General features: G+C 73.3%; 52 protein-coding genes (1 of these 52 cut by a window edge). 8 read left to right on the forward strand and 44 right to left on the reverse strand.

All coding sequences use genetic code 11. The features are described from left to right. Positions 1-406: 406 nt before the first annotated feature. The 6 genes from tyrS to ACFYE3_RS11265 all read right to left on the reverse strand — a co-directional run bounded on the left by tyrS (position 407) and on the right by ACFYE3_RS11265 (position 8,187). Positions 407-1,717, reverse strand: a complete 1,311-nt coding sequence (gene tyrS / locus ACFYE3_RS11240) for a tyrosine--tRNA ligase (RefSeq protein ID WP_387609092.1) — start codon at positions 1,715-1,717, stop codon at positions 407-409. Positions 1,718-1,784: 67 nt separating this feature from the next. Continuing rightward, the gene (locus ACFYE3_RS11245) at positions 1,785-4,043 is read right to left on the reverse strand and encodes a HelD family protein (protein WP_387609094.1); all 2,259 of its coding nucleotides are present in this window, start codon (positions 4,041-4,043) and stop codon (positions 1,785-1,787) included. 119 nt (positions 4,044-4,162) lie between these two features. Beyond that, positions 4,163-4,669 (reverse strand): adenine phosphoribosyltransferase, encoded by a 507-nt coding sequence (locus ACFYE3_RS11250; RefSeq protein WP_387609548.1) that lies wholly within the window; start codon positions 4,667-4,669, stop codon positions 4,163-4,165. Between the two features lie 54 nt (positions 4,670-4,723). Continuing rightward, entirely contained in the window at positions 4,724-5,407 is a 684-nt protein-coding gene (locus ACFYE3_RS11255) for a DNA-3-methyladenine glycosylase (protein WP_387609096.1), read from the reverse strand. Further along, positions 5,404-6,852: an argininosuccinate lyase gene (argH, locus tag ACFYE3_RS11260; protein WP_387609097.1), complete on the reverse strand. Its 1,449-nt coding sequence runs from the start codon at positions 6,850-6,852 to the stop codon at positions 5,404-5,406. The genes ACFYE3_RS11255 and argH overlap by 4 nt, the downstream gene beginning before the upstream one ends. Before the next feature lie 123 nt (positions 6,853-6,975). Then, positions 6,976-8,187, reverse strand: a complete 1,212-nt coding sequence (locus tag ACFYE3_RS11265; protein WP_368820589.1) for an argininosuccinate synthase — start codon at positions 8,185-8,187, stop codon at positions 6,976-6,978. Between the two features lie 354 nt (positions 8,188-8,541). On the opposite strand from ACFYE3_RS11265, the gene ACFYE3_RS11270 reads away from it, so the two are divergent. Continuing rightward, on the forward strand, positions 8,542-10,218 hold the full coding sequence (locus tag ACFYE3_RS11270; protein WP_387609099.1) for a catalase: 1,677 nt from the start codon (positions 8,542-8,544) through the stop codon (positions 10,216-10,218). A 128-nt stretch (positions 10,219-10,346) separates the two neighbouring features. Here the strand turns inward: ACFYE3_RS11270 and ACFYE3_RS11275 are convergent, their stop codons facing one another. Further along, entirely contained in the window at positions 10,347-11,867 is a 1,521-nt protein-coding gene (locus tag ACFYE3_RS11275) for a long-chain-fatty-acid--CoA ligase (RefSeq protein ID WP_387609101.1), read from the reverse strand. 191 nt (positions 11,868-12,058) lie between these two features. Between ACFYE3_RS11275 and ACFYE3_RS11280 the strand changes: the two genes are divergently transcribed. Then, a complete protein-coding gene (locus tag ACFYE3_RS11280; RefSeq protein ID WP_387609104.1) occupies positions 12,059-12,502 on the forward strand; it encodes an ankyrin repeat domain-containing protein in 444 nt (147 codons plus the stop codon). 33 nt (positions 12,503-12,535) lie between these two features. Here the strand turns inward: ACFYE3_RS11280 and ACFYE3_RS11285 are convergent, their stop codons facing one another. The 7 genes from ACFYE3_RS11285 to argC form a co-directional block, all read right to left on the reverse strand. Beyond that, a complete protein-coding gene (locus tag ACFYE3_RS11285) occupies positions 12,536-14,041 on the reverse strand; it encodes a long-chain-fatty-acid--CoA ligase (protein WP_387609106.1) in 1,506 nt (501 codons plus the stop codon). 119 nt (positions 14,042-14,160) lie between these two features. Beyond that, positions 14,161-14,655, reverse strand: a complete 495-nt coding sequence (locus ACFYE3_RS11290; protein WP_368831965.1) for an arginine repressor — start codon at positions 14,653-14,655, stop codon at positions 14,161-14,163. Continuing rightward, positions 14,652-15,620, reverse strand: coding sequence for an ornithine carbamoyltransferase (argF, locus tag ACFYE3_RS11295; RefSeq protein ID WP_387609108.1), 969 nt, complete (start codon positions 15,618-15,620; stop codon positions 14,652-14,654). The genes ACFYE3_RS11290 and argF overlap by 4 nt, the downstream gene beginning before the upstream one ends. Before the next feature lie 8 nt (positions 15,621-15,628). Continuing rightward, entirely contained in the window at positions 15,629-16,957 is a 1,329-nt protein-coding gene (locus ACFYE3_RS11300; RefSeq protein ID WP_387609111.1) for an acetylornithine transaminase, read from the reverse strand. Continuing rightward, a complete protein-coding gene (argB, locus tag ACFYE3_RS11305) occupies positions 16,954-17,883 on the reverse strand; it encodes an acetylglutamate kinase (RefSeq protein WP_387609114.1) in 930 nt (309 codons plus the stop codon). The genes ACFYE3_RS11300 and argB overlap by 4 nt, the downstream gene beginning before the upstream one ends. A 46-nt stretch (positions 17,884-17,929) precedes the next feature. Continuing rightward, the gene (gene argJ, locus ACFYE3_RS11310) at positions 17,930-19,144 is read right to left on the reverse strand and encodes a bifunctional glutamate N-acetyltransferase/amino-acid acetyltransferase ArgJ (protein ID WP_387609116.1); all 1,215 of its coding nucleotides are present in this window, start codon (positions 19,142-19,144) and stop codon (positions 17,930-17,932) included. Beyond that, positions 19,141-20,190 carry an N-acetyl-gamma-glutamyl-phosphate reductase gene (gene argC, locus ACFYE3_RS11315; protein WP_387609119.1) on the reverse strand — a complete coding sequence of 350 codons (1,050 nt, stop codon included), beginning with the start codon at positions 20,188-20,190 and terminating at the stop codon, positions 19,141-19,143. The genes argJ and argC overlap by 4 nt, the downstream gene beginning before the upstream one ends. 330 nt (positions 20,191-20,520) lie before the next feature. Here argC and ACFYE3_RS11320 point away from each other — a divergent pair, with 330 nt between their 5' ends. Continuing rightward, positions 20,521-21,489, forward strand: coding sequence for a quinone oxidoreductase family protein (locus tag ACFYE3_RS11320; RefSeq protein WP_387609121.1), 969 nt, complete (start codon positions 20,521-20,523; stop codon positions 21,487-21,489). After that, entirely contained in the window at positions 21,486-22,853 is a 1,368-nt protein-coding gene (locus tag ACFYE3_RS11325) for a M1 family metallopeptidase (RefSeq protein WP_387609122.1), read from the forward strand. Before ACFYE3_RS11320 ends, ACFYE3_RS11325 begins: the two co-directional genes overlap by 4 nt. Before the next feature lie 93 nt (positions 22,854-22,946). On the opposite strand, the gene ACFYE3_RS11330 is transcribed toward ACFYE3_RS11325, so the two are convergent. The 3 genes from ACFYE3_RS11330 to pheS all read right to left on the reverse strand — a co-directional run bounded on the left by ACFYE3_RS11330 (position 22,947) and on the right by pheS (position 27,400). Continuing rightward, positions 22,947-23,576, reverse strand: a complete 630-nt coding sequence (locus ACFYE3_RS11330; RefSeq protein WP_387609124.1) for a hypothetical protein — start codon at positions 23,574-23,576, stop codon at positions 22,947-22,949. 196 nt (positions 23,577-23,772) lie between these two features. Beyond that, positions 23,773-26,325 carry a phenylalanine--tRNA ligase subunit beta gene (gene pheT, locus ACFYE3_RS11335; protein WP_387609126.1) on the reverse strand — a complete coding sequence of 851 codons (2,553 nt, stop codon included), beginning with the start codon at positions 26,323-26,325 and terminating at the stop codon, positions 23,773-23,775. 4 nt (positions 26,326-26,329) lie between these two features. After that, the gene (gene pheS, locus ACFYE3_RS11340) at positions 26,330-27,400 is read right to left on the reverse strand and encodes a phenylalanine--tRNA ligase subunit alpha (protein ID WP_387609128.1); all 1,071 of its coding nucleotides are present in this window, start codon (positions 27,398-27,400) and stop codon (positions 26,330-26,332) included. Between the two features lie 288 nt (positions 27,401-27,688). On the opposite strand from pheS, the gene ACFYE3_RS11345 reads away from it, so the two are divergent. After that, entirely contained in the window at positions 27,689-28,129 is a 441-nt protein-coding gene (locus tag ACFYE3_RS11345; RefSeq protein WP_387609131.1) for a hypothetical protein, read from the forward strand. Positions 28,130-28,163: 34 nt separating this feature from the next. Here the strand turns inward: ACFYE3_RS11345 and ACFYE3_RS11350 are convergent, their stop codons facing one another. The 6 genes from ACFYE3_RS11350 to ACFYE3_RS11375 all read right to left on the reverse strand — a co-directional run bounded on the left by ACFYE3_RS11350 (position 28,164) and on the right by ACFYE3_RS11375 (position 32,079). Beyond that, complete coding sequence (locus ACFYE3_RS11350; protein ID WP_387609133.1) at positions 28,164-28,625, reverse strand: (deoxy)nucleoside triphosphate pyrophosphohydrolase; 462 nt, start codon at positions 28,623-28,625, stop codon at positions 28,164-28,166. Between the two features lie 4 nt (positions 28,626-28,629). Next, entirely contained in the window at positions 28,630-29,544 is a 915-nt protein-coding gene (locus tag ACFYE3_RS11355; protein ID WP_387609136.1) for a TrmH family RNA methyltransferase, read from the reverse strand. Between the two features lie 14 nt (positions 29,545-29,558). After that, positions 29,559-29,948, reverse strand: a complete 390-nt coding sequence (rplT, locus tag ACFYE3_RS11360; RefSeq protein WP_368820624.1) for a 50S ribosomal protein L20 — start codon at positions 29,946-29,948, stop codon at positions 29,559-29,561. Between the two features lie 94 nt (positions 29,949-30,042). After that, positions 30,043-30,237: a 50S ribosomal protein L35 gene (rpmI, locus tag ACFYE3_RS11365; RefSeq protein WP_017832891.1), complete on the reverse strand. Its 195-nt coding sequence runs from the start codon at positions 30,235-30,237 to the stop codon at positions 30,043-30,045. Between the two features lie 157 nt (positions 30,238-30,394). Beyond that, entirely contained in the window at positions 30,395-31,447 is a 1,053-nt protein-coding gene (gene infC, locus ACFYE3_RS11370) for a translation initiation factor IF-3 (protein ID WP_387609549.1), read from the reverse strand. Positions 31,448-31,782: 335 nt separating this feature from the next. Beyond that, positions 31,783-32,079 (reverse strand): DUF503 domain-containing protein, encoded by a 297-nt coding sequence (locus ACFYE3_RS11375; RefSeq protein ID WP_058873522.1) that lies wholly within the window; start codon positions 32,077-32,079, stop codon positions 31,783-31,785. A gap of 105 nt (positions 32,080-32,184) precedes the next feature. Between ACFYE3_RS11375 and ACFYE3_RS11380 the strand changes: the two genes are divergently transcribed. Beyond that, positions 32,185-32,595, forward strand: coding sequence for a DUF1844 domain-containing protein (locus ACFYE3_RS11380; RefSeq protein WP_368820628.1), 411 nt, complete (start codon positions 32,185-32,187; stop codon positions 32,593-32,595). A gap of 46 nt (positions 32,596-32,641) precedes the next feature. Here ACFYE3_RS11380 and ACFYE3_RS11385 read toward each other — a convergent pair whose 3' ends face one another. The 7 genes from ACFYE3_RS11385 to ACFYE3_RS11415 all read right to left on the reverse strand — a co-directional run bounded on the left by ACFYE3_RS11385 (position 32,642) and on the right by ACFYE3_RS11415 (position 37,617). Next, complete coding sequence (locus ACFYE3_RS11385; protein ID WP_387609139.1) at positions 32,642-33,496, reverse strand: SseB family protein; 855 nt, start codon at positions 33,494-33,496, stop codon at positions 32,642-32,644. Further along, positions 33,493-34,245, reverse strand: a complete 753-nt coding sequence (priA, locus tag ACFYE3_RS11390) for a bifunctional 1-(5-phosphoribosyl)-5-((5-phosphoribosylamino)methylideneamino)imidazole-4-carboxamide isomerase/phosphoribosylanthranilate isomerase PriA (RefSeq protein ID WP_387609142.1) — start codon at positions 34,243-34,245, stop codon at positions 33,493-33,495. The genes ACFYE3_RS11385 and priA overlap by 4 nt, the downstream gene beginning before the upstream one ends. A 42-nt stretch (positions 34,246-34,287) precedes the next feature. Next, entirely contained in the window at positions 34,288-34,449 is a 162-nt protein-coding gene (locus ACFYE3_RS11395) for a hypothetical protein (RefSeq protein ID WP_368831985.1), read from the reverse strand. Continuing rightward, positions 34,446-35,213, reverse strand: coding sequence for an imidazole glycerol phosphate synthase subunit HisH (hisH, locus tag ACFYE3_RS11400; protein WP_387609144.1), 768 nt, complete (start codon positions 35,211-35,213; stop codon positions 34,446-34,448). Before hisH ends, ACFYE3_RS11395 begins: the two co-directional genes overlap by 4 nt. Further along, positions 35,210-35,833 (reverse strand): imidazoleglycerol-phosphate dehydratase HisB, encoded by a 624-nt coding sequence (gene hisB / locus ACFYE3_RS11405; RefSeq protein WP_368820636.1) that lies wholly within the window; start codon positions 35,831-35,833, stop codon positions 35,210-35,212. Before hisB ends, hisH begins: the two co-directional genes overlap by 4 nt. A gap of 137 nt (positions 35,834-35,970) precedes the next feature. Next, the gene (locus ACFYE3_RS11410; protein WP_387609147.1) at positions 35,971-37,074 is read right to left on the reverse strand and encodes a histidinol-phosphate transaminase; all 1,104 of its coding nucleotides are present in this window, start codon (positions 37,072-37,074) and stop codon (positions 35,971-35,973) included. 114 nt (positions 37,075-37,188) lie between these two features. Next, positions 37,189-37,617: a LysM peptidoglycan-binding domain-containing protein gene (locus ACFYE3_RS11415; protein WP_387609149.1), complete on the reverse strand. Its 429-nt coding sequence runs from the start codon at positions 37,615-37,617 to the stop codon at positions 37,189-37,191. Between the two features lie 344 nt (positions 37,618-37,961). Between ACFYE3_RS11415 and lexA the strand changes: the two genes are divergently transcribed. After that, positions 37,962-38,741, forward strand: a complete 780-nt coding sequence (lexA, locus tag ACFYE3_RS11420; protein ID WP_387609151.1) for a transcriptional repressor LexA — start codon at positions 37,962-37,964, stop codon at positions 38,739-38,741. Between the two features lie 129 nt (positions 38,742-38,870). Here the strand turns inward: lexA and ACFYE3_RS11425 are convergent, their stop codons facing one another. Beyond that, positions 38,871-40,949: an ATP-dependent DNA helicase gene (locus ACFYE3_RS11425; RefSeq protein ID WP_387609152.1), complete on the reverse strand. Its 2,079-nt coding sequence runs from the start codon at positions 40,947-40,949 to the stop codon at positions 38,871-38,873. Positions 40,950-40,953: 4 nt separating this feature from the next. Further along, entirely contained in the window at positions 40,954-42,582 is a 1,629-nt protein-coding gene (gene hflX, locus ACFYE3_RS11430) for a GTPase HflX (RefSeq protein WP_387609155.1), read from the reverse strand. Between the two features lie 133 nt (positions 42,583-42,715). Between hflX and ACFYE3_RS11435 the strand changes: the two genes are divergently transcribed. Beyond that, positions 42,716-43,378: a class I SAM-dependent methyltransferase gene (locus tag ACFYE3_RS11435; protein WP_387609157.1), complete on the forward strand. Its 663-nt coding sequence runs from the start codon at positions 42,716-42,718 to the stop codon at positions 43,376-43,378. Between the two features lie 45 nt (positions 43,379-43,423). Here the strand turns inward: ACFYE3_RS11435 and dapF are convergent, their stop codons facing one another. The 12 genes from dapF to dapA all read right to left on the reverse strand — a co-directional run. After that, a complete protein-coding gene (dapF, locus tag ACFYE3_RS11440) occupies positions 43,424-44,413 on the reverse strand; it encodes a diaminopimelate epimerase (protein ID WP_387609159.1) in 990 nt (329 codons plus the stop codon). 50 nt (positions 44,414-44,463) lie between these two features. Further along, positions 44,464-45,378 carry a tRNA (adenosine(37)-N6)-dimethylallyltransferase MiaA gene (gene miaA, locus ACFYE3_RS11445; protein ID WP_387609161.1) on the reverse strand — a complete coding sequence of 305 codons (915 nt, stop codon included), beginning with the start codon at positions 45,376-45,378 and terminating at the stop codon, positions 44,464-44,466. After that, on the reverse strand, positions 45,375-46,898 hold the full coding sequence (gene miaB, locus ACFYE3_RS11450) for a tRNA (N6-isopentenyl adenosine(37)-C2)-methylthiotransferase MiaB (RefSeq protein ID WP_387609551.1): 1,524 nt from the start codon (positions 46,896-46,898) through the stop codon (positions 45,375-45,377). The genes miaA and miaB overlap by 4 nt, the downstream gene beginning before the upstream one ends. Positions 46,899-46,927: 29 nt before the next feature. After that, complete coding sequence (locus ACFYE3_RS11455; protein WP_387609163.1) at positions 46,928-47,560, reverse strand: regulatory protein RecX; 633 nt, start codon at positions 47,558-47,560, stop codon at positions 46,928-46,930. 8 nt (positions 47,561-47,568) lie between these two features. Continuing rightward, positions 47,569-48,681 (reverse strand): recombinase RecA, encoded by a 1,113-nt coding sequence (recA, locus tag ACFYE3_RS11460; RefSeq protein ID WP_387609165.1) that lies wholly within the window; start codon positions 48,679-48,681, stop codon positions 47,569-47,571. A 232-nt stretch (positions 48,682-48,913) separates the two neighbouring features. Continuing rightward, positions 48,914-49,135, reverse strand: coding sequence for a DUF3046 domain-containing protein (locus ACFYE3_RS11465; protein WP_387609166.1), 222 nt, complete (start codon positions 49,133-49,135; stop codon positions 48,914-48,916). A gap of 154 nt (positions 49,136-49,289) precedes the next feature. Next, positions 49,290-49,721 (reverse strand): helix-turn-helix domain-containing protein, encoded by a 432-nt coding sequence (locus tag ACFYE3_RS11470; RefSeq protein ID WP_017832912.1) that lies wholly within the window; start codon positions 49,719-49,721, stop codon positions 49,290-49,292. A gap of 163 nt (positions 49,722-49,884) precedes the next feature. Next, a complete protein-coding gene (locus tag ACFYE3_RS11475; protein ID WP_387609168.1) occupies positions 49,885-50,379 on the reverse strand; it encodes a CinA family protein in 495 nt (164 codons plus the stop codon). Continuing rightward, positions 50,376-50,981, reverse strand: a complete 606-nt coding sequence (gene pgsA / locus ACFYE3_RS11480) for a CDP-diacylglycerol--glycerol-3-phosphate 3-phosphatidyltransferase (protein ID WP_387609170.1) — start codon at positions 50,979-50,981, stop codon at positions 50,376-50,378. Before pgsA ends, ACFYE3_RS11475 begins: the two co-directional genes overlap by 4 nt. A 37-nt stretch (positions 50,982-51,018) precedes the next feature. Then, positions 51,019-54,030, reverse strand: coding sequence for an FtsK/SpoIIIE family DNA translocase (locus ACFYE3_RS11485; protein ID WP_387609172.1), 3,012 nt, complete (start codon positions 54,028-54,030; stop codon positions 51,019-51,021). 62 nt (positions 54,031-54,092) lie between these two features. Continuing rightward, positions 54,093-55,784, reverse strand: coding sequence for a ribonuclease J (locus ACFYE3_RS11490; protein ID WP_387609175.1), 1,692 nt, complete (start codon positions 55,782-55,784; stop codon positions 54,093-54,095). A gap of 13 nt (positions 55,785-55,797) precedes the next feature. Further along, positions 55,798-56,332, reverse strand: partial view of a 4-hydroxy-tetrahydrodipicolinate synthase gene (dapA, locus tag ACFYE3_RS11495; RefSeq protein WP_387609178.1) — the 3' portion only. It continues 422 nt past the right edge of the window; 535 of the gene's 957 nt are visible here — the last part of the coding sequence; its start codon lies beyond the right edge, outside the window; its stop codon occupies positions 55,798-55,800.

Raw genomic sequence — 56,332 nt, forward strand, 5'->3', positions numbered from 1 at the left:
AACCAATCAACCGAATAAAACATCCGGTATCAACAAACATGGCACACTATTGAGTTCTCAAACAACAGACCAGCAACCAGGCACCACACCCGGAAACCGTGTTGGAAATTTTCGGTGCCCTCCGCGTCGGAACTCCGTTCCCCGCCTCAGGCAGCTCGACCATCCTACGCAGTCCGTTCTCGGCGTGTCAACTTGCGTTGTCCCGGGTCCGGACCGACCTGAATGGTCGCTTCCGCATGAACTAGGCAGCACCTGTCGGTCCTGCTGCTCTTTGCGGTGTTGTCGTCCGCCGGCCTCTCGGCCCTGGCTGACGACTCGATGAACACTACACCCCCGCCCAGGGGCCTGCAAGCCAGGTTCCCGGACGGGGGCGGTGGGTGGAGAGCCCTGCGGATCGACCCTCGGATCAGGCCTCCACGGTCACGGCGGCGAGGTGCTTCTTGCCCCGGCGCAGCAGCGCCCACCGACCGTGCAGGAGCTGGTCGGGGCCGAGCTCGGCATCCTCACCGACAACCTTCTCGTTGTTGACGTAGGCGCCGCCCTCCTTGAGGGTCCGACGCGCGGCGGACTTCGACTCGGACAGCCCGGTGGCCACGAGGAGGTCTGCGACCTGCAGCAGGCCGGAGGCCACGCTGGCGCCGGGCAGCTCGCGGGCCACCGAGTCCAGGGTCTCGGCGTCGAGCTCCGTGAGCTCGCCCCGGCCGAAGACGGCGGCCGAGGCCGCGATCGCCTTCTCGGTCGCCTCGACCCCGTGCACCAGGGAGTTGACCTCCCAGGCGAGCACCTTCTGGGCCTGCCTCTTGTAGGGCTCCTCCTCGACCGAGCGCGCGAGCTCCTCGATCTCGGCGCGGGTCTTGAAGGTGAAGACCTTGAGCCGGTCGACCACGTCCGCGTCGGCCGTGTTGAGCCAGAACTGGTAGAAGGCGTACGGAGAGGTGAGCTCCGGGTCCAGCCACACGGCGTTGCCCTCGGACTTGCCGAACTTCGTGCCGTCCGAGTTGGTGATCAGCGGGGTGCCCACGGCGTGCACGGACACACCCTCGACCTTGCGGATCAGGTCGGTCCCGGAGGTCAGGTTCCCCCACTGGTCCGAGCCGCCGGTCTGCAGAGTGCACCCGTGGTCGCGGTAGAGGTTCAGGTAGTCCAGGCCCTGCAGGATCTGGTAGCTGAACTCGGTGTAGGAGATCCCTTCCTCCGAGTTCAGCCGCTTGGCCACGATGTCCTTCTTGATCATCGTGCCGACGCGGAAGTGCTTGCCGATGTCCCGCAGGAAGTCGATGGCCGACAGCTGGGAGGTCCAGTCCAGGTTGTTGACCATGACGGCCCGGTTCTCGCCCTCGAAGGAGAGGAACCGCTCGACCTGCGCGCGCAGCAGCCCGACCCACTGCGCGACGGTCTCCCGGGAGTTCAGGACCCGCTCGGAGGTCTGCCGGGGGTCCCCGATCAGACCGGTGGACCCGCCCACGAGGCCGATCGGGTGATGGCCGGCGAGCTGGAGCCGGCGCATGAGCAGCAGCTGCACCAGGTGCCCCAGGTGCAGGGACGCCGCCGTGGGGTCGAACCCGCAGTAATAGGTCACCTTGTCCTCCGCGAGCGACCTCTCGAGGGCCGCCTCGTCGGTCGACACGTGCACGAGGCCGCGCCACTGCAGCTCCTGCCACACGTTGGCGAAGGACGGATCGTTGTGCTGGAGGTCCAGGTCTATTGCGTTCGACACGGATTCCAAGGTACCAGGACGCGGAAGGGGTTCCCCTCCGCGTCCCGGCGCCTCCGGCGCTCCGGTCTCAGAACCGGTCGAGGCCCGTCGGGAGCGGCCGGGCCGCGACGACGCGCAGCCGCTGGGTGGGCCGGGTCATGGCCACGTACAGGTTGCCCACCCCGCCGCCGACCTCCTCGACGAGCGCCTGCGGTTCGACGACCACCACCGAGTCGAACTCCAGTCCCTTGGCGTCCCACGCGGAGAGCACCACGACCTGCCGGTCCAGCCGGCGGACTCCCGCGCCCACGAGCCCGGGCAGGGCTCCGGCGAGCGCCGTGCCGATCTCCTGCACGCGGTCCTCGGGCACGATCACGGCCACGAGCCCGCCGTTGACGAGCTCGAGCTCGGCGCGCACCTGGTCGAGGACGCCCTCGACCACGTCCGCGGCAGCCACGCGCTGCACGATCGGCGGCTCGCCCTCGCGGACGGCCCGCGGGGCGGAGATGTCCAGGCCGGCGGCCCGGGCGACGTCGACCGCGGCCTCGGCGATCTCAGCGGGGGTGCGGTAGTTGACCGTGAGCTCGTCGAGGACGAACCGCTCCCCCACGAAGGGGTCGAGGGCGTCCTGCCAGCTGCGGGCGGCGGTGGCCGAGCCCGCCTGGGCGATGTCGCCGACCACGGTGAACGACTTCATGGGGCACCGGCGCATGAGCACGCGCCACTGCATCGGCGAGAGCTCCTGGGCCTCGTCGACGACGACGTGCCCGTAGGCCCACGTGCGGTCCGCGGTCGCGGCCTCCGCGGCGGTCATCCGGTGCTGGGTCACCGCGTTGAAGTCCGTGAGCTGGGCGGCGGTCACGATGCCGTCCGCCCCGACGTCCTCGAGGCTCTGGTGCATGTTCGCCAGCGCGTGCTCGGCGTTGTCCGTGGCCTTGCGGTGCTCCCGGTCCGCCTCGGCCCGCCGGCGCACCCCGGCCTCGTCGAGGTCGCCCAGCAGCTCGGCGGCCTCGTCCAGCAGCGGCACGTCCGCCACGGTGAACGGGGCGTCGGCCGGGCGCAGCAGGGCGTCGACCTGGTCGGCGTCCAGGTGCGGGGCGGCGGACTCGAGGTAGTGCCGCTTGCTGAACAGTTGGCCGACGAGGGTCTGGGGCGACATCGGCATCCACGCGAGGTTGAGCGCGATGCGCACGTCCCGGGACTGCCTGATGTCCTCCGCGAGGTAGGAGCGGTCCATGACGTTGCCGCTGGTGGTGTTGAGGTGCTCGCCGAGCTGCTCGGTGAGCTCCCGCAGCGCGATCTTCACGAAGGTGTTGCGCGCCTCGTTGTGCGGCTTCCCGGTGGCGCGGGCCTTGTCCCGGGCGCGCTTGACCGTGCGCGGGGTCAGGGTCACGCGGTGGGTGTCGACGCGCAGGACCTGGTCCGCCGTCGGAACCTTCTGCCGGTCCCGCACGGCGCGGGCGACGACCTCGGCCATGTCGAGGCCCGACTTGAGCCGGGCCGTCCGCGGATCGCGTTCGGGGACGGCCACCACGCCCGGGAACAGCTCGGACAGGGACGACATCACCACGCCGGTCTCCCCGAGCGCCGGCAGCACCCGCTCGATGTACCACATGAACGACGACGACGGACCGACGATCAGCACCCCGGCCTTGCGCAGCCGTTCCCGGTGCTCGTAGAGCAGGTACGCCGCCCGGTGCAGCGCCACGGCGGTCTTGCCGGTGCCCGGCCCGCCCTGCACCACGCGCACGCCCGGCAGCGGGGCGCGGATGATCCTGTCCTGCTCGGCCTGGATGGTCGCGACGATGTCCGACATCCGCCCGGTGCGCTTCTGGTTCAGGGCCGCGAGCAGGGCGCCCTCCCCGTGGAGCACGCCCTCGTCCTCGAGCATGTCCGGGTCCAGGACGTCGTCCTCCAGGGCGGCGACGTCGCGGCCCTCGAGGATGAGGTGGCGGCGGCGGCGGATGCCCATGGGGTTCTGCGCGGTGGCCTGGTAGAAGGCGGCGGCCTCGCGGGCGCGCCAGTCCACCATCAGCCGCTGGTGGTCCGCGGTGGCCAGGCCGATGCGCCCGACGTAGCGGCGGTCGCCGTCCTGGCCGTCCAGGCGGCCGAAGACGAGCCGGTGGTCGACGGCCTCGAGCTGGGCGAGCCGGTCCTCGTAGTGGGACGCGAACGCGTCCCGCTCCGCGCGGTTCTGGTGGTTGCCGAACGACTCGCTGCGCCGCACGGCCGCGAGCTCCGCGGTCTTCTCGGCCCGGAGCTCGTCGAGCCGGTCGTAGAGCATCGCGACGTACGCGCGCTCGACAGCCAGTTGCTCAGCCGCCATCGTGGCGACGGTCTCTGCCATGGGTGGACACCTCGTTCCGGATCGAACAGACCATCGATTCTACCGGTACGGACCGCGATCCCACGGTCGCGCGGCCGTGCGTTGCGTAACAGGAGCAACGCCCGGGACGACGTGGCAGGTCAGACGCGGTACAGGGCCCGGACACGGTGGCCGCCGAGCTGGCTGCGGCCGCGCAGGTCGGTGAGCTCCATGATCAGTCCGAACCCGGCGACGTGGAGCCCGGCCCGGTGCAGCAGCTGGGCCGTGGCCCCGAGGGTGCCGCCGGTCGCGAGGATGTCGTCGAGCACGAGCACGCGGGCGCCGCGGGGGACGTCGTCGGTGTGGATCTCCAGCACCGCCGAGCCGTACTCCAGGACGTACTCCTCGCGGAAGGTCTCCCGCGGCAGCTTCCCGGCCTTGCGCACCGGGATGAGGCCCACGCCGCTCGCGTAGGCCACGGCCCCGGCCATGAGGAAGCCGCGGGCCTCGATGCCGGCCACGTAGTCGAACTGGCCGCGGAAGGCGTCGGCCAGGGCGTCGACGGTCCGCCGGAAGCCGGCGCCGTCCGCGAACAGGGGCGTCAGGTCGCGGAAGAGGACCCCAGGTTCCGGGTAGTCGGGGATCTTCACGCACAGGCGCTCGATCATCTGCTCAACGGATTCAGTCACGTCGCTCATGCTATCCGCCCGGACCCCGCGGGCTCAGCGGCGCCGGCGCGGGGCCGCCGGGCGGTACGGGGAGACGGAGGGCTCACCGGGGAGCCACCACCGCCAGGGGAACTCGGGGGTCCCGCCGGGCCCGGACACCCCGGTGCGCGGACCGCGAGCGGTGGCCGCACCGTCCACCGGGCCGTCCAGCCGCAGGAAGAAGTCCGGGTCCGCGGCGGCCTGCCCCGCGGCGAGCGGGGCGCCGTCGTGGGTCAGGTCGATGCCCAGGGCCTTGGCGAGGTTGCCCGGTCCCCGGGCCAGCGCGGCGTCGGCCACCGGGCCGGCCCGGCCCGCGGCCCGGCGGGCGCGGGCCAGTTCCACGCCCTCGACGACCTCGCCGGCGCGGAGCAGGCATCCGCCGGCGGTGCCCTCGGGGCGGCAGACCAGGTTCACCGCGTGGTGCATCCCGTACGTGAAGTACACGTAGACGTGGCCCGGCGGTCCGAACATCGAGGCGTTGCGCGCCGTCCGCCCGCGCCACGTGTGCGCCCCGGGGTCCGGCAGGTCGGAGCCGTCCGGCCCGCCGTAGGCCTCGACCTCCGTGATCCGCAGGACCACGGTGCCCTCACCGGTCCGGTGGCCGAACAGTCCGCCGAGCAGCCGCGGGGCGACCTCGGGAGCCGGCCGGGACAGCAGCTCGCGCAGCGCCGGCCCGGTGACGGGCCCGCCCCCGCTCATCCGGCGACGATCGGGGCCCGCCGCGAGAACTCCGCGGCCTCGGCCACCTGGCGCTCGAGCTCGCCGATCTGGGCGGCCACCGCCGACGGCGCCGTGCCGCCCTGGGCGCTGCGCGAGGCCAGCGAGCCCGCCACGGTGAGCACCTCGCGCACGCCGGGGGTGAGCCGGTCGGAGATCGCGGCGAAGTCCTCGTCGGAGAGGTCCCACAGCTCGATCCCGCGCTGCTCGCAGACCCGCACCGCGTCCCCGGCGACCTCGTGCGCGTCCCGGAAGGGCACGCCCTGGCGCACGAGCCACTCGGCGACGTCCGTGGCGAGGGCGAAGCCCTGCGGAGCGAGCTCGGCCATGCGCTCCGTGTTGAAGTCGAGGGTGGCGATCATCCCCGCGACCGCGGGCAGCAGCACCTCGAGCTGGTCGATCGCGTCGAAGACGGGCTCCTTGTCCTCCTGGAGGTCCCGGTTGTAGGCCAGCGGCAGGCCCTTGAGGGTGGCCAGCAGCCCGGTGAGGTCGCCGATCAGCCGGCCGGCCTTGCCGCGGGCGAGCTCGGCGATGTCCGGGTTCTTCTTCTGCGGCATGATCGAGGACCCGGTGGAGAAGGCGTCGTCGAGGGTCACGAACGAGAACTCCTTGGTGGCCCACGTGGTGATCTCCTCGGAGATCCGGGACATGTCCACGGCGATCATCGCGGTCACCCAGGAGAACTCGGCGTAGACGTCCCGGGCCGCGGTGCCGTCGATGGAGTTGTGCACGGCGGAGTCGAAGCCCAGCTCGGCGGCGACGGCGGCGGGGTCCAGGCCGAGCGAGGACCCGGCGAGCGCCCCCGAGCCGTACGGGGAGACCGCCGCGCGGGCGTCCCAGTCGACGAGGCGCTGGACGTCCCGCAGCATCGCCCAGGCGTGGGCGAGCAGGTGGTGGGACAGCAGCACCGGCTGGGCGTGCTGGAGGTGGGTGCGCCCGGGCATCGGGGCCTCCGGGTGGGCCTTCGCCTGGCCCAGGAGGGCCTGCACGACGTCGAGCACGTTGCGGGCGATGATCGCGGCGTGGTCGCGCAGGTACATCCGCCCGAGGGTCGCGATCTGGTCGTTGCGGGACCGGCCGGCGCGGAGCTTGCCGCCGAGCTCGGGCCCGGCCCGCTCGATGAGGCCCTTCTCGAGGGAGCCGTGGACGTCCTCGTCCGAGGGCGCGGGGGCGTAGGCGCCGGAGCGCACGTCGGCCTCGAGTCGGTCGAGGGCCGTGATCATGCCCTCGAGCTCGTCGCCGCTCAGCAGGCCCGCCGCGTGCAGCACCCGGGCGTGCGCGCGGGAGCCCGCGATGTCGTAGGGGGCCAGCCGCCAGTCGAAGTCCGTCGACTTGCTGAGGGCCGCGAGGGCGTCGGCCGGTCCCCCGGCGAAGCGCCCGCCCCAGAGCGCGCCCTCGTTGGTCCCGTGCTTGTCCTGCTGCGCCATGTCTCTCCTCGTGGGGTCCGTGGGGGTCGGTCGGCCGGGCGTGGGCGGAGGGCCCCACCGCCGGGATGGGGCCCTCCGCCGTCGTGCCCGTTCCTGCTGCGGACGAGCCTACGTGCTCCGGGGCTAGTTGCCCCCGGCCGCGAGCCGCTGCTCGCGGGACGCCGCGACCTTCGAGGACATGCCGAACAGCTCGATGAACCCGCGGGCCTGGGACTGGTCGAACGCGTCGCCCTCGTCGTAGGTGGCGAGATTGAAGTCGTACAGGGAGGTGTTCGAGCGGCGGCCGGTGACCGTGGCCTGGCCGGCGTGCAGGGTCATCCGGATGTCGCCGTCCACGTACTTCTGGGTGTCCTGGATGAACGCGTCGAGGGACTGCTTGAGCGGGGAGAACCACTGGCCGTCGTAGACGAGCTCGGTCCACCGCTGGGTGGCCATCCGCTTGAAGCGGGCCTGCTCGCGCTCGACCGTCACGTTCTCCAGCTCCCGGTGCGCGGCGATGAGGGCCATGGCGCCGGGGGCCTCGTAGACCTCGCGGGACTTGATGCCCACGAGCCGGTCCTCGACGATGTCGATCCGGCCCACGCCCTGGGCCCCGGCGCGCCGGTTCATCTCCTGGATGGCCTGCAGCGGCGTGACGGGCTGGCCGTCGAGGGCCACGGGGATGCCGCCCTTGAAGCTGATCACGACCTCGTCGGCCGGCGGCGGGAACGTGGGGTCGTCCGTGTAGTCGTAGACGTCCTTGGTGGGGGCGTTCCAGATGTCCTCGAGGAACCCGGTCTCCACGGCGCGGCCCCACACGTTCTGGTCGATCGAGAAGGGGTTCTTCTTGGTCGTGGCGATCGGCAGGTGGTGCTTCTCGGCGTAGTTGATGGCCTTGTCGCGGGTCAGGGCGAGGTCGCGGACCGGGGCGATGCACTTGAGCTCGGGACCCAGCGTCTGGATGCCCACCTCGAAGCGGACCTGGTCGTTGCCCTTGCCCGTGCAGCCGTGGGCCACGGTGGAGGCGCCGAACCGCTTGGCGGCGGCCACGAGGTGCTTGACGATCACCGGGCGGGACAGCGCGGAGACCACGGGGTAGGCGTCCATGTACAGCGCGTTCGCCTGCAGCGCCGGCATGCAGTACTCCGCGGCGAACTCGTCGCGGGCGTCGGCCACGTAGGCCTCGACGGCGCCGCAGTCCAGGGCGCGCTGCCGGATGGTCTCCAGGTCCTCCCCGCCCTGCCCGACGTCGACGGCCACGGCGATGACCTCGGCCCCCGTCGCCTCGCCGATCCAGCCGATGGCCACGGAGGTGTCGAGGCCTCCGGAGTAGGCCAGCACAACACGCTCGGTCACGGTGTTCTCCTTCGTCGGTGGTCCGGGCGCCACGACGTGGCCCCGCCTTCTGTGCATGACTATACACGTCGACTTGTAATTATGCATACTTCGCGGACCACCCCGAGGGCGGCCCCGACGCCGCCGCGCACGGTGGTCGACCGGGAGCGCCGGTCCGTGGCAGCGCCCCGACACGCCCCCGACCTGCGCCGGCACGGTGCGCCACTCTGCAATTATGAATAACTAGCAATAGCACGCCCCTTCCGACATACTGGGGGCCGGGTGTGATCCGTACCGAACGACCACACCCGGAACGGCGGGGGCCACGCGTCCCGGCCGTCCTGCACACCCGGTCCCTATCCCGAGAGGAACCCCATGACGAACGTTCCCGAGCAGACCCTCACCACGCGCCAGGGCCACCCGGTCCACGACAACCAGAACACCCGCACCGTCGGCTCGCGCGGGCCCGCGACCCTCGAGAACTACGCGTTCCTCGAGAAGATGAGCCACTTCGACCGCGAGCGCATCCCCGAGCGCGTGGTGCACGCCCGCGGCACCACCGCCTTCGGCTACTTCGAGGCCTACGGCGCGTACGGCGACGAGCCCATCGCGCAGTTCACCCGCGCCAAGGTCTTCTCCGAGGCCGGCAAGCGCACCGACGTGGCGGTGCGGTTCTCCACCGTGGCCGGCGGCCGGGACTCCTCCGAGGTGGCCCGCGACCCGCGCGGCTTCGCCGTGAAGATGTACACCGAGGAGGGCAACTGGGACCTCGTCGGCAACAACCTCGGCGTGTTCTTCATCCGGGACGCCATCAAGTTCCCGGACTTCATCCACTCCCAGAAGCCGGACCCCGTGAACTTCGAGGCCGGCGTCGCCAACCGCGCCTTCGACTTCTTCAGCCAGTCGCCCGAGGCGATGCACATGATCACGATCCTGTTCTCCCCGCGCGGGATCCCGGCGGACTACCGCCACCAGCAGGGCTTCGGCGTGAACACCTACAAGTGGGTCAACGCCGCCGGCGAGTCCCTCCTGGTGAAGTACCACTGGATCCCGAAGCAGGGCGTGAAGTCCCTGACCTCGGCCGACGCCGCGAACATCCAGGCCCAGACCCTGGGCTCGCACACCAAGGACCTCTACGACGCGATCGAGGCCGGCGACTACCCCGAGTGGGAGCTGCAGGTCCAGGTCATGGAGGACCACGACCACCCCGAGCTGGACTTCGACCCGCTGGACGACACCAAGGTGTGGCCGGAGGAGCTGTTCCCGCCGAAGCCGGTCGGGCGCATGGTGCTGAACCGCAACCCGCAGAACTTCTTCGCGGAGAACGAGCAGATCGCCTTCGGCACCGGCGTGCTGGTGGACGGCCTGGAGTTCTCCGACGACAAGATGCTCGTCGGACGCACCTTCTCCTACTCGGACACCCAGCGCTACCGCGTGGGCCCGAACTACCTGCAGCTGCCGGTCAACGCGCCCAAGGCGCCGGTGGCCACCAACCAGCGCGACGGCCAGATGGCCTACGCCGTGGACCACGCCCCGGGCCAGAACCCGCACGTGAACTACGAGCCGTCCATCATCGGCGGCGTGCCGGAGACCCCGAAGCCCGAGGGGTACCAGCCCGAGGTCGGCCCTCGGATCGACGCGCGCCTCACCCGCGCCCGGATCGAGCGGACCAACGACTACAAGCAGGCCGGCGAGCGCTTCCAGCTCCAGGAGGACTGGGAGAAGGAGGAGCTCATCGACAACCTGGTCGGCGCGCTGTCCCAGTGCGACCGCCCGATCCAGGAGCGCATGGTCTGGCACTTCTTCATGGTCGACGACGAGATGGGCCGCCGCGTGGGCGACGGCATCGGCGTCTCCCTCGAGGACGTGCGCGACCTGGGCCCGCTGCCCACCCAGCGCCTGTCCGAGGAGGAGCTGCAGCGCGTGGCCAACCTCGGCGACAACGGCCCGCGGGACGTGGAGGGTCTCACCATGACCCACTGCGTGCCCAACGAGCACGTGGCCGTGGAGCGCGAGCCCCAGCAGGCGAGCCCCGCGATGATGTCCAACTGACAGCAGCTCCCGGGGGCCCGCACGGGCCCCCGGGAGCCCGCCGGCCCCGGCGCCTCACCGGCCGGCACGACGACGAGGGGCCGGCCGCGATCCGTGGCCGGCCCCTCGCGCGCGGTGGGCGTCCGGGCTCAGCCGCGGCGCCCGGCGCCCTCGAGGTCGAGGGAGCGCTTGAGGATCTTGCCGGTCGGGCCCTTCGGCAGCTCGTCGACCACCTTGTAGTAGCGCGGGTGCTTGTACCTGGCCACGCGCTCGCGGACGAAGGCGTCCAGCTCGTCGACCTTCGCGTCCTGCTCCGCCTCGGGCACGTCGCGGAAGGCGACGACGGCGGCGACCTCCTCGCCCATCGCCTCGTCCGGCACCCCGACCACCGCGGCCTCGGCGATGCCGGGGAACTGGTAGATCACTTCCTCGACCTCGCGGGGGTAGACGTTGTAGCCGCCGCGCAGGACCATGTCCTTCTTGCGGTCCACGATGTAGTAGAAGCCGTCCTCGTCCACCCGGGCGAGATCCCCCGTGGAGAACCAGCCGTCGCGGATCGCGGCCTCGGTGGCCTCGGGGTTGCGCCAGTAGCCGGCCATCACGTACTCCCCGGCCACGACGAGCTCGCCGATCTCCCCGACGGGGACCTCCTCGCCGAGGTCGTCCACGACCTTCAGCTGCGCGCCACGCACCACGGTGCCGATCGACCCCGGCCGGCGCCCCCGGTCCTTCTGGTTGAAGCACACCACCGGGGAGGTCTCGGACAGGCCGTAGCCCTCGTAGATCGGCGCGCCGAACACCTTCTCGAAGCGCTCCAGGACCTCGACCGGCAGCGGGGACCCGCCCGAGACCCCGGCCCGCAGGTGCGGCAGCTCGACCGGGCCACCGTCCGCCGCGGCGAGCAGCGCGACGTACATGCTCGGCACCCCGGCGAACACCGTGACCTCGTCCCGCGCCAGGATCTCCAGGGCCTTGGCGGGGTCGAAGCGCGGCAGCAGCGTGACGGTCGCCCCCGCCTGGACGACGCCGTTGAGCGCCACGGTCTGGCCGAACACGTGGAAGAACGGCAGGGCCCCGAACATGACGTCCCCGGGCGCCAGGTCGAAGAGGCTCGCGGACAGCTCCGCGTTGGTCCGCAGGTTGTGGTGCGTCAGGACGGCACCCTTGGGCCGGCCCGTGGTCCCGGAGGTGTAGAGCAGCACGGCGGGCTCGTCGTCGTCGCGGTCGGCGACGTCGGGCCGCGGCGGGACCTCCCCGAGGGCCTGCAGCGTCCCGGCGGCCGAGACCTCGACCACGCGGACGTCCCGGTCCAGTTCCGCGACGGCGGCGCGGGTGGCCTCGGCCATGGCCTCCCAGACGAGCACCAGCGACACCTCGGCGTTCTCGAAGTGATACGCCAGCTCCCGGGGGCTGAGGAGGGGGTTGAGGGGCACGACCACGCCGCCCGTGCGCAGGATCCCGTAGTAGGCGATCGGCATGTGGGGGACGTTGGGCAGGATCATGGCCACCCGGTCCCCCGGTCCGATGCCGGCGGCGGCGAGCATCGACGCGACCCGCGCGGACAGGTCGTCGAGGGCGCCGTAGGTCAGGACCTTGTCGTCGAGGACCACGGCCCGGGACCTCGGCGAGGCCGCGGCCGTGTCGGTGAGCAGGGTGGCGAGATTCGTCATGGGGGAACTCCGGATCCCCGGTGCACGGGCACCGGCGCGAGGAACGGGCAGGCGTGAGCTGTGTCACACGAGCGTGCCAGTCGGTTACTGCAACGTCAAGACCCGGGTACTTCCGGGGCGGCGCGTCGTGGCTCCCGCCCCGATAAACTGGCCGGCAGGAGCACCATCCGACCGACCGCGAAGGACCACCCGTGACCGAGAACCCGCAGCAGCCCGACGAGCCCCAGGACCGGGCGACCCCCCAGCTGACCGAGGAGGAGATGGCCTACGTGCTCTCCCTGTTCGAGATGGCCCGGACGGGGGACACGGAGCACCTCCTGCCGGCCGTGCGCGCGGGCGTCCCGGCGAACCTCACCAACAGCAAGGGAGACACCCTGCTGGTCCTCGCGGCCTACCACCAGCGCGAGGAGACCGTCGCGGCGCTGCTCGAGGCCGGGGCGGACCCGGACCGGGTCAACGACAACGGGCAGACGGCGCTGATGAGCGCGGTCTTCCGGGGCAACGAGACGATCGTCCGGACGCTGCTCGAGGCCGGGGCCTCGCAGACGGCCGGCGCCCACTCCGCCCTCGACTTCGCCCGGGTCTTCGAGCGCACGGACCTCGTCCCCGTCCTCGAGGAGTACGCGGCCCGCTGAGGCCGCGGGGCGCGCCCCCGGCCTGCCCGCCGCTCAGGCGAGGTGCTCCACCTCGCGCTTGAGGATCTTGCCGGTGGGCCCCTTGGGCAGCGCGTCCACCACCCGGTAGAGCCGCGGACGCTTGTAGGAGGCCACGCGCTCGCGCACCCAGGACCGCAGCTCGGGCACCAGGCGCTCTCCGTCCGGGGTGGCCTCGGCCGTCAGCACCACGAACGCCGCGACCTCCTGGCCCTGCACGTCGTCCGGGATCCCGACCACGGCGACCTCGGCGACCGCGGGGTGCTCGTACAGCGCCTCCTCGACCTCCCGGGGGTACACGTTGTAGCCGCCGCGCAGGATCATGTCCTTCTTGCGGTCCACGATGAAGACGCAGCCGTCGTCGTCGATGCGGGCGAGGTCCCCGGTGCGGAACCAGCCGTCCCGGACCACCTCTGCCGTGGCCTCCGGACTGCGCCAGTAGCCGGCCATCACGTAGCGGCCCGCCACGGCCAGCTCCCCCACCTCCCCCGTGGGGACCTCCGCCCCCGTGTCGTCGAGGACGCGCAGCCGGGCGCCGGGGACGGCCGTGCCGATCGAGCCCGGCCGGACGGGTCCGCCGAGCTGGTTGAAGCTGACCACCGGGGACGTCTCCGACAACCCGTAGCCCTCGTAGAGGCGGACCGCGAACACGTCCTCGAAGCGCCGGAGCACCTCGACCGGCAGCGCGGCCCCGCCCGAGATGGCCGCCCGCAGCGCAGGGAGGGACACCGGGCGGTCCCCGGCCGCCTCCAGCAGGGCGACGTGCATGCTCGGGACCCCTGCGAGGACGGTGACGCCGTCCCGCCGGAGGATCTCCAGCACCGAGCGGGGGGCGAAGCGCGGGAGCAGGGTCACGGCGGCTCCGGCGGCGACCACCGCGTTGAGCGCCACGGTCTGGCCGAAGACGTGGAAGAAGGGCAGGCCGCCGAAGAACACGTCCTCGGGGACGATCCGGAAGAGGTCCACGACCATCTCGGCGTTGCCGAGGAGGTTGTCGTGGGTGAGCATCGCCCCCTTGGGCCGTCCCGTGGTGCCGGACGTGTAGAGCAGCACCGCCATGTCCTGCGCCGCGCGCTGCTCGAGCCCGGGCAGCGGCTCCACGCCCGCAAGCTGCTGGAGGGTGCTGGCGGCCGACAGCTCGACAACCGGCACCTCGAGGCCCAGCCGCTCGAGCGCCTCGCGACAGGCCCCTGCCATGGTCTCCCACACCACCACCGCCGAGACCTCGGCGTCCTGGAAGTGGTGCGCGAGCTCGCGGGGCGTCAGCAGCGGGTTGAGCGGGACCACGACGGACCCGGCGCGCAGGATGCCGTAGTAGGCGATCGGCATGTGCGGGACGTTCGGCGCGACGAGCGCGACCCGGTCGCCGGGACGGACGCCGGCCCTCCGCAGCAGGGTCCCGGCCCGCGCCGAGAGGTCGTCGAGCTCGGCGTAGCCGAGGACGGTGTCGTCGAGCACCACGGCGGGGCGCCGGGGGTGCCGGGCGGCCGTGTCGACGAGCAGGGACGCCAGGTTCGGCATGGGGGTGCTCCTTCCGGGGCGGACCGCGTGGGGACCGTGTGGGGAACATTGCACCACACCGGCTCCCGGCGGTGGGCCGTGCCCGGCCCGGGGTCAGGCCGTGGCCCCGGGCCCGGTCCTCACTCGGCGAGCTCCAGGAGGCGGCGGGCCACGGCGTGGCCGCCGTCGGCCTCCCGGCACACGACCATGATCGTGTCGTCGCCGGCGATGGTGCCGAGGACGGCGGGGAGCACGGACGTGTCGATGGCGGACGCGAAGTACTGGGCGGCCCCCGGCGGGGTGCGCAGCACCACGAGGTTCGCGCTCGCCTCGGCGGTCACCAGCAGCTCGCGGCACAGGCTGGCCAGGCGCGCGTCGAGCACCTCCTGGGTGATCCCCGAGGCCGGCGAGCGGTCGGCCCCGGCCTGCGGAACGGCGTAGACGAGGGCGCCGGAGCCGTCGCGCACCCGGACGGCTCCGAGCTCCACGAGGTCGCGGGAGAGCGTGGCCTGGGTGACCTGCACGCCGTCCTCCGCCAGCCGGGCGGCCAGCTCGGCCTGGGAGTGGATCGCCCCGCCGGTCACGAGGGCCACGATCCGGGCCTGCCGCGCGGTCTTGGTGGCGGGGATGCTCATGCCGGGACGGCGGGGGCGCCGGCGGCGTCCAGGTCGTACCGCCCGGAGCGGGCCATGAGCCACACGAGCAGTGCCTTCTGGGCGTGCAGCCGGTTCTCCGCCTCGTCCCACACGACGGACTGCGGGCCGTCGATGACCTCGGCCGCGACCTCGGAGCCCCGGAACGCGGGCAGGCAGTGCAGGAACAGCGCCCCGGACGCGGCCCGCGCCATCGCCGCCGCGTCCACGGAGTACTCCCGGAAGACCTGGGCCCGGGCCTCGGTCTCCGCCTCCCGCCCCATGGACACCCAGGTGTCGGTGCAGACCACGTCCGCCCCGGCGAGCGCCTCGGCCGGGTCGGTGGTCACGCGCACGGACCCGCCGGTCTGCTCGGCGCGCTCCTCGGCGGCCCGCACCACCGCCGGGTCCGGGAGGTGGCTGTGCGGGCCGGCGACGCGCACGTGCATGCCGGCGGTGGCCCCGCCCAGCAGGTAGGAGTGGGCCATGTTGTTGGCGGCGTCCCCGAGATAGGCGAAGCTGAGCCCGGCGAGGCTCCCCCGGTGCTCCCGGACCGTGAGCAGGTCCGCGAGGATCTGGCACGGGTGGTAGTCGTCGGAGAGCCCGTTGACGACGGGCACGGTCGAGGCCGCGGCCATCTCCTCCAGGCCGGACTGGGCGTAGGTGCGCCACACGATGGTCGAGACCATCCGGGAGAAGACGCGCGCGGTGTCCGCCACGCTCTCCTTGCCCAGCTGCGACTCCCCCGGGTTGATCATCAGCGGATTGCCGCCGAGGTCGGCGATCCCGGCGGAGAAGGAGACGCGGGTGCGGGTCGACGTCTTGTCGAAGATCACGGCCACGGTCTGCGGCCCCGCGTAGGGCCGGTGGGCCCAGCGGTCGGCCTTGAGGCGGGCGGCGAGCTTGAGCACCTCGGCCTGCTCCTGCTGGGAGAGGTCGGTGTCGACGAGGAAGTGGCGGGGGGTCATGGACGGGTTCATGCTTCTTTCGGCGGGGTGTCGGCCGCGGTCGCGGCGGGGGCCGTGACGGTGGCGGTGGCGGCGCGCAGGATCTCGGGGAGCGCGTCGAGGAAGGTGCGCGCCTGCTCGGTGGTCAGGATCAGGGGCGGGGCCAGGCGCAGGGTACCGGGGCCGGTCGCGTTGACGATGAACCCGGCGTCCCGGGCGGCCTCGACCACGGCGGGGCCGAACGGGGCGGTGGCCCCCTCGGGGACGTCGAGGTCGGCGCCGATGAGCAGTCCGCGCTGGCGCACGTCGCCGATCCCGGGGACCGCGCACAGCCCTTCGCCGAGGACGGCGCCCACGGTGCGGGCGTGCTCGAGCAGGCCGTCCTCCTCGATCACGGTGACGGTCGCGAGGCCTGCGGCGGTGGCCGGCGGGTTGCCGCCGAACGTCGTGCCGTGCTGGCCGGCCCCGAGCAGTGCGGAGACCTCCGCGCCGACGGTCAGCATCGCGCCGATCGGGAAGCCGCCGCCGAGCCCCTTCGCCAGGGTGATCGCGTCCGGCAGGTCGCCGCCGGTGAGCTCGGCGGAGGAGGCGAACCAGCGGCCGGTGCGGCCCATCCCGGTCTGCACCTCGTCCACGACGAGCAGCGCGCCGTGCCGGCGGGTCAGCTCCCGGGCGCGCCGGAGGTAGCCCTCCGGCAGCTCGCGCACGCCCGCCTCGCCCTGGACGGGTTCCACGATCAGCGCGGCCACGGTCCCGTCGAGGTGCTCCTCGAGGGCCTCGACGGTCGCGGGGATGTGCCGCACCCCGCCCGGGAGGGGTTCGAAGGGCGCCCGGTAGGCCTCCTTGGCGGTCAGGGCGAGCGCGCCCATGGTGCGGCCGTGGAAGGCGGACTCGAGGGCGAGGACCGTGCCGCGGGGCCGGCCGTCCGGGCCGGGGTGCTCGTGGCCGTGGCGGCGGGCGAGCTTGAACGCGGCCTCGTTGGCCTCGGCCCCGGAGTTCGCGAAGAAGACGTGGGAGCCCGCGGGCGCGCCGGCAAGGGACAGCAGCTTCCCGGCGAGGGCGATCTGCTGGGGGGAGGTGAAGAAGTTGGAGACGTGGCCGAGGGTGGCGAGCTGGCGGGAGACGATCTCCACCCAGCGCGGGTGGGCGTGGCCGAGGGCGTTCACGGCGATGCCCGCGAGCAGGTCGAGGTAGTCCCGGCCGTCGGCGTCGGTGACCACGGCGCCCTTGCCGTGGGTGAGCACGAGCGACGGGCTGCCGAAGACGCCGAGCAGCGAGTCGGCGTACTCGCCGAGCAGGGCGGTCTGGGCGGAGTAGCGGGAAGCGGTGTGCTGGGCGGCGGTGTGCTGGGCGGTCATGTCGATGCTCCGTGGTCGGGGACGAGCTGGGTGCCGATGCCGGTGTCGGTGAAGATCTCGAGCAGGCACGTGTGCGGGCTGCGCCCGTCGACGATGGACGCCCGGCGCGCCCCGCCCTCCACGGCCCGCAGGGCCGCCTCCATCTTGGGGATCATCCCGGCCTGCAGGCCCGGGAGCATCGCGCGCAGCTCCGAGGCGGAGAGGGACGCGATGAGCGAGTCCTTGTCGGGCCAGTCCGCGTAGAGGCCCTCGACGTCGGTGAGGGCCACGAACTTCTCGGCGCGCAGGGCCACGGCCACGGCGGCGGCCGCGGTGTCCGCGTTGACGTTGAGGATCTCCCCCGTGGGGCGGCCGTGCGCGTCGACCTCCGGTGCCACGGAGGAGATGACGGGGATCCGCCCGGCCTCGAGGAGCTGGGTGACGGGCTCGGGGTTGACGCCGACGACCTCGCCCACGTGACCGAGGTCCACCTTCTCGCCGTCCACGACGGTGCCCCGGCGGACGGCGCGGAACAGCTCGGCGTCCTCCCCCGAGAGCCCGACGGCGTACGGGCCGGTGGCGTTGAGCAGGGAGACGAGCTCGCGCTGGACCTGCCCGGTCAGCACCATCCGGATGGCGTCCACGGCTTCCTTGGACGTGACCCGCAGCCCGCCGCGGAACTCCGACTCGATCCCCAGCCGCTCCAGCATGCGGTTGATCTGGGGCCCGCCGCCGTGCACCACGACCGGTTTGATCCCGACGTGGCGCAGGAACACCATGTCCTCGGCGAAGGCCTGCCGCAGCGGCTCGGACACCATGGCGTTGCCGCCGTACTTGAAGACCATCACGGACCCGGAGTAGCGCTGGATCCAGGGCAGGGCCTCCATCAGGGTGCCCGCCTTCAGCTGGGCGGTCGCGTAGCGGGTCGGGTCACTGGGGTCGGTCATGGTTCTCCTGCGCCGTGGGTCGGTGCTGTGCTGGTGGGCGGGCTGGTCAGCTGGAGTAGGCGCTGTTCTCCTCGACGTAGTCGTGGGTGAGGTCGTTGGTCCAGACGGTGGCGTCGGCGTCCCCGGCCTTGAGGTCGACCAGGACGGTGACCCTGCGGTCGGCGGCCAGGTCCACGCCCTCGCGCGGATCCCCGATCATGCCGTTGCGGCAGACCACGACCCCGTTGATGGTGACGTCGAGCTGGTCGGGGTCGAACGCGGCGTCGGTGGTGCCGACCGCGGACAGGACCCGGCCCCAGTTGGGGTCGTTGCCGAAGATCGCGGCCTTGAAGAGGTTGGAGCGGGCCACGGAGCGGCTCACGTCCTCGGCCTGCTTCTCGGTCACGGCGTTGACCGTGGTGATCTCGATGTCGTGGGACGCGCCCTCGGCGTCCGTGATGAGCTGCTGGGCCAGCGAGTGGCACACGGCGGTCACGGCCTGGCTGAACTCGAACTCGTCGGGGGTGATCCCGGAGGCGCCCGAGCCGAGCAGGACCACGGTGTCGTTGGTCGACATGCAGCCGTCGGAGTCGGTGCGGTTGAACGTGACCTTGACCGCGTCCTCGAGCGCCCACTGCAGGGCGTCGGAGGAGAGCTCGGCGTCGGTCGTGAGCACCACGAGCATCGTGGCCAGACCGGGGGCGAGCATGCCCGCGCCCTTGGCCATGCCGCCGACCGTCCAGCCGTCCCGGACGTAGGCGGCCTGCTTGGAGACGGAGTCGGTGGTCATGATGGCCCGGGCCGCGGCGGCCCCGGCGTCGTCGTCGTCCCCAAGGGCCGCCACGACCCCGGGGAGGCCCCGCTCCATGACGTCCATGGGCAGCTGGACGCCGATCAGGCCGGTGGAGCAGACCACTACGTCGCCGGCCCCGACCCCGAGCGCCTCGCCGACGAGCTCCGCGGTCCGGTGGGAGGCCTGGAACCCCTGCGGCCCGGTGCAGGCGTTCGCCCCGCCGGAGTTGAGGACCACCGCGGCGGCGCTGCCGTCCGCGGTCGCGGCCTTGGACCACTGGATGGGCGCGGCGGTGATCCGGTTGGTCGTGTACACGGCACCCACGTGGTGCTGGGGGCCGTCGTTGACCACGAGGGCGAGGTCCGGTCCGCCGGAGTCCTTGAAGCCGGCCTCGGTGCCGGCCGCGCGGAAGCCCTGGGCGGCGGCCACGCCGCGGGCGGTGTCGACCTGCAGGGTGCCGGCCGGCTGCTGGGAGGGGTACGTTCTCACGGTGCGACTCCTTGGAGATTCAGGCCGGTGTCCTCCGGCAGGCCGAGGGCGAGGTTCATGGACTGGACGGCCCCGCCCGCGGTGCCCTTGACGAGGTTGTCGATCACGCACGTGACGATGACGCGCCCCGCCCGGGCGTCGTGGGCGAGCTGGAGCTGGGCGTGGTTGGAGCCGGCCACCGACTTCGTCGAGGGCCACCGGCCCTCGGGCAGGACGGTGACGAACGGCTCGGCCGCGTAGGCGGCCTCCCAGGCCTCCCGCAGCTGCGCGGCGGTCACGCCGCCGGAGACCCGCGCGGTGGCGGTCGTGAGGATGCCCCGGGGCATGGGGGCCAGCGTCGGGGTGAAGGAGATCCGCACGGGGCGCCCCGCGGCCTTCGAGAGGCCCTGCTCGATCTCGGGGGTGTGCCGGTGGGCGCCGCCCACGCCGTACGGGCTCATCGAGCCCATGACCTCCGAGCCCAGCAGGTGCGCCTTGACGGCCTTGCCGGCCCCGGACGTGCCCGAGGCCGCGACGATCACGACGTCCTCGGGCTCCAGGAGACCGGCGGCGAAGCCGGGGCCGAGGGCGAGCAGGGCGCTGGTCGGGTAGCACCCCGGCACCGCGATGCGCGTGGCGCCGCGGAGCTGCTCGCGCTGGCGGGTGCCCTCGGCGTCCACCACGAGCTCGGGCAGCCCGTACGGCCACGTCCCGGCGTGCGGTGAGCCGTAGAACTGGTCCCACTCCTCGGCGGAGTCGAGCCGGTGGTCGGCGCCGGCGTCGATCACCACGGTCTCCGGCGGCAGCTGCGCGGCGATCGCGGCCGAGGCGCCGTGCGGCAGGGCGAGGAAGACGACGTCGTGGCCGGCGAGGTTCTCCACCGTGGTGTCGACGAGCACCCGGTCGGAGAGGGAGTGCAGGTGCGGCTGCAGCTCCCCCAGCCGCTGGCCCGCGTTGGAATGGGCCCCCACGGCCCCGATCTCGATCTGCGGGTGACCGGCGAGGATCCTCAGGACCTCGCCACCGGCGTAGCCGGATGCCCCCGAAACTGCTGCGCTGAACGTCATAGGGTCCACTCTAGCTCAAAGTTATGCATGGTCTTCAATATTTATGCACGCTCCGGGAGGGGACCGACCGAGCGGGAGCACGGGCGCGCCGTCGTCGGAGCACGTCAATACCCCCGTTCGGATCAGCCACGGCCGTTCCCACGTCCCCCCGGAACGGCTCTGCACCCGAATCTACGCTTCCCATGTGCAAATCTCGATGATTACGGGGGCATTTCCCTGCCCCCTCTTGTGCACACGCTACCCCTCGGCGCCCCCCGCGGGGAGGGCGCGGCGGGGCTTGCCGCCTACCATGGCAGAGTTCCCGTCCGCGTTGTCCAGGAGGTACCCGTCATGGTCCGTTGCGTCATGGTCGAGCGAGCCGGAGGCCCCGAGGTCCTGACCCTCGGCGAGCGCCCGGACCTCGAACCGGGCCCGCACCAGCTGCTCGTCGAGACCCGCGCGGCGGGGGTGAACTTCATCGAGGTCTACCAGCGCGAGGGCGTCTACCCCGTCGAGCACCCCTTCACGCCGGGCTCCGAGGGAATGGGCGTGGTGACAGGCGTGGGCTCCGAGGTGCAGCACTTCGCCCTGGGCGACCGGATCACCACGTCGCAGGCCTCCCGCACCTACGCCGACGCCTTCCTCGTGGACACCGACAAGGCCCTGCGCGTGCCCACCGGCGTTCCCGACGAGGTCGCCGCGGCCGTGCCGCTGCAGGGCCTCACCGCGCACTACCTGGTCCGCTCGACGTACCCGGTCCAGAAGGGCGACGTCGCCGTCGTCACCGCGGGCGCGGGCGGGGTCGGAGGCCTCGCCGTGCAGCTGCTGAAGTCGCTCGGGGCCACCGTGATCGCCCTGGTGGGCTCCCAGGCGAAGGCGGAGACGGCGCGCTCGCTGGGCGCCGACTTCGCCCTGGTGGGCTACGAGGGCTTCGCCGAGCACGTCCGGGAGGTCACCGGCGGCCGCGGCGCCGACGTCGTCTACGACTCGGTCGGCAGGAACACCTTCGACGAGTCGCTCCGGGCGCTGCGCCGGCGCGGAATGCTCGTGCTCTTCGGCGGATCCTCCGGCCAGGTCCCCCCGCTCGACCCGCAGCGGCTCGCCCAGCACGGGTCCCTGTACCTCACCCGGCCCACCCTCAACGACTACCTGCTCGACGAGAAGGAGCGGAACTGGCGCGCGGGCGAGCTGTTCGACGCGGTGCTCGACGGGTCGCTGAGCATCCGCGTCGCCGAGACCTTCCCGCTCGCCCAGGCACGGCAGGCGCACGAGCTGCTCCAGTCCCGCGCCGCCCAGGGCAAGCTGCTGCTGGTCCCGTGAGCCCGGCACCGATGCACCGCTTCCTCGGCGCGGACGGCGCGCGGGACCCGTACACCCCGTACGTCGGGTGCTGCGCGGCCACCGTGGAGCACTACGACCTGGACCTCGACTACGACGTCGAGGACAACGGCCTCGAGGCGCGGGCCACCCTGACCTGCCGCGCGCTGCACGACACGGACCGGATCGAGCTGGACCTCACCGAGCTGGCCGTCACCGACGTCCGGTTCGGCTCCGGCGGGCTCGGCGGACTGCTCGGCGGCCGCCGGGTGCGCGCGGACCACCGCGGCGGCCGCCTCGTGCTGACCCTGCCGCGCCTCGTCGCCGCCGGGGAGGCGTTCACGCTCACCGTGGCCTACGAGGGGTACCCCGAGTCCCTGGACGGGCCCTGGGGCGAGATCGGCTGGGCCGAGCTCGACGACGGCGTGCTCGTCGCCGGCCAGCCCACCGGCTCCTCCACCTGGTTCCCGTGCGTCGACCACCCCTCCCACAGGGCGACCTACCGGGTCACCGTGCACGCGGACGCCGACTACGAGGTGGTGGTCCACGGCGAGCTGGAGTCCGTGGTGGAGCGCGACGGCGAGCGCCACTGGGTGTACACGTCCCGGGTGCCGCTGCCGCCCTACCTGGCGACCGTGCAGATCGGCCCGTACGAGCGGCACGAGCTCACGGGCTCCCGCGTCCCCCAGCACCTCGTGTGCTCCAAGAAGCGGCGCAAGAAGGCGGAGAAGACCTTCGCGGAGCAGGGTCGGATGATCGAGGTGTTCAGCGACTGGTTCGGCCCGTACCCCTTCCCGAGCTACACCGTGGTGGTCGTCGACGAGTCGCTGGAGGACCCGTTCGAGTGCTACGCGTGCTCCGTGTTCGGCAAGAACCAGCTGGGCACGGACTGGGAGGAGCAGCGGCTCGTGGCGCACGAGCTGGCCCACCAGTGGTTCGGCAACAGCCTGGTCCTCTCCTCGTGGCAGGACATCTGGCTCAACGAGGGGTTCGCGTCCTACTCCGAGTGGATCTGGTCCGAGGCCTCCGGCGACAGGCCGGCCCGCTGGCACGCGGAGAAGGCCCACCGGACCCTGTCCAAGATGCGCCAGGACCTCGTCATCGGGGACCCCGGGCAGGTGCGGCTCTTCGACGACGTGGTGTACGTCCGGGGCGCCCTCACCGTCCACGCGATCCGGGAGACCGTGGGCGAGGACGCCTTCCGCGCCCTCCTGCGCGGCTGGGCCACCGCCAACCGGGACGGGTGGGTGAGCACGGAGGGCTTCCGGGAGCACCTGCGCGGCTTCGTGCCCCAGCACCGGTGGGCGGAGGTCGACGGCCTGCTGGACGCGTGGTTGCTCCGGCGGGAGCTGCCCGCCCTGCCCTGATCCGCGCCGGAGCCCCCGGGCACCGACGAGAACGGGCCCCTGCCGGACGCACAGCGTCCGGCAGGGGCCCGTTCCGCCGCCCGGGCGGCGGTGTCAGCTCTCCCGGTGGTAGAGCCGGCGGGCGAACCAGACCCCGCCCCCGGCCGCGCCGAGGCCGGCGAGCAGCAGCAGGCCCGCCTGGACGCGCTGCCACGTGATGGTGCCCGCGGTGACCCCGTCCCCGAACTCGCCCGCCGCGGCGGTCTCGACCACCTGGAGGGTGCCCTCCTCGACGGCGAGCAGGGCGTCGGCCTCCTGGTGGAAGTCGTCCTCGCCGGAGCCCGTCTGCGTGCCGCGGAAGACGATCTCCTCCCCCGCCTCCGGGACCCGCGGGTCGGCGAGGCCCGAGTCGAAGGGCTGCTGGGTGACCGCCTCGTCCGCGGGCAGCACCCCGCGGTAGATGGGGTTGTAGGTCTTGGTCTGCAGGTCGTTGGTGAGGTCCTGGTACTGCCCGGAGATCACCCAGGACCGGTCTGCGTAGCCGGCCAGCCTCCGGGAGTCGTCCCAGGCGAGGGCCGCGCTCACCGCCAGGACCAGTCCCAGGAGCAGCCCCAGCAGCCCCACGGCCGTCGGCTTCCAGGCGATCGACCGCCGGGCGCGCCCGCTGTCGCGCTCGTCCGGCTCGTCCTGCTCGTCGTCGAAGGCGAAGAAGGTGTCCTGTCGGTCGGTGGTCTCCTCGGTCATGCTGCGCTCCTGGAACGGGGTCGGGGAAGGGGGGGTCGGTCGCGAACACCGGGCCGCGGCCGGGGACCCGGTGCCACAGTACCGAAGAAGCCGGCTCGCCCCCCGGCGTTCGCGAGTGTTACCACGGGGCGGAGGTCAGTGCGGGGACGGCGGACGGCCCGCCCCCGGGAGGGGCGGGCCGTCCGGGCGGGGTCGTTCAGCCGCGGAGCACGGCGCCGTGGCGCTCGGCGGCCACGGCGACGGCCGCCTCGCGGGCGGCGGAGGCCTCGTCCGCGGTCAGCGTGCGGTCCGGGGCCCGGAAGCGCATCGCGAAGGCGACCGACTTGCGGCCCTCCTCGACGCCGGGCCCCTGGTAGACGTCGAAGACGCGGAGGTCCTCGAGCAGCTCCCCGGCGCCCTCCTCCAGCGCGGCCCGCAGCTCGGCGGCCGGGACGGCGGCGTCCACCACGAGCGCGACGTCCTGCGTGGCGGCCGGGTAGCCGGAGATCGGGCGGGCCTGCACGACCTCGACCTCGGCGTCGGTGAGCGAGCTGAGGTTCAGCTCCATCGCCACCGTCCGCTCGGGCAGGTCCTGCGCGGCCACGAGCTTCGGGTGCAGCTCGCCGGCGTAGCCCAGCGGGGTGCCGTCGGCGGTGGCCAGCACCGCGGTGCGGCCCGGGTGGAACGCCTGGTGGGTGCCCTGGCGGACGGTCAGCTCGACCCCCAGGACCTCGGCGGCCAGCCGGGCCGCGTCGAGGGCGTCCTGCCAGTCGTACGCCCGGGGTGCGGTCCACGGGCCCTCGGCCGTGTCCCTCCCGGCCAGGACCGCGGCGAGGTGGCGCGGCTGGGCGGGAATGCCGGCCTCGAGCTCCTCGAGCACCGCCCGGCCCGGGTGCGCCCCCAGCGGGGGGATGCTCGCGCTGCCGAGCTGCTCGCCGGGGCGGAAGACCCGCCCGACCTCGTAGAGCGCCAGGTCGCGGAAGCCGCGGGAGGTGTTGCGCCGCAGCACCTCCAGCAGGCCCGGGAGCAGGGACACGCGCAGCATCCCCTGGGCCTCGCTGATCGGATTGGCCAGCTTCACCGACGGCACGGGGACCCCGGGCTCCGGGGCGCCCCACAGCTCGTTGTCCGCCTGCGAGACGAAGGGGTAGGCGAGCACCTCGGTCAGCCCGGCGGCCGCGAGCGAGTCGGCGACCCGCTTGCGGGCCTGCTGCTCGGCGGTCAGACCGCGCCCGGGGGGCGCGACCGGCAACCGCGAGGGGATCCTGTCGTAGCCCACGAGGCGGGCGATCTCCTCGACCAGGTCCTCCTTCTCGACCAGGTCGGTGCGCCACGACGGGGGCACGACGCGCCAGCCGTCGTCGGTGGCCTCGACCTGCGCGCCGAGCTCGGTGAGGGTCGAGACGACCTGCTCCGCCGTGTAGTCCACGCCCGTGCGGCGGCCCGGGTGGTCCCAGGGCAGCTCGATGGGCGCGGGGACGGTGGTGTCGTCCACGTCGGTGACCTCGGGGCCGGCCGTGCCGCCGGCCAGCTCCACGAGCAGCTCCACGGCGCGCTGGGCGGCCACCGGGGCGATCCGCGGGTCCACGCCGCGCTCGAAGCGCTTGGACGCCTCCGAGGGGAGCCTGTGCCGGCGGGTGGTGCGGGCGATCGAGATCTCGTCGAAGCGGGCCGCCTCCACGAGCACGTCGACAGTGCTGTCCGAGACCTCGGTGCTCGCCCCGCCCATGACCCCGGCCAGGCCGATCGGCCCGGAGCCGTCCGTGATGAGCAGGTCCTCGGGGTCGGCGGTGCGCTGCTTGCCGTCCAGGGTGGTCAGCGTCTCGCCCGCGGCGGCCCGGCGCACGGTGATGCCCCCGCTCAGCCTCCCGAGGTCGTAGAAGTGCAGCGGCTGGCCGAACTCGAGCAGCACGTAGTTGGAGACGTCCACCGGCAGGGAGATGGAGCGGATCCCGGCCAGGCGCAGCCGCGCCGACAGCCACGGGGGCGTGGGGGCGGTCGCGTCGATGCCGGTCACCGTCCGGGCGACGAAGCGGGTGCACCCGGGCCTGCCGTGGATGGGGGCGTCGTCGTCGACGGCCACGGGGAACCCGCCCGCGGTGGGGGCGGGCACCCGGGCGGCCACGGCCTCGGCCGGGTCGGTGAAGGGCTCGTGCACGGCGTGGCAGTACTCGCGGGCCACCCCGCGGATGGAGAACGCGTAGCCGCGGTCCGGGGTCACGTTGATCTCGGCGGCTTCGTCGTGGAGGCCGAGCAGCTCCAGGGCGTCCGCCCCGAGCTCCGGGTCCAGGCCGAGGGTCGAGAGCACCAGGATGCCGTCGTGGTCCTCGCCGATGCCGAGCTCGCGCACCGAGGCGATCATCCCGGCGGAGGTGTGGCCGTAGGTCTGCCGCGCCGAGATCCTGAAGTTGCCGGGCAGCACGGCGCCGGGCAGGGTCACCACGACCTTGTCGCCGACCTCGAAGTTGTGCGCCCCGCAGATCACGCCCTGCACGCCGGACGGGTCGATGCCCTCGCCGGTCAGGGTCTGCTCCTGGCCCTCGGGGACCACGCGGACGGTGCACCAGTTGACGGTCTTGCCGTTGGAGTGGGTCTCCGGCTCCTTGGACAGCACCTGGCCCACCACGACCGGGCCCTTCAGGTGGTCCGCGGGACGGTGCACGTCCTCCTCCTCGAGGCCGACCCGGACCAGGGTGGCCAGGACGTCCTCGGCGGTCGCGTCCACGGGGACGGGGGCGTGCTCGCGCAGCCATGACAAGGGAACTCGCATGTCTCTAGATCTCCATCCCGAAGTGCTCGCTGAAGCGGATGTCGCCCTCGACCATGTCGTGCATGTCCGGGACGTTGTTGCGGAACATCAGGGTCCGTTCGATGCCCATGCCGAACGCGAAGCCGGAGTGGACCTCGGGGTCGATGCCGGCCGCGCGCAGCACGTTGGGGTGGACCATGCCGCAGCCGCCCCACTCGATCCACTGCGGCCCGCCCTTGGCGTTCGGGTGCCAGACGTCCAGCTCGGCCGACGGCTCGGTGAACGGGAAGTAGTTGGGGCGCAGCCGGATCTTCGCGCCGGGCCCGAACATCTGCCGCGCGAAGTGCTCGAGCGTGCCCTTGAGGTCGGCCATCGACAGTCCCTCGTCCACGGCCAGACCCTCGACCTGGTGGAAGACGGGGGTGTGCGTGGCGTCGAGCTCGTCGGTGCGGTAGGTGCGCCCCGGGACGACGACGTAGACGGGCAGCTCGCGGCTCAGCAGCGTGCGCATCTGCACCGGCGAGGTGTGCGTGCGCAGCACGAGGTGCGCCTCGGGCGGGTCCACGAAGAACGTGTCCTGCAGCTCCCGGGCGGGGTGGTCCGGCTTGAAGTTGAGGGAGTCGAAGTTGTACCACTCGGACTCGACCTCGGGGCCGTCGGCGACCTCCCACCCCATGGCCACGAACGTCTCGCCGACGCGCTCCATGAGGTTGGTCAGCGGGTGCCGGCCGCCCAGGTGCCGGCGCCGGCCGGCGGCGGTGACGTCCACGGCCTCCTCGACGAGGATCCGGGCGTCCCGCTCCTCCTCCAGCACCGTGGTGCGGGCGGCGATCGCCTTGTTCACCCAGCCGCGGGCCTGGCCCATCAGCTTGCCGGCGGCGGCCTTCTGCGACTTGTCCAGGGAGCCGATCTGCCGGTTGGCCAGCGCCAGGGGGGACCGCTCCCCCGTGTGGGCGAGCCGGACCTCCTTGAGCTCGTCCAGGTCCTTCGCGTTCTCGACGGCGGTCAGGGCCGCCTCGACGGCGGCGGTGACCGCGGCCTCGTCGGTCGGGTCGACCGCGCCGCTCGGGGCGGTATGGGGTGGCAGTTCAGACATCAGCTGGCGACTTCTTCGGCTCGGGGACGGCGTCGTCCGGGCACGCCGTTCCACAGTGCGTGGAACGCGGACCACGGGAAAGCCCGGATCGGCACGGATCGCGGGCGGAACCCAGTCTATGGCACGTGACTCACGGGCCGCCCACCGCTCCCCCATCACGTCGTCGCCTGTCCGGACCCGGCAGGACCGGAGCACCGCGCCGTCCGGTCCCCGCCTCCTCCTGGTCCTGGCGATCACCGGCGTGGTGCTGCTCGATCCGGGCGCACGGAGCGGACCTAGGCTGGTGGCATGATGCGGAATCTGAGCCGGTCGGCACGCCTGCGGCAGGTGTGGAACATGACGAACCTGTCCACGCCCCTGGGGCTCCTGGTCGCGGCGGCCACCCGGACGAAGGTGGTCCGCGGACCCGAGGGGCTGATCCTCGGGTTCGGCTACCGGCCCCGGCTGCCGAAGGCGGGGGCGTTCACCGTGGGCAACGTGGTCCTGTTCCGTGCCGGGATCGAGGACGTCGCGGCCCGGCCCCGGCTCGTGGCCCACGAGTCCCGCCACGCGACCCAGTGGGCGCAGTGCCTGGGCCTGCCGTTCCTGCCCGCCTACCTCGTGGCCGCGGGATGGTCGGTGCTGCGCTGCGGGCACCCGGCGCTGCGCAACCCCTTCGAGGTGCGGGCGGGCCTCGCCGACGGCGGCTACCGGTCGCCCGGCCGCCGCAGTGCACCGGAGCGGGGATGACCACCGTGCCCCGGCCGGCCACGGGATCCCGTGGTCAGCGGGCTCGGTCGGCGAGGTGGTCGAGCAGGGCGTGCACGATCGGCAGGTCGGCCGGGATCCAGGCGAGCTCGAGCGCGGCGGCGGGGTCCTCCAGCGGGAGCCACCGCACCGCCAGGTGGTCCTCGCCCACCACGGGCCGCGGGTCGCCGCCGGTCGCCACGGCCGTCCAGACGCGCATCGCCGCGGTGTCCTTGAGCGGCCAGCCCTGGGCGTGCGGACCGCGCACCTCCGCGACCAGCCGGACGTCCACGCCCAGCTCCTCGGCGCACTCCCGCACCAGGGCCTGCTCGCAGCTCTCGTCCGGCTCCTGCTTGCCGCCGGGGAACTCCCACAGGCCCCGGAGGGCCTCGGGGTAGGCCCGCTGCGCGGCGAGGAAGGCCGTGGGACGGTCGGCGTCGTCGAGGAGGGCGGCGCCGACCACCTGGGTGCGGTACGCGGCCGGCAGGGGCGCGGTCACCGGATCAGCGCCCGTCCCCGGCTCCGGGGCGCCGCTGGGCCCGGGCCGAGGCGTAGAGGCACACGGTGGCGGCGGTGCCCACGTTGAGGGACTCCGCCCGCCCGTGCACGGGCACGGCGACGCGGTGGTCGGCCAGCGCCTTCTCCTCCTCCGACAGCCCCCGGGCCTCGTTGCCGAAGAGCCACACGGTGGGCCGCGCCAGGTCGTACCCGGCGTCGAGGCCGTCCGCACCGGCGGCGCGGGCCGCGGAGGCGTCCTGGAGCCGGTCGAGGTCGACGTCCCCGTGGCCGTCGGCGGCCAGCACGCCGCACCCGGCGGCGCGGGCGGCCCCGAGCAGCGCGGGCAGGTCGGCCCCCACGACCACGGGAAGGTGGAAGAGGGAGCCGGCGGTCGAGCGCACGGTCTTGGGGTTGTAGACGTCCACGCTGCCGGCGGTCAGCACCACCGCGTCCGCGCCCGCGGCGTCCGCCGCGCGTAGCACGGTGCCGGCGTTGCCGGGGTCCTGCACCCGGGCCAGCACGGCCACCAGCCGGGGCCGGGCGGCGAGCACGGTCCCGAGATCCGTGTCGAGGGGGCGGCACACGACGACGACGCCCTGCGGGGTCACCGCGTCGCTCATGGCGGCGAGGACCTCCCGCGTCACGAGGCGGACGAACACGGAGCGGTCCTCGGCCACGCGATCGAGGAGGGCGGTGATGTCCGGGTGGCGGCCCAGGGCGTCCTCGGTGACGTAGACGGCGTCCACGCACGGGGACTCCAGGTGCCGGGCGAGGGCCTCGCGGGCGTTCTGCGGGCCCTCGGCGAGGAACAGTCCGCGCTTGGAACGCGCGGAGCGCCCGGCCAGTCCCGCGACGTCCCTGACCCGATCGGCTCGGGGGTTGGACATCGGCTGGGTGGCCAGGCGCTCCGTGAGGTTCACTGCTCCGACTGGGCTCAGGCGGCGGCTTCGCGCGGTGCGGAGGTGTCCTCCGGCAGGGCGTTCTTCGCGATCTCGACCAGACCGGCGAACGCGGCCTCGTCGTTGACGGCCAGCTCGGCGAGCATGCGACGGTCGACCTCCACCTCGGCGGCCTTGAGGCCCTGGATGAAGCGGTTGTAGGTCAGGCCGTTGGCGCGGGCTGCGGCGTTGATGCGCTGGATCCACAGCCGGCGGAAGTCGCCCTTGCGCTTGCGGCGGTCGTTGTAGCTGTAGACGAACGAGTGGGTGACCTGCTCCTTCGCCTTGCGGTACAGGCGCGAGCGCTGGCCGCGGTAGCCGGAGGCCTGCTCGAGGACGACCCGGCGCTTCTTGTGGGCGTTGACCGCCCGCTTCACACGTGCCACGTGTGTACTCCTTCACTTCGGTCCCGGCCGTGCGGCCGGGAGGTCAAATCTGTGCGGGGCGGGGAGACGGGCTCCCCAACGGATGCGGTGGGGACTACTTGCCCAGCATCTTCTTGATGACCTTGGCGTCGCCGGGGGCCACGATCTGGTCGGAGGCCAGGCGACGGGTCAGCCGGGAGGACTTGTGCTCCAGGTAGTGGCGGCGGTTGGCCTGCTGGCGCTTCACCTTGCCGGTACCGGTGAGCTTGAAGCGCTTCTTCGCCCCGCTGTGGGTCTTCATCTTCGGCATGTGGGCCGCTCTCCTTGCGATTCTTCCGGTGGTGGCCACCGGAGGGCGCGACGACGTCCGCCGCACCTCCACGGTGCCCCTGGGCGCAACCGGGTCCGGCTGCGCGCCGCGGGGCGCTGTCAGTTCTGCTCCGCTCGCGCGGAAGGTCTTGCGCCGCTCAGGCCTGGGGCCCGGGCTTGGCGCCCGGCTTGGGACCGGGCCGGGGTGCCTTCGGCGCCGGGACCGGGGCCTTGGGCGCCGCGGCCGGAGCCTTGGGCGCCGGGGCCTTGGGGGCCGGCGGCTTCAGGGCGGCCTTCGGCGCCGGGGTCTCGGCGACCGCAGGCTCCGGCGCCTTGACGGCCTCCGGCTCCGGGATCTCGACGGCCTCGGGCTCCGGGCTCGGTGCCTCGGCGACCGCAGGCTCCGGGGTCTCGACGACCTCGGGCTCCACGACCTCGGGCTCGGGGGCAACGGTCTGCGCCGTCTCCGGGACCTCGGGGGCCGGTGCCGGCTCCCGGACCTCGGGCTCCGGGGCCGGCTGCTGCACCGGCTCCTCGGCCTGCCCGGCCCGCTCGCGCAGCTCGGCCGGGAACGCGTCCCCGATCGACTGGGTCACGGGCGCCGCGGAGGACGTGTCGATCTTGTCCTTCGCCCTGCGCTCGTTCTCGGCCTTCGCCTCCTCGCGCTGCTTCTGGCGGCGCACCTCGGCCTTGGCCTCGGCCTTGTTCTTCAGCGGGCCCACGACCATCACCATGTTGCGGCCGTCGACCCGGGGGCTCGACTCGACCGCGCCGACCTCCGCGACGTCGTTCGCGAAGCGCTCGAGCAGGCGGACGCCCATCTCGGGGCGCTGCTGCTCGCGACCGCGGAACTGGATCATGGCCTTGACCTTGTCGCCGGCCCCGAGGAACCGCTTGGCGTGGCCGACCTTGGTCTCGTAGTCGTGGGTGTCGATCTTGAGCCGGAACCGGACCTCCTTGAGGACCGTGTTCGTCTGGTTCTTGCGCGACTCCCGGGCCTTGACCGCGGCCTCGTACTTGTACTTGCCGAAGTCCATGAGCTTGGCCACCGGCGGCTTGGCGTTGGGCGCCACCTCGACCAGATCGAGATCCGATTCGCGGGCCAGCCTCAGTGCGTCCTCGACGCGGACGATGCCGACCTGCTCGCCTGCGGGTCCGACGAGGCGGACTTCGGGGACTCGGATTCTGTCATTGATACGTGGATCGCTAATGCCGTGCTCCTGATGTTCTGCGTGGTCGCCCGGAGGTTTCCGGGGACCTCATGGTTCGGTCCGGTCCGCAACGACAAAAGCCCCCGCTGCGGTCGGCAAGCGGAGGCTCATCGCTGCGCCACCCGGGGGTGACGCGCTGCGTGACGGAGCGGACGCGGGAGGACCCGGCCGTGCCGTCGTGCGGACGATGTCGTCGCGGACCCGGCGGCCGTGGCCCGAACCTCCGAAGGCTCGGGGACCGTGGCCGGCGCGGGTGGGAGTCTCCTCCACTTGCACACTGCCGACGAGTCTAGCCCATGGGCCACGGGTTCGGGAAACGACGGTCGTGCGAGGTGTCACTCGTCCTCGGTGCTGTGCAGGGCCCGGCGGGCCGAGAGCAGCTCCGTCTCCGGCCGGGCGGCGACGAAGCGCTCGACCTCGTCCAGGACCTCCACGAGTCGGGCGGCGTCCGCCGCGACCACCGCGGTGCCCACGAGGGCCCGGCGGTGGAGCTCGAGGTGGCCGACCTCGGCGGCGGTCACGGGGAACCGGCGGCGCAGCTCGGCGACGAGGGGACGCACCACGGAGCGCTTGGCCTTGAGGGAGTGGACGTCCCCGAGGAGCACGTCGAACTCGATCCACCCGATCCACACGGCGTCCCCGCCTCCTTCCGGCCGGCCCCCGGCCTCCCCTGCAGGATAGTGCCGGCGGCGGCAGGACGGTCCGGTCGGCGGACGGCGGTGTGGCAGAGTTGGGCCATGACTTCCGAGAACACCTTCCGCTTCGACGACGACGCCGCACGGTCCGGCCAGGAGATCCCGCAGGAGACGGTCAGCGCCGTCGACGAGCAGATGCGCGACATCGCGGAGGTCCCGGCCATCGAGGTCATCACGACCGCGGCCGTGCACCTCATGAGCGCTGCCGCCGTGAAGTGCGGTCTCGCCGCGGGCGAGGACGCCGAGGAGCTCAAGGACCTCGACGAGGCGCGCAAGCTCATCACCGCGCTGGCCGGCTTCGTCACCGCCGCGGCCCCGGAGATCGGCTCGCAGCACGCCGCTCCGCTGCGCGACGGCCTGCGCACCCTGCAGCTCGCCTTCCGGGAGGCCTCCCGCTTCCCGGACGCCCCCGGTCAGGGACCCGGCGAGCGGTTCACGGGTCCGGTCAACTGAGGGCCGTCACCCCCCGAACGTCGCGGGCTGATCCGGGTTCCCCGGGTCAGCCCGCCGTCGTGAGGCGCAGCTGCATCGAGTCCACGTCCTCCGCGAGGGCCGGTTCCACGCTCAGCCGGGCCTGGAAGCGGGCGACGACGTCGTCCAGCTGCGCCCGGTCGAGCCCGGCCCGCAGGGACAGCACGACGGCGAGCTCGGGGCCCGCCCCGCCGCCCTGGACGAGCCGTCCGTCCGCGGCGCGCACGGCCACTCCGTCCCCGGGTGCCGTCCCGACCCCGAGCACCCCGGGCAGGTCCGCGGCGCAGCGCCGGACGGCCGCCTCGACCGCCGCGCTGCGGTAGGCGGGCGTCCAGGGCCTGCCCTGGGCCAGCGCCCAGAGGGCCGGGCGGCGCACGACGAACGGGAGGACCGTGCCGGGGTCGAGCACGAGCAGCTGGGTGCCGTCCTTGACCGCGGCCACGGCCGCCCGGCGGACGTCCGTGGCCACCGGCCGGGCCTGGGCGTGCCAGCCGGCGAGCGCCGCCGTGGAGGTGAAGACCGGCAGCACCTGCCGTCCGTCCGCGGCCCGCAGGGACACGAGCGCCATGTCGGCCTCCTTGTCGGCCACGAGACCGGCCTCGGTCACGGTCGAGGCGGAGACCTCCGCCACGACGGGCACGAACACCCGGGTCCCGGCGAGCGCCGCGACCACGGAGGCCTCGTCCGCCGTCCCCGCCCGCAGGTCCTGGAGGGCCTGCAGCACGGCCGGGGCGGCGGCGCCGTCGTCGTCGGGGAACCGGTGGGTGTGGCTGGTGCCCTCCCCCAGGTTGCGCCCGGCCCAGGGCTGGCCGCCGGTGTCCTCGGTGCCGCCCGCACCCGCGAGCTGGGCGGCGATGTGCCCCGGGAGGGGTCGCCCCGTCACCGCGCCCCCGGCCGGCCCGCCACGTCGAGGGCCTCCCCGAGGGTGAACCGGCCCGCGTAGAGGGCCTTGCCCACGATCGCGCCCTCGACGCCGGAGGGCACGAGGGTGCGCAGGGCCGCGAGGTCGTCGAGGGAGGAGATGCCCCCGGAGGCGACCACGGGCTTGTCGGTGCGGGTCGCCACCTCCTGCAGCAGCTCGAGGTTGGGGCCCTTGAGGGTGCCGTCCTTGGTGACGTCGGTGACCACGTAGCGGGCGCAGCCGTGCTCCTCGAGGCGGTCCAGGACCTCCCAGAGGTCGCCGCCCTCCTCGGTCCAGCCGCGGGCGGCGAGGACGGTGCCCCGCACGTCGAGGCCCACCGCGATGACGTCGCCGTGCTCGGCGATGACCTTTCGCGTCCACTCGGGGTTCTCGAGGGCCGCGGTGCCCAGGTTGATCCGGGCGGGGTCAAGGGACAGCGCCCGCTCCAGCGAGGCGTCGTCGCGGATGCCGCCGGACATCTCGACCTTCAGGTCGAGCTCGGCGGCGACGCGGCGGAGCACGTCGATGTTGTCGCCGCGGCCGAAGGCGGCGTCGAGGTCCACGAGGTGGATCCACTCGGCGCCGGCCTCCTGCCACGCGAGGGCGGCCTCGAGCGGGTCGCCGTAGCCGGTCTCGGAGCCGGCCTCGCCCTGGACCAGGCGCACGGCTTGGCCGTCCGCGACGTCGACGGCGGGCAGCAGCTGGAGGCGGGGGGTCTCGCTCAGGGACATGGGATCTCTCTTCTCGGGGTTCGGGGTCTCGGACGGGAGGGTTCAGCGGCCCTGGAACCAGGCGTACCAGCCGTAGCCGATCAGGCCCGCGGCCGTCAGGGCCAGGAGGACGACGGTCCAGAGCGGCTTGTGCTGCTGGTGGAAGGAGATGGCGCCGCCGGCGACGAACGCCCCGAACACCATGACGACGACGGCGTAGCTCACGCCGCGTCGTCCTGGCTCTCGAGGGTCGGGCGGCCGGCCAGGGCGGCCCCGCCCAGGGGGTCACCGGCCTTCAGGTGGTCGAGGCGTCCGGTGCGCGGCAGGGTGCCGAGCCAGTTGCGCAGCAGCTGAATGCCGGCCTCGGAGGACTTCTCCGGGTGGAACTGCGTGGCGCACAGGGCCCCGTTCTCCACGGCCGCGATGAAGCGTCCGCCGTGGTCGGACCAGGTGACCTGCGGCGGCTGCATCTTCTGGATGCTCTGCGGGAAGTCCCACTCCTGCACCCCGTAGGAGTGCACGAAGTAGAACCGCTGGTCCTCGACGCCCCGGAACAGGACGCTGCCCTCGGGCGGCTCGACCGTGTTCCAGCCCATGTGCGGGACCACGTCGGCCTTCAGCCGTTCGACGACGCCGGGCCACTCGCCCATGCCCTCGGTCTCCCGGCCGTGCTCCACCCCGGAGTCGAAGAGGACCTGCAGGCCCACGCAGATGCCCAGCACGGGGCGGCCGCCGGCCAGGCGGCGGCCGATGAGGCGCAGCCCGTCCACGGAGCGCAGCCCGTCCATCACGGCGGCGAACGCGCCGACGCCGGGGACCACGAGGCCGTCGGCGTCGAGCACCGCCTCGGGGTCGGCGCTGAGCACCACGTCCGCGCCGGCGGCCTCGAGGGCGCGCACGGCCGAGCGCACGTTGCCGGCGCCGTAGTCGAGGACCGTGACGGTGGGCCGGGCGCCGCCGTCGGTCGTGGCGGTGCCGTCGGTGCTCACAGGGCCCCCTTCGTGGACGGGATCCCGCGGACCCGGGGGTCGGGCTCCACGGCCTGGCGGAGGGCGCGGGCCACGGCCTTGAACTGGGCCTCGGCGATGTGGTGGGGGTCCCGGCCCGCCAGCAGCGTGACGTGCAGGCAGATGCCGGCGTGGTGGGCCAGGGACTCGAAGACGTGCTGAACCATGGAGCCGGTGAAGTGCCCGCCGATGAGGTGGTACTGCTGCCCCTCCGGCTCACCGGTGTGGACCACGTAGGGCCGGCCGGAGATGTCGACCACGGCGTTGGCCAGGGCCTCGTCCAGCGGGACGGTGGCCTCGCCGAAGCGGCGGATCCCGGCCTTCTCGCCCAGCGCCTGGCGCAGGGCGTCCCCGAGGACGATCGCGGTGTCCTCGACGGTGTGGTGGACGTCGATGTGGGTGTCCCCGGTCGCCCGGATCCGCATGTCGATCAGGGAGTGCTTCGACAGTGCGGTCAACATGTGGTCGTAGAACGGCACGGAGGTGGCGATGTCGTTCTCGCCGGTGCCGTCGAGGTCGATCTCGACGGACACCGTGGACTCGCTCGTGCGCCGCTCCAGGGCGGCGCGGCGGGGCGCACGGGTGGTGGTCTGGTCGCTCATTCGGTGGGAACTCCTCGCGGGCGCGGCACGGCCGTCGGCGGGCCGCGGGTGGTCCGGTCCGGGACGCGCGGCGGCGCCCCGGGCCCGGTGGTGGTGGTCTGCTTCCATGCTATCCGGGTCGGGGAGACCCCGGCCCCTCAGCCGCCGGAGACGATCCGCTCCATGCTGGTCAGGAAGGCGGTGGTCTCCTCCGCGGTGCCGGCGGTGACCCGCAGGTGTCCGGGGATCCCGACGTCCCGCACGAGCACCCCGTCCGCCAGCAGCGCCTCCCACATGGCTCGGGAGTCCTCCATGCCGCCGAAGAACACGAAGTTCGAGTCCGACTCGGAGGGCTCGAGCCCGAGCCGCTTGAGCTCGTCGACGATCCGGTCGCGCTGCATCTTGATGTCCTCCACGTTGGCCAGCAGCGACGCGGAGTGGCGCAGCGCCGCCAGGGCCGTGGCCTGGGTGACGGCCGAGAGGTGGTACGGCAGCCGGACGAGGCGCACGGCGTCGGCGACCTCGGGCGCCGCCGCGAAGTAGCCCAGGCGGGCGCCGGCGAGCGCGAACGCCTTGCTCATGGTGCGGGAGACGATCAGGCGGGGCCGGCCCTCCAGCAGCGTGAGCGCGGTGGGGGTGCCGCCGTGGGAGAACTCGGCGTACGCCTCGTCGACCACCACGACGGTGCGGAACTCCTCCCCCGCCTCGTACACCGCGGTGACCACGTCCGCGCCCAGCGCCGTGCCCGTCGGGTTGTTGGGCGAGCAGAGGAAGACCACGTCCGGGCAGTGCCGGCGCACCTGTTCGGCCGCGGACTCCGCGGACAGGCCGAAGTCCGCCGCGCGCTCCCCCGCGACGAAGCCGGTGTGCGTCCCGGAGGCCAGCAGCGGGTACATCGAGTAGGTGGGGACGAAGGTGAGCAGGGTGCGGCCGGGCCCGCCGAAGGCCTGCAGGATCTGCTGCAGGATCTCGTTGGAGCCGTTGGCCGCCCAGAGGTTCCCGGGACCCAGCCCGTGGCCGAGGTACGCGGCGAGCTCCTCGCGCAGGGCGGTGAACTCGCGGTCCGGGTACCGGTTGAGGGCCCAGGCCGCCTCGGTGACCTCCTGGACGATCGCCGCGTGCACGTCCGCCGGGACCGGATGGGTGTTCTCGTTGGTGTTGAGCGCCACGGCGACGTCGAGCTGCGGGGCGCCGTACGGCGTCTTGCCGCGCAGGTCGTCGCGGAGCGGGAGGGCGTTGAGTCGGTCCAGGTTCTGCGTCACCCGAACAGTTTAGTGCTCCGCCCGGGTGCGCCGTCCCGGCTTCCTGCTCCGTCCTGCTGCTCCGGTTCACCACTCAGCTGCCCGGTCCGGGACGCCCTGCCCGGGGCGGGCCGTTCAGGCGGCCGGGACCTCGAGGAGCTGGCCGGCCACGAGCACGGAGCTGTCCAGGTCGTTGAGCTCCACGATCTCGTCCATGACGTCCCGGGGGTCCCGCTCCGGGTCGGCGGCCACGGCGAGCTCCCACAGGCTCTGCCCGGGGAACACGGTGGTCTGCTCGGTCCCGGAGCCCAGGACGGGCTCGCTCGTGGCCGTGGCCGTGGCGGGGACGAGGAAGATCACGGCCAGCACGACCAGGGCGGCGGACCCGGCGAGGACGGGCAGCCCCAGGAACACCAGGCGGCCGCGGCGGGTCAGGGTCAGGTGGGTGCGGGAGCCGGAGCGCACGGGGCGGGCGCGCCGGAGCGCGCGGCCGAGGCCCCCGGCGGATCCTGCGGGCTCCTGGCGGCGGGTGACGACGGCGCTGAGGGTGGCACTGGCACTCATGACATGAACTCCTTGACGTTCCCGCACGGAGCGGGCGATCTCGAACACCGGTCCGGTCGACGGCCCCTGCGGGCCTCCATTCGATCGAACATACTTTCGAATACCGATGACCCATGTCTAGCACGTGTCTGCGAAGGCTGTCGACACCGGGTCGTACATATGTTTGAACCCACACGGCGTGTCGCCTAGGCTGAGGACAGGTTCGGGCCTCCGGCCGGCGCGCGCTGCGAACCCCCGGCGCCTTCCGACCGGGACCCATCGAACCACCCGGGTCCGACATCGGAACCGGGACCGCGCAGACCGGCGGCGGCACCAGCAGCCGGACGGGAAAGGACGACGCTCCCATGGCCCAGCCCCCCACCCCCGAGGAGCCCCGCGCCCGGGGTGCCCGCCCCGGGGCGCGCTCGCGCAGCCGCGGGCTCAGCGTGCGCCAGCGCACCATCCTCGAGGCCATCCAACGCTCCATCGCCGAGCACGGCTATCCGCCGTCCATGCGCGAGATCGGGGACCTCGTGGGCCTGGCCTCCCTCTCGAGCGTCACCCACCAGCTCTCCCAGCTGGAGAAGCTGGGCTACCTGCGCCGCGACCCCAAGCGCCCGCGGGCCATGGAAGTGCTCACCCCCCTGCAGCTGCGCGGCACCGCCGGGGCGGAGTCCGCCGAGCCGTCGCCCGAGGTCGCGACGGCGCCGACCGGCCGCACCGCGCGCCCCGCCGCCCACGACGCCGTGGCCGAGCTGTCCACCTCGGCGGACGTGACCATGGTTCCCCTGGTCGGCCACATCGCCGCCGGCGGGCCGATCACGGCCGAGCAGTCCGTCGAGGACGTCCTCGCGCTGCCCCGCCAGCTGGTCGGCCACGGCGAGCTGTTCATGCTGCGCGTCAAGGGCGACTCGATGATCGACGCCGCGATCTGCGACGGCGACTGGGTGGTGGTGCGCCGGCAGAGCGCCGCCGACAACGGCGACATCGTGGCGGCCCTGCTCGACGACGAGGCCACGGTCAAGACCTTCCGGCAGCGGGACGGCCACACCTGGCTGCTCCCGCAGAACACGCGCTACGAGCCGATCCTCGGCGACCACGCCACCGTGATGGGCAAGGTCGTCTCGGTGCTGCGCAGCCTCTGAGCCGCCGCACGCCCCGGTGCCCGGGCGCTCCGCCGACGGCGGGGGGCCCGGGTGCCGTCCGGATCGGGTGCCGTCCGGATCCGGTGCCGTCCGGATCCGGGACGGGCCCCGGGCGGCGGCCGTGCGCGCTCAGCCCACGGAGAGCCGCTGCAGCGCCCCGAGCACCACCGCGCGGTCCGTGGTGGTCCACAGCGGCGGCAGGGACCCGCGCAGGAACCCGCCGTAGCGGGCGGTCGCGATCCGGGAGTCCAGGATCGCCACGACGCCCCGGTCCCCGCCCGCGCGGATGAGCCGTCCGGCTCCCTGGGCGAGACGGACCGCCGCGTGCGTCGCGGAGACGGACATGAACCCGTTGCCGCCGGCCCGCTCCGCGGCGCGGCTGCGGGCGCTGGCCAGCGGGTCGTCCGGGCGCGGGAAGGGGATCCGGTCGATCATCACGAGCCGGCACGAGGCCCCCGGGACGTCGACGCCCTGCCACAGGCTCATCGTGCCGAACAGGCTCGTGGTCGGGTCGTCGGTGAACTCCTGCACGAGTCCCGCGAGCGAGGACTCCCCCTGGCACAGGATCGGCAGGTCGGTGCGCTCGCGCAGCGCCTCGGCCGCCTCCTCCGCGGCCCGGCGGGAGGAGAAGAGCCCCAGGGCCCCGCCCTTGGAGGCCTCCAGCAGGGCCAGCATCTCGTCGAGCTGGGCCTCCGTGAGCCGGCGGCCGGGCTTCTCCAGGTGCTTGGCGAGGTAGAGGATGCCCTGCTTCGGGTAGTCGAACGGGCTGCCGACGTCCACGCCCTCCCAGCGCGGGGCGCCCTCGCCCCGCAGGCCGAGGGCGCCGGCGGCGGAGTCGAAGGACGAGCCGACGGACAGGGTGGCCGAGGTGAGGACCACGGTGCGCCCGTCGAAGAGCCCCTCCCGCAGGGTGCCGGCCACGCTGAGCGGCGCCACGTGCAGGGTCGCCGGGTCGGTGTCCTCCGCGGCCACGTAGCCGCGGCCGGGCTCCCAGCCGCCCTGCCGGGAGATCCACAGCACCTCGCGGTGCTCCTCGGCGGCGAGGATCCGCTCGGCCAGCTCGAGGACGTCGCTCACCCGGGAGCGGGCCATCTGCCGGCCGGCGTCCCCGTCCTTCTCCCCCGGACCGGCCTTGGACTCGGTCATGACGGTGCGGGCGGCGTCCCGGATCTGGGCCACGGCCGCCGTCTGGGCGTCCCCGAGGCCGCGGTGCAGCAGCTCCGCGGGAGCGCCCATCAGGGCGGCCTCGAGATGGCCGGCCCCGGCGGTGAGGGAGTCGGGGCTGGCGGAGGTGTGCTTGCGCGCGGACGCGGCGGCCGAGCGGACCATGGCCGCGGAGAGCTGGCCGGTGACGGCGCCCGTCACCCGGTCCTGGAGCTCGTGGGCCTCGTCGATAACCACGACGTCGTGCTCGGGCAGCACGGTGATGCCCTCGAACGCGTTGATCGCGAGCAGGGCGTGGTTGGTGATGACGATGTCGGCCTCGCCGGCCCGCTGCTTGGCGAGCTCCGCGAAGCAGTCCTCGAACAGGGGGCAGCTGCGGCCCAGGCACTCCTTGGCCGTGACCGACACCTGGCGCCAGGCGCGGTCGCTGACGCCCGGGAGCACCTCGTCCCGGTCGCCCGTCCCGGTGTCGCGGGCCCACTCCCGCAGGCGCTGGACCTCCTGGCCCAGCCGCCCGGGGTGCTCGGCGGCCTCCGGCTGCGGGGCGCCCGGGTGCGGGGCCGCGTCGGGCAGCGCGAAGAGCGCGCCGGGGTCGTCGTCGGACGGGTAGCCGCCCTCGATCTTGTGCAGGCACGCGTAGTTGCTGCGGCCCTTGAGCAGGGCCACGTCCACGTCGCGCTCGAGCTCGTCCTCGAGGGCGGCCAGCAGGCGCGGCACGTCCCGGCCCACGATCTGGGACTGCAGCGCCAGGGTCGCGGTGGCCACGACCACCGGCTTGTCCGCGCGCTGGGCGTGCTCGACGAGCGGGGCCAGGTACGCGAGGGACTTGCCGGTGCCGGTCCCCGCCTGGACCAGCAGGTGCCGGCCCCGGTCCAGGGCCTCGGCGACCTTGGCGGTCATCAGCCGCTGGCCGTCCCGGACCTGTCCGCCCATCGCCGTCACGGCGGTGTCCAGCAGGGCCAGGGCGTCCTTGGCTCCCGGCAGGGTCTCCGGGCGCACGCCCGAGACATCGTGCCCGGACTCGTCCACGAGGGCGGTGGCCACGCGCTCAGGCGCTCTCGGCGCCGAAGCCGGGAGCGTGCTCGGGGGCGAACTCCGCGAGCTCGGCCGCGAGGTCCTCGCGGACCTTCACGAGCAGGTGGGTGCCCTCGGCCAGGTGCTCGGTGCGCAGGATCTCCGCGTCCCAGTCGTGCAGCCGGCTGACCACGTCGCCGCGCTGGTACGGCACCACCAGGTCCAGCACCGTCTCGGGTCGCGGGATGGACTCGCTGATCCGCCGGCGGAGCTCCTCGATGCCCTCCCCCGTGCGGGCCGAGACCACCACGACGTTGCGCTCGCGCTGCTTGATCCGCTCGACCACGAACGGGTCGGCGGCGTCCACCTTGTTCAGGGCGATGATCTCGGGGATGTTCTGGGCGTCGATGTCCGTGAAGACCTGGCGCACCGCGCGGATCTGGCCCTCCGGGTCCGGGTGGGAGGCGTCCACCACGTGCAGGATGAGGTCGGAGTCGGCGACCTCCTCCAGGGTGGAGCGGAACGCCTCGACGAGCTGCGTGGGCAGCGACCGGACGAAGCCGACCGTGTCCGAGAGCGTGTAGCCGATGCCGTCCGGCGTCTGCGTGCGGCGGACCGTGGGGTCCAGGGTGGCGAACAGGGCGTTCTCCACGAGCACCCCGGCGTCCGTGAGCCGGTTCAGCAGCGAGGACTTGCCCGCGTTGGTGTAGCCGGCGATCGCCACGGACGGCACGGAGTGGCGGCGGCGGTTGAGCCGCTTGGTCTCGCGCGCCGGCTTCATGGCGGCGATCTCGCGCCGCAGCTTGGCCATGCGGGTGCGGATGCGGCGGCGGTCCAGCTCGATCTTGGTCTCACCGGGGCCGCGGGAGCCGATGCCCTCACCGGCGGCGGCGCGACCGCCGGCCTGGCGGGACAGGGACTCGCCCCAGCCGCGCAGGCGCGGGAGCAGGTACTCGAGCTGGGCGAGCTCGACCTGGGCCTTGCCCTCCTTCGACTTGGCGTGCTGGGCGAAGATGTCGAGGATCAGGCCCGTGCGGTCGATGACCTTGACCTTCACGACGTCCTCCAGCCCGCGCCGCTGGGAGGGGGCGAGCTCGGAGTCGACGACGACGGTGTCCGCGCCGGTCGCGGCGACGATGTCCTTCAGCTCCTTGGCCTTGCCCGAGCCCAGGTACGTGGCCGGGTCCGGCTTGGTCCGGCGCTGGACGATGCCGTCGAGCACCTCGGATCCCGCGGTCTCGGCGAGCGCGGCGAGTTCGCGCAGGGAGTTCTCGGCCTCCGCGAGCGTGCCCTCCGTCCACAGCCCGGCCAGCACCACGCGCTCCAGGCGCAGCTGGCGGTACTCGAGCTCGGTGACGTCCTCGAGCTCGGTGGACAGGCCGACGACGCGGCGCAGGGCGCGGCGCTCCTCGAGGTCCTGCTGGTCGCCGTCGTGGACGGTGTGCCCGTCCTCCGGGGCGGCGAGCTCGCGGGCCCGGCCGGAGAACCGGCCCGGCGTGGTGGAGTCGTCCGCGGGGACGGTGTCCTGCCCGGCGGCCTCCTCCCGGGCGCGGGCCCGGGACAGCACGCGCTCGACGACGTCCTCCAGGTCCTGCCGGCTCAGGCCGTTCTCGGGCCCCGCGGCGGCGCGGGGCTCGGCAGGGGTTTCACGGGGGTGGGTCATGGTTCCTTTCGGACGGGACGCTGATCAGTGCATTCTAGTGGCGGAGCCGGACATCCCGGTGGTCGGGCCGGTCGTCCCGGCCGGGATGACGCCGGTCTCCGGTGCGTGGGCGGTGTCGGTAGCATGGGGCGCTATGGCACCGCGTCCCGACTTCCCCGATCCCGTGGCCGGCCCGGCGACCCCGAACCCGGGGACCGAGCACTACTTCTCCGAGGACCCCTCGACACCCGAGGTGCGGCGGTCCGTGGCCGTGACCCTGCGGGGGCGGGAGGTCGTGCTGCAGACCTCCAACGGGGTGTTCAGCCCGCGAGGCCTCGACAAGGGAACGTCCGTGCTGCTGGAAAATGTTCCCGAGCCCGCCGGTGCGGAGCTCCTGGACCTCGGCTGCGGCTGGGGTCCGATCGCCCTGAGCCTGGCCGGGGCCGCCCCGCAGGCCCGGGTCACGGCCGTGGACGTCAACGAGCGCTCGCTGGGGCTCACCCGGGACAATGCCGCGGCCCTGGGCCTGGCCAATGTGGAGGCGCTGCTCCCGGAGCAGGTGCCCGCCGGGCGGCGGTTCGACACCATCTGGTCCAATCCGCCCATCCGGATCGGCAAGCAGCAGCTGCACGAGCTGCTCCTCCGGTGGCTGCCGCGGCTGGCCGACGGCGGCACGGCGTGGCTGGTGGTGCAGAAGAACCTCGGCGCGGACTCGCTGCAGAAGTGGCTGGGCACCGCGCTGGGCGGCGGCTTCCGGGTGTCCCGGCACAAGACCGACAAGGGGTTCCGGGTCCTGCTCGTCGCACGGCGGGACTGAGCGGCCCGGCCTGGGCGGCCTTGACCGGCCGGCCGGGACCGGGCCTCAGACGAAGGTGCCGTCGGCCACCAGCACGGCCGGTCCGGCGAGCACCACGTGCTCGGCGCCGTCGGGCGCCGGGACGAACGTCACGGACACGATCCCGCCGGGCACCTGCACGAGCCACTGGTCGGGCGCCGTGGCACCGCCCCAGAAGCGGGTCGCGGCGGCCGCGGCGCACGCGCCGGTCCCGCAGGACTGGGTCTCGCCCACGCCGCGCTCGTGCACGCGCATCCGCACCCGGCCCACGCCGTCGTCGTCGCCGTCGGCGGGGACCACGAACTCCACGTTGGTCCCGTCCGCGGGCTCCGGGCGCACGGCGGGAGCGGTGTGCAGCCCCAGCTGGTCGAGCTTCTCCCCCTCGGCGAGCGCCACGACGGTGTGCGGATTGCCCATGCCGATCGACAGCGCCGGGCGGGGCACCTTCAGCCCCTCGGCCGTCACGACGGCGTCCGAGCCGCGGGACCGGGCCGCTTCCCCGTCGAGGAAGGTCCACGGCCCCATGTCCACGGCGTAGCCGGAGTCGGTGCGGGCCACGGTCTTCACGCCGGCGCGGGTGCCGATGCGCAGCACGTCCCCCTCGGGGACCTCGGCGAGGCCCCGCTGGACGAGGTAGTGGACGAACACCCGGACCCCGTTGCCGCACATCTCGGCGACGGAGCCGTCGTTGTTGCGGTAGTCCATGAACCACTCGGCGTCCGGTGCCGCCGCCAGGACGGCCCGCCCCTCGGGGATCGCCTCGGAGCGCACGGCGCGGATCAGCCCGTCGCCCCCGATGCCGCGGTGGCGGTCGCACACCAGGGTCACCAGCTCGGCGTCCAGGGCCAGCTCCGCGCGCGGGTCGGTCAGCAGCACGAAGTCGTTGCCCGTGCCGTGGCCCTTGGCGAAGTCCCGGCCCCGGAGCTCCCCCCATGGGCCGGTGTCGGCGCCCCGGGCGGTGTCCGGGGCGGGGCGGGTGTCCTGGGTCCGGGGATCGCGGGTCTGGGCGGAAGTCACCTGGCCATGATACGCGGCCGCGCACCGCGCCCGAGGGCCCCGTCCGCGGGTCAGCCCGCGGACCGCTCGACGAGTCCCACGGCGCGCTCCACGAGGCCGGGCGCGGACGGGTCCAGCCAGTGCACCCGGGGGTCCGCGCGGAACCAGGTCAGCTGGCGGCGGGCGAAGCGGCGGGTGGCCACCACGGTGGCCCCGGCCGCCTCCTCCACGGTGGCGCGGCCGTCCACCACGTCGAGGAACTGCCCGTAGCCCAGGGCCCGGGAGGCCGTGCGCCCCTCACGCAGCCCGCGGGCCGCCAGCGCGCGCACCTCGGCCTCCAGGCCGGCCTCGACCATGGCCCCGACCCGCCGGGCGAGCCGGTCGTGGAGCTCGGCGCGCTCGACGTCCAGGCCGATCTGCACCGTGGGCTCCACGTGCTCGCGGCGGGGCATGAAGGAGGTGAACGGGCGGCCCGTGAGCTCCCACACCTCCAGGGCGCGCACCAGCCGCCGCTCGTCCTGCAGCCGGGCGGCGGACTCGGGATCCACCTGGCGGAGCCGCTCCCGCAGGGCGCCGGGGCCCCGCTGCGCGAGCTCGCCCTCGATCCGCGCCCGCACCGCGGGGTCGGTGCCGGGCAGCTCGAGCACGTCGAGGGCCGCGCGCACGTAGAGGCCGGAGCCGCCCACCAGGACGGGGACCCGGCCCCGGGAGCGGATCCGGGCGAAGGACGCCCGGGCGGCGCGCTGGAAGTCCGCGACCGAGGCCTCCTCGGTGACGTCGAGGACGTCGAGGAGGTGGTGGTGCACTCCGCGCCGCTCCTCCGCGGTCGCCTTGGCGGTCCCGATGTCCATCCCGCGGTAGAACTGCATGGAGTCGGCGTTGACCACCTCACCGCCCAGCCGCAGCGCGAGCTCGACGCCCAGCGCGGTCTTGCCGGTGCCCGTGGGCCCGACGACGGCGACGACCGGCAGATCCGTGCGGGTCACCGGACGGGCAGGTCCGGCATGCCCAGGCTCACGGGCCCGGGCCCGGCGGTGCCCGGGGCGGTGGGGACACCGCAGGAGGCGGCCTGACGGCGGTCCCAGGCGTCACCGGCCCGCGAGCGCCGCAGCGCGTAGTCCTGCGGGGACCGGGGGTCGGCGACGAGGTGGTAGGCGGCGGCGCCGGTGACGGCGACCGTCACGAAGTCGCCGGGCCGCGGGACCTCGGCGCCCTCCGGGACGGAGAAGTGCACGAGCCGCTGGTCCCGCGCGCGGCCCGAGAGCCGGTGGGTCTGCTCGGACTTCTTGCCGGCCTCCGCGGTGACGAGCAGCTCGACCCGCCGGCCGACGACCGCCCGGTTCTCCTCCGCGGCGATCCGGTCCTGCAGGGCCACGAGCCGCTCGAAGCGCTCCTGCACCACGGCCTTCGGCACCTGGTCCGCCATCTCCCCCGCGGGGGTGCCGGGGCGGACGGAGTACTGGAACGTGTACGCCGAGGAGAAGCGGGAGGCGGCCACGACGTCGAGGGTGGCCTGGAAGTCCTCCTCGGTCTCCCCCGGGAAGCCCACGATGACGTCCGTGGTGATCGCGGCCTCAGGGATGCGCTCGCGGACGGTGTCGAGGATGCCGAGGAACCTCTTCGAGCGGTACGAGCGCCGCATCTCCTTCAGGATCCGGTCGGAGCCGGACTGCAGGGGCATGTGCAGCTGCGGCATGACGTTCGGGGTCTCCGCCATGGCGTCGATGACGTCGTCGGTGAACGCGGCCGGGTGCGGGCTCGTGAAGCGCACGCGCTCCAGGCCCTCGATCTGCCCGCACGCGCGCAGCAGCTTCGCGAACGCGCCGCGGTCCCCGAACTCGACGCCGTAGGAGTTCACGTTCTGCCCCAGCAGCGTGACCTCGACCGCTCCGTCGTCGACGAGCGCCTGCACCTCGGCGAGCACCTCCCCGGGCCGGCGGTCCTTCTCCTTGCCGCGCAGGGACGGGACGATGCAGAACGTGCAGGTGTTGTTGCAGCCCACGGAGATCGACACCCACCCCGAGTAGGCGCTGTCCCGCTTGGTGGGCAGCGTCGAGGGGAAGACCTCGAGGGCGTCGAGGATCTCCAGCTGCGCCTCGGCGTTGTGCCGCGAGCGCTCCAGCAGGGTGGGCAGGGAGCCGATGTTGTGCGTGCCGAAGACGACGTCGACCCACGGCGCCCGCTCGAGGATCGTGTCCTGGTCCTTCTGCGCGAGGCAGCCGCCGACGGCGATCTGCAGGTCCTTGTTGCGCTTCTTGGCGGGCACGAGCTGGCCGAGGTTGCCGTAGAGCTTGTTGTCGGCGTTCTCGCGCACGGCGCAGGTGTTGAACACCACGAGGTCCGGCTCGGCGCCGGCGGCGGGGACGTAGCCGGCGGCCTCGAGCAGACCGGTGATCCGCTCGGAGTCGTGGACGTTCATCTGGCACCCGAACGTGCGCACCTCGTAGGAGCGCGGGGCGGCGGAGGACGCGGTCGGGGCCGGGGAAAGGGCTGCAGGGGTCGACATCACCGGTCAATTGTACGGGGCGGGCCCGGTCACGGGGTCCCCGGGTACTCCTCGCCGGTCTCATCGTCCTGGACCGGGGCACCGGAGCGCGCCTCGAGCTCCTCCTTCACCACGGCGAACGCCAGCCCGGGTGGGTATCCCTTCCGGCCGAGCATCCCGACCAGCCGCCGCACGGCCTTGTCCCGCGCGGCGCGGTCCGTCAGGTCCAGTCCGGCGGGGAGCTTGCGGCGCACCAGCTCGGCGGCGTCCTCCCGCTCGTCCTCGTCGGTCCGCTGCTCCAGGGCCGATTCGGCGATCTCCCCCGTCACCCCGCGGGTGGCGAGCTCCCGCCGGATCGCGGAGCGGGAGAGCTTCCGGGAGCTCGCGCGGGAGCGGACGTAGAGCTCCGCGTACTGGGCGTCGTCGACGAGGTCGACCTCCTCGAACCGGTCCAGCACCTCCCGGGCGACGTCCTCGGGGACATTGCGGTCGGCGAGCTTGTCCTCGAGCTGCTTGCGGCTCTTCGCCGAGGCGGTGAGCTGGCGCAGGACGATCGCCCGGGCCACCTCCCGGGCGTCCGGTTCGGGGTCCTGCGCCGGGGACGACGACGCCGCCGGGCCCTCCGGCCCGCGATGGCGGGCGGAGGACCGGCGGCGGCGGCGGGCGTACGGGCTCTCGGTCACGGACCCGCTCAGAAGGCCGGGCCGGCGACCTCGGTGGGCAGCCCGGCCACGGGCGGCTCCTCCGCGGTCTCCTCGGCCGCTTCCGGCTCCTCGACGACCCCGAGCTTCACCAGGATCCGGCGCTCGATCTCCTCGGCCAGTTCCGGGTTGTCCTTGAGGAACCGGCGCGAGTTCTCCTTGCCCTGGCCGAGCTGGTCGCCCTCATAGGTGAACCACGCCCCGGACTTCTTGACGATGCCGTGCTCCACGCCCATGTCGATGAGCCCGCCCTCGGTGGAGATGCCCTCTCCGTAGAGGATGTCGAACTCGGCCTGCTTGAAGGGCGGGGCCATCTTGTTCTTGACGATCTTGGCCCGGGTCCGGTTGCCCACCGGGTTGGCCCCGTCCTTGAGGGTCTCGATGCGGCGCACGTCCACGCGGACCGAGGCGTAGAACTTCAGCGCCTTGCCACCGGTGGTGGTCTCGGGGCTGCCGAAGAACACGCCGATCTTCTCGCGCAGCTGGTTGATGAAGATCGCGGTGGTGTTCGAGTGGGAGAGCCGGCCTGTGATCTTGCGCAGCGCCTGGCTCATGAGGCGGGCCTGCAGACCCACGTGGCTGTCGCCCATCTCACCCTCGATCTCGGCCTTGGGCACCAGGGCCGCCACCGAGTCGATGACGATGATGTCGATGGACCCGGAGCCCACGAGCATGTCCATGATCTCCAGGGCCTGCTCACCGGTGTCCGGCTGCGAGACCAGGAGGCTGTCGGTGTCCACGCCGAGCTTCTCGGCGTAGGAGGGGTCGAGAGCGTGCTCGGCGTCGATGAAGGCGGCGATCCCGCCGGCCTTCTGCACGTTGGCCACCGCGTGCAGCGCCACGGTCGTCTTGCCGGAGGACTCCGGGCCGTAGATCTCCACGACACGACCGCGCGGGAACCCGCCGATGCCCAGCGCGACGTCCATCGCGATGGAGCCGGTGGGGATGGTCTCGATCTTGGTCGCCGGGCGGTCGCCCAGGCGCATGACCGATCCCTTGCCGTAGTTCTTGTCGATCTGCGCGAGGACGGTCTCGAGAGCCTTCTCGCGGTCGCTGCCGAACTGCTGGTCGGCGCTCTGTTTGTTGCTTCCCTTGGCTGCCATGGTCCACCTCGTGTTCGGGGGGTTCCGCCGGTGCGGCCGGAACCGTTGCTGCTGGTCGTTTCGTGTTCCACGGTATCGCCGGGGTCGGACACCGTAAGCCTTCGCGCGGGGTCTGGGGAGGAGCGGGGATCACCGACCCAGGGCGGGCCGGGCTGTGCAGTCCGCCCCGCGCCTTCGAATATACCTTCGAAGCGGCCCCGGGTCCACGGGCACGCCGGGAACCCGGCGCGCGTCAGTCCCGGGGCGACCGGTCCACGCCCCACCAGCGGGACTCGGGGACGTCCTGGGCCCGGCAGAGGGCGAACCACACGGCCCGCGGATCGACGCCGGCCTCGATGGCCTCGGTGGCCGTGCGGTGGTCGAGCTCCCCGAGCACCAGGTCCCGGGCCAGGACCTTGCTGTAGCCCGCGCCGAACTCGTCGGCCATGAGCTGCCAGAAGCTGCTCAGCCTCATCCGCGTCCTCCTTCCTCGTGCCGCCGGCGGGCGGTCGTGCCCGTCCATCCTGCCATCCGTGCGACCGGCCCGGCACAGGCCGGAGGGCCCGGCGGTCCTGGGACCGACGAGCCCTCCGGGACGTCGTGGGCGGGCGGCGGGCCGCCCGGGTGGATCAGCGGGCGCCCGCCGCGGCGGCCTCGCCGCCGTTGACGCGGCCGAACTCCCGCGAGTACTGCTCGGTGAGATCGCTGGGCACCGTGTCCGGGACCAGGAGGCCCTCGGCGTAGGCCAGGCGGTCCGCGACCTCGCGCAGCATCTGGGACATCGGGATGTCCAGAGCGGCGCAGATCGACGCGAGCAGCTCGGAGGACGCCTCCTTCTGCCCGCGCTCCACCTCGCTCAGGTAGCCGAGGGAGACGCGGGCGCTGTGGGAGACCTCTCGGAGGGTGCGTCCCTGGCGCTGGCGGACGCTGCGCAGGACCTCACCGATCTCCTGGCGGAGTACACCCATCTTCATGTCCTTCGTCTCGGTGCTGTCGTCCTCGTCGAGGCCCACGTCCTTCCAACGGACGACGCCATTGACGGACACGGGTTGCTTGGTCATGTGAATCGCTTGTCTCCTCGTGTGTGCGGCAGCTTCACCGCCTGCTGCGGACGGTGTCCCGGCGCCGGCCGGTCGACATCTTGACTTCGATCGGCTCAACTCGAGCCTGCGATCATTGATAACCCCGCTGACGGTTCCATTCTTCCCCGCAGGGGGCGATTTTTCACTGGGAGTTGGCTGGGAGCACCAGCGCGGCGGTGAGCCGCTCCAGGGCGGCGCGCACGGCGGCCGCCCGGATCGCGGCCCGGTCCCCCGCCGCGGCCAGCTCGTGGACGGTGGACCCGCCCGGGCCCGCGACGCCCAGGTAGACCGTGCCCACGGGCTTGCCGTCGTGCGGCTCGGGGCCGGCGACGCCGGTCGTGGAGACGGCCCAGTCCGTGCCCAGGCGGCGGCGGGCGCCCTCCGCCATGGCGACCGCGACGTCCGGGTCGACGGAGCCCCGCTCGGCGAGCAGCCGGGCCGGGACGCCGAGGACCTCGGTCTTGACCCGGTTCGAGTAGGACACGACCGCGCCCTCGAAGCAGCCCGAGGCCCCCGGCACGTCGACGACGGCGGCGGCCAGCGCGCCCCCCGTGAGGGACTCCGCGGTCGCGACCGTGAGCGACCGGCGGACGGCCTCCTCGACGAGCGCCCGGGCGGCCGGCTGCGGCTCCCTCACGCCGCGTCCCGCTCGGCCAGGGCCCGGCGGCGCAGCTGCACCGCCTTGACGACGTAGTCCACGCCGGTCACGACCGTGACCACGAGGGCCGCGCCCATCGCGATCCAGCCCAGCCACGGCCACCACGCGCCCACCAGCGGCACCAGCGGCAGCAGCAGGAGCAGGAGCGCCACGGTCTGCAGGACGGTCTTGAGCTTGCCGCCCTTCGAGGCGGCCATGACCCCGTAGCGGATGACGACGAAGCGCAGGAGCGTGATCCCCCACTCCCGGACGAGGATCACCACGGTCACCCACCACCACAGCTCGCCGAGCATCGAGAGCACCACGAACGCGGCCCCCGTCAGCAGCTTGTCCGCGATCGGGTCGGCGATCTTGCCGAAGCTCGTGATCAGCCCGCGCGCCCGGGCGATGTCGCCGTCGAGCTTGTCCGTGTACATCGCGACCGCGAAGACCGCGAGGGCGGCCCACCGCATGCCCAGGGAGTCCTCCCCCTGGGTTCCCCCCGCCCACAGGAACCAGACGAAGAAGGGCACCAGCACGATGCGCAGGGCGGTCAGCGCGTTCGGCAGGTTGAGGTTGGACACCGGTTCCGCGGGGCTCATCGGGTGCTCACTTCCTGGTGGGTGGAACGGGGTCGGCTCAGCGGCCGGTCAGCTGCCAGGCGTCCTCGGAGCCCTCGGGGTCCTCGGCGCCGTCGCCGTGGTCGGTCGCTGTCCGGGCCAGCGACGCCTCGACCGGGTCCTCGCCGTAGTCGACCGACCCGCCGGACCCGCCCTGCGGCGCGGGCGGGTCCTCGCCCCGGAGCACGGCGAGGGTCGCGGCGAGGTCGTCGGGCTTGACGAGCACGTCCCGCGCCTTGGACCCCTCCGAGGGGCCGACGACGCCGCGGGACTCCAGCAGGTCCATGAGCCGGCCGGCCTTGGCGAAGCCGACGCGGAGCTTGCGCTGGAGCATGGAGGTGGACCCGAACTGGGTGGTCACCACGAGCTCGGTGGCCTGCAGCAGGACGTCGAGGTCGTCCCCGATGTCCTCGTCGATGGTCTTCTTGGGGGCCTCCTGCACCACGTCCTGGCGGTAGTGGGCCTTCATCTGGCCCTTGACGTGGTCGACGACCTCGTGGATCTCCGACTCGGTGACCCACGCGCCCTGCACGCGCATCGGCTTGGAGGCGCCCATGGGCAGGAACAGGGCGTCGCCCTGGCCGATGAGCTTCTCCGCGCCCGGCTGGTCCAGGACCACGCGGGAGTCGGTGACGGAGGACGTCGCGAACGCCATCCGGGAGGGCACGTTGGCCTTGATCAGTCCGGTGACCACGTCCACGGAGGGCCGCTGGGTGGCCAGGACCAGGTGGATGCCGGCGGCGCGGGCGAGCTGGGTGATCCGCACGATCGCGTCCTCGACGTCGCGCGGGGCGACCATCATCAGGTCCGCGAGCTCGTCGACGATCACGAGCAGGTACGGGTACGGCCGGATCACGCGCTTCGAGCCGGGCTCGGGCTGGACCTTGCCGTTGCGCACGGCCTTGTTGAAGTCGTCGACGTGCTTGTACCCGTAGTGCGAGAGGTCGTCGTAGCGGGCGTCCATCTCCCGCACGACCCACTGCAGCGCCTCGGCGGCCTTCTTGGGGTTGGTGATGATGGGGGTGATCAGGTGGGGCACGCCCTCGTAGGCGGTGAGCTCGACCCGCTTGGGGTCGACCATGACCATCCGCACCTCGTCCGGGGTGGCCCGCATCAGGAGCGAGACGATCATCGAGTTCACGAAGCTCGACTTGCCCGCTCCGGTGGCGCCGGCGACGAGCAGGTGCGGCATCTTCGCGAGGTTGGCCACCACGTAGCCGCCCTCGACGTCCTTGCCCACGCCCATCACCATGGGGTGCTCCGTCTTGCGGGCGTTGTGCGAGCGCAGGACGTCGCCCAGGGAGACGGTCTCGCGGTCGGTGTTCGGGATCTCGATGCCGATCGCGGACCGGCCGGGGATCGGCGAGAGGATCCGCACGTCCGCGGAGGCCACGGCGTAGGCGATGTTCTTGGACAGCGCCGTGACGCGCTCGACCTTGGTGCCGGAGCCCAGCTCGATCTCGTACCGGGTGACGGTGGGCCCGCGGGAGAAGCCGGTGACCACGGCGTCCACGTTGAACTGCTCCAGCACGCTCGTCAGGGAGGCGACCACGGCGTCGTTGGCCTCGGAGCGCTCCTTCGGCGGCGGCCCCTGCACGAGCGCGCCGGGCGCGGGCAGGGAGTAGGCGATGTCGCCCTCGAGCTTGAGCTGCTCCGCGCGGGCGGGGATGGGCGACTCGGGGGTGTGGGTGCGTGCGGTGACGGACGTGGAGCCGGTGGGCTCGGCGGCCACGTCCTCGAGCGCCGGGGAGCCGGAGCCCGCGGCGGTGTCCGCGGCCGGCTCGAGACCCTGCTCCCGGCGGAGCCGGCGGGCGGCGAGCTGCTCCTGGGTGGGTCGCTTCTGACCCGGCCGCGGGACGTCGCTCCCCTCCCCCTCGGCGGTGGCCGGGGAGGCGGCAGGATCGGCGGGCCCGGCCGCAGTCCCTGTCGCGGCCCCTGCGGCGGTCCGCGCCGCGGCGGCGCGCTGCCGGGCGGCGCGCGCGGAGTCGACGTCGAAGACGCGGGTGGGCGCCTGGCCGTCGGCGGCCTCCTCGTCGACGACGGCGCGTTCGAAGGCCTCGTCCCCGCGGTAGCCGTCGAGGGCGCGGCGCTCGGCCTCGGCCGCCTTGCGCTCGCGGCGCTTCTCGCGGCGGGTCTTGGCCGCCTCGGCGCGCGCGGAGTGCTCGTCGAGGTAGGAGCGGTCGTGCCGGGCGGCGGAGACGTCGGTCGCGGAGACCGGGCCGTCCTGGCCCATGAGCCGCCAGTAGCCCTGCCGCAGGCGGGGCAGGATGAGGTTGACGGGGGTCGCGGTGACCACGAGCACCGACAGGAACAGGGCGGCGATGAAGATGGCGCCGGCGCCGACCGGGGTGATGAGGGCGCTCAGCGGGTCGGCGGCGAGGAAGCCCACGTAGCCGCCGGCGCTCCGCAGCGCCTCCTGGCCCTGGCTCGGGGACGGCCGGCCGAGGAGCACGTGCGCCAGGCCGGAGCCCGCGACGACGGCGGCGCCCAGCCCGATGGCGATGCGGTTGTTGGCCGAGGTGTCCTCGGGGTGGCGGAAGCGGCGCAGGGCGAAGCCCACGAGGGGCAGCGGCAGCACCAGGGCCGTCCAGCCGAAGGTCCCGGCGAGGACCTCGTGCACCGCGGACGCGGGGACCGCCAGCCACGGCGCGGACGCGCCGGGCAGGTTCCACCACTCGACGGCGGCGGCGAGCAGGCCGAGCAGCAGCAGGAACAGGGCGCCGCCGTCCCGCAGGGACTCCGCGGGCACGTCGGTGCGCAGGGTGCCCATGCGGCGCACCGCGCCGCCGACCACGTGGGCGAGGGCCGTCCAGACGCCCCCGACGGCGCGGGCGCACCACGCCAGGGCGGCGGCCAGCCCGTGCAGCACGCGCGGGGAGCCCTCGGCGGGCGCCGAGGAGCCCCGTCCGGCGGTCGACGGACGGCGGGTGGAGGTGGACCGGCTGGATCCCGACGACCGCGCAGAAGACGTGCTGTTCTTGCCACGCGACGTCGAGGCGCCCTTGCGGGCGGGGGAAGTACGAGTCGCCATGCTCCCAGGGTAGACCACGGTCTCCCCCCGTCCGCGGTGCCGCACGGGCGGAGACCGGGTGCTCAGGCCTCGATGACGACCGGGACGATCATGGGCTTGCGGCGCAGCCGGCGGCTGACCCACGAGCCGATCGTGCGGCGCACCACCTGCTGGAGCTGCTGGGTGGTGTGGTTCTTGCCGGAGTGGTTGATGGCGTCCTCGAGCGCGGCCGTGATCTTCGGCTTGATCTCGTCGAACACGCTGTCGTCCTCGGCCACGCCGCGGGCGTGCACGTCCGGGCCGGTGACGACCTTGCCGGTGTCCCGGTTCACCACGGTGATGACGGAGATGAAGCCCTCCTCGGCCAGCACGAGCCGGTCCTTGAGGTCGGCGTCGGTGATGGTGCCCACGGAGGAGCCGTCCACGTAGACGTAGCCGCACTCGACCTGGCCGGTGATCCGCGCCTCGCCGTCGGCCAGGTCCACCACGGTGCCGCCCTCGGCCAGGAGCACGTGGTCGGTGGGCACGCCGGTCTCCTCGGCGAGCTTGCCGTTGGCGACCAGGTGCCGGACCTCGCCGTGCACCGGCATGACGTACCCCGGCTCCACGATGTTGTAGCAGTACAGCAGCTCGCCCGCGGCGGCGTGCCCGGAGACGTGCACCTTGGCGGTGCCCTTGTGGACCACGGTGGCGCCCAGCCGCATGAGCCCGTTGATGATCCGGAAGACCGAGTTCTCGTTGCCGGGGATGAGCGACGACGCGAGGATCACGGTGTCGCCCTCGGTGAGCTGGACCTTGTGGTCGCCGTTGGCCATGCGGGACAGGGCGGCCATCGGCTCCCCCTGCGACCCGGTGCACATGATGACCAGCTGCGAGTCCGCGTGGTCGTCGATCCGCTTCTGGTCGACCAGGGTGTTCGGCGGGACCTCGAGGTAGCCCAGCTTCTCGGCGATGGTCATGTTGCGCACCATGGACCGGCCCATGAACGCGACCTTGCGCCCGTGCTCGGCGGCGGCGTCGAGCACCTGCTGCACGCGGTGGACGTGCGACGAGAAGGACGCCACGACCACGCGCCGGGGCGCGCGGCCGATCACGTCCGCGAGGACGGGGCCGATGTGCTTCTCCGTGGGGGTGAACCCGGGGACCTCGGCGTTGGTGGAGTCGGTGAGGAACAGGTCCACGCCCTCCTCGCCCAGCCGGGCGAAGTGGCGCAGGTCGGTGATCCGGCCGTCGAGCGGCAACTGGTCCATCTTGAAGTCGCCGGTGTGCAGGACGGTGCCGGCCTTCGTGCGCAGGAACACCGCGAGCGCGTCGGGGATCGAGTGGTTGACGGCCACGAACTCGCACTCGAACTCGCCGAGCCGCTCGACCTGCCCCTCGCGCACCGCCATGGTGTAGGGCTTGATCCGGTGCTCCTGGAGCTTCGCCTCGATGAGCGCGAGTGTCAGCCGGGAGCCGATCACGGGGATGTCGGGGCGGCGCTTGAGCAGGTACGGGACGGCCCCGATGTGGTCCTCGTGGCCGTGGGTCAGCACCACGGCCACGACGTCGTCGAGCCGGTCGACGATGTGGTTGATGTCGGGGAGGATGAGGTCCACGCCCGGCTGGGTCTCCTCGGGGAAGAGCACGCCGCAGTCGACCACGAGCAGCTGCCCGTTGATCTCGAACACCGTCATGTTCCGGCCGACCTCGCCCAGACCGCCCAGCGGGACGACGCGCAGGACGTCCTTGCCGAGGGCGGGGGGGGCCGACAGGTCGGTGTGCCACTGGGTCATGGGACCCCTTTCGTCAGTCGATGGTCTCGAGAAGGGTGTCGGAGATGACCGAGCCCTGCAGGTCCGCGCGGATCAGGGCGGCCTCGGCCTCCGTGGGCGGGACGTGCGGGAGCCGCACGGTGTTGTGCGGCAGCCGGCCCTGCCACTGGAGGATCGTCTTCGCCGCGACGGCGCCGGGGGCGCGCGTCATGGTGGCGCGGACCACGGGCTCGAGCTCCGCGTTGATCCGCTGGGCCGTGCCGAGGTCCTGGGCGCGGATCGCGTCGACGAGCTCGCGGTACCGGGCGGTGGCCACGTGCGTGGTGACGCCGATGAGCCCGGCGGCGCCGATGGCCATCCAGGGCAGGGTCAGGCCGTCGTCGCCCGAGTAGTAGAGCAGGTCGGTCTCGGCCAGCACCCGGGTGGCGGCGACCAGGTCCGCCTTGGCGTCCTTGACGGCCACGATGTTGGGGTGCCCGGCCAGGGAGATCAGGGTCTCGGTGGCGATCGGGATGCCGGCGCGGCCGGGGATGTCGTAGAGCATGATCGGCAGGTCCACGGAGTCGGCG

Origin of the sequence: Kocuria arenosa (assembly GCF_042879215.1) — a bacterium.
Taxonomy (GTDB): domain Bacteria; phylum Actinomycetota; class Actinomycetes; order Actinomycetales; family Micrococcaceae; genus Kocuria; species Kocuria arenosa.

Bases quoted from the DNA above. Each gene is read 5' to 3' on its own strand.
- miaB (WP_387609551.1), bottom strand. From the start codon at position 46,898: ATGTCGACCCCTGCAGCCCTTTCCCCGGCCCCGACCGCGTCCTCCGCC.
- ACFYE3_RS11490 (WP_387609175.1), bottom strand. From the start codon at position 55,784: ATGACCCAGTGGCACACCGACCTGTCGGCCCCCCCCGCCCTCGGCAAG.
- ACFYE3_RS11345 (WP_387609131.1), top strand. From the start codon at position 27,689: ATGATGCGGAATCTGAGCCGGTCGGCACGCCTGCGGCAGGTGTGGAAC.
- recA (WP_387609165.1), bottom strand. From the start codon at position 48,681: ATGGCAGCCAAGGGAAGCAACAAACAGAGCGCCGACCAGCAGTTCGGC.
- ACFYE3_RS11250 (WP_387609548.1), bottom strand. From the start codon at position 4,669: ATGATCGAGCGCCTGTGCGTGAAGATCCCCGACTACCCGGAACCTGGG.
- ACFYE3_RS11380 (WP_368820628.1), top strand. From the start codon at position 32,185: ATGACTTCCGAGAACACCTTCCGCTTCGACGACGACGCCGCACGGTCC.
- ACFYE3_RS11270 (WP_387609099.1), top strand. From the start codon at position 8,542: ATGACGAACGTTCCCGAGCAGACCCTCACCACGCGCCAGGGCCACCCG.
- pheT (WP_387609126.1), bottom strand. From the start codon at position 26,325: ATGCGAGTTCCCTTGTCATGGCTGCGCGAGCACGCCCCCGTCCCCGTG.
- argC (WP_387609119.1), bottom strand. From the start codon at position 20,190: ATGACGTTCAGCGCAGCAGTTTCGGGGGCATCCGGCTACGCCGGTGGC.
- ACFYE3_RS11245 (WP_387609094.1), bottom strand. From the start codon at position 4,043: ATGGCAGAGACCGTCGCCACGATGGCGGCTGAGCAACTGGCTGTCGAG.
- ACFYE3_RS11320 (WP_387609121.1), top strand. From the start codon at position 20,521: ATGGTCCGTTGCGTCATGGTCGAGCGAGCCGGAGGCCCCGAGGTCCTG.
- pheS (WP_387609128.1), bottom strand. From the start codon at position 27,400: ATGTCTGAACTGCCACCCCATACCGCCCCGAGCGGCGCGGTCGACCCG.
- hisB (WP_368820636.1), bottom strand. From the start codon at position 35,833: ATGAGCGACCAGACCACCACCCGTGCGCCCCGCCGCGCCGCCCTGGAG.
- argF (WP_387609108.1), bottom strand. From the start codon at position 15,620: ATGACCCCCCGCCACTTCCTCGTCGACACCGACCTCTCCCAGCAGGAG.
- ACFYE3_RS11275 (WP_387609101.1), bottom strand. From the start codon at position 11,867: ATGACGAATCTCGCCACCCTGCTCACCGACACGGCCGCGGCCTCGCCG.
- pgsA (WP_387609170.1), bottom strand. From the start codon at position 50,981: ATGAGCCCCGCGGAACCGGTGTCCAACCTCAACCTGCCGAACGCGCTG.
- ACFYE3_RS11435 (WP_387609157.1), top strand. From the start codon at position 42,716: ATGGCACCGCGTCCCGACTTCCCCGATCCCGTGGCCGGCCCGGCGACC.
- ACFYE3_RS11470 (WP_017832912.1), bottom strand. From the start codon at position 49,721: ATGACCAAGCAACCCGTGTCCGTCAATGGCGTCGTCCGTTGGAAGGAC.
- ACFYE3_RS11285 (WP_387609106.1), bottom strand. From the start codon at position 14,041: ATGCCGAACCTGGCGTCCCTGCTCGTCGACACGGCCGCCCGGCACCCC.
- ACFYE3_RS11485 (WP_387609172.1), bottom strand. From the start codon at position 54,030: ATGGCGACTCGTACTTCCCCCGCCCGCAAGGGCGCCTCGACGTCGCGT.
- ACFYE3_RS11465 (WP_387609166.1), bottom strand. From the start codon at position 49,135: ATGAGGCTGAGCAGCTTCTGGCAGCTCATGGCCGACGAGTTCGGCGCG.
- argH (WP_387609097.1), bottom strand. From the start codon at position 6,852: ATGGCGCAGCAGGACAAGCACGGGACCAACGAGGGCGCGCTCTGGGGC.
- lexA (WP_387609151.1), top strand. From the start codon at position 37,962: ATGGCCCAGCCCCCCACCCCCGAGGAGCCCCGCGCCCGGGGTGCCCGC.
- argB (WP_387609114.1), bottom strand. From the start codon at position 17,883: ATGACCGACCCCAGTGACCCGACCCGCTACGCGACCGCCCAGCTGAAG.
- ACFYE3_RS11255 (WP_387609096.1), bottom strand. From the start codon at position 5,407: ATGAGCGGGGGCGGGCCCGTCACCGGGCCGGCGCTGCGCGAGCTGCTG.
- rpmI (WP_017832891.1), bottom strand. From the start codon at position 30,237: ATGCCGAAGATGAAGACCCACAGCGGGGCGAAGAAGCGCTTCAAGCTC.
- ACFYE3_RS11290 (WP_368831965.1), bottom strand. From the start codon at position 14,655: ATGAGCATCCCCGCCACCAAGACCGCGCGGCAGGCCCGGATCGTGGCC.
- ACFYE3_RS11415 (WP_387609149.1), bottom strand. From the start codon at position 37,617: ATGAGTGCCAGTGCCACCCTCAGCGCCGTCGTCACCCGCCGCCAGGAG.
- priA (WP_387609142.1), bottom strand. From the start codon at position 34,245: ATGTCCCTGAGCGAGACCCCCCGCCTCCAGCTGCTGCCCGCCGTCGAC.
- ACFYE3_RS11300 (WP_387609111.1), bottom strand. From the start codon at position 16,957: ATGACCGCCCAGCACACCGCCGCCCAGCACACCGCTTCCCGCTACTCC.
- ACFYE3_RS11330 (WP_387609124.1), bottom strand. From the start codon at position 23,576: ATGACCGAGGAGACCACCGACCGACAGGACACCTTCTTCGCCTTCGAC.
- hflX (WP_387609155.1), bottom strand. From the start codon at position 42,582: ATGACCCACCCCCGTGAAACCCCTGCCGAGCCCCGCGCCGCCGCGGGG.